This window comes from Streptomyces venetus, assembly GCF_039540295.1.
GTDB lineage: Bacteria > Actinomycetota > Actinomycetes > Streptomycetales > Streptomycetaceae > Streptomyces > Streptomyces venetus.
The window spans coordinates 171,754-228,330 of the sequence record NZ_BAABET010000005.1; the positions used below are offsets into that span (position 1 = coordinate 171,754).

The 56,577-nt window shown below is 71.1% G+C and carries 52 protein-coding genes and 1 tRNA gene (2 of these 53 cut by a window edge); 26 read left to right on the plus strand and 27 right to left on the minus strand.

The annotated features are described in order from the left end of the window. Together ABEA82_RS17835 and ABEA82_RS17840 are read left to right on the plus strand one after the other, a co-directional pair. Positions 1-1,519 carry the 3' portion of a penicillin-binding transpeptidase domain-containing protein gene (locus ABEA82_RS17835; protein ID WP_345662512.1) on the plus strand. The gene continues 113 nt to the left of window position 1, outside the view, so only the last 1,519 of its 1,632 coding nucleotides appear in the window; the start codon falls outside the window, past its left edge; its stop codon occupies positions 1,517-1,519. Positions 1,520-1,615: 96 nt separating this feature from the next. Further along, entirely contained in the window at positions 1,616-3,289 is a 1,674-nt protein-coding gene (locus tag ABEA82_RS17840) for a penicillin-binding transpeptidase domain-containing protein (RefSeq protein WP_345662513.1), read from the plus strand. A 19-nt stretch (positions 3,290-3,308) separates the two neighbouring features. Here ABEA82_RS17840 and ABEA82_RS17845 read toward each other — a convergent pair whose 3' ends face one another. Then, on the minus strand, positions 3,309-3,674 hold the full coding sequence (locus ABEA82_RS17845) for an SsgA family sporulation/cell division regulator (RefSeq protein WP_345662514.1): 366 nt from the start codon (positions 3,672-3,674) through the stop codon (positions 3,309-3,311). Between the two features lie 167 nt (positions 3,675-3,841). Here ABEA82_RS17845 and ABEA82_RS17850 point away from each other — a divergent pair, with 167 nt between their 5' ends. The 6 genes from ABEA82_RS17850 (at position 3,842) to ABEA82_RS17875 (ending at position 8,676) form a co-directional block, all read left to right on the plus strand. Beyond that, positions 3,842-4,909 carry an energy-coupling factor ABC transporter permease gene (locus ABEA82_RS17850; RefSeq protein ID WP_345662515.1) on the plus strand — a complete coding sequence of 356 codons (1,068 nt, stop codon included), beginning with the start codon at positions 3,842-3,844 and terminating at the stop codon, positions 4,907-4,909. A gap of 1 nt (position 4,910) precedes the next feature. Next, positions 4,911-5,672, plus strand: coding sequence for a cobalt ECF transporter T component CbiQ (cbiQ, locus tag ABEA82_RS17855; RefSeq protein ID WP_345662516.1), 762 nt, complete (start codon positions 4,911-4,913; stop codon positions 5,670-5,672). Beyond that, positions 5,660-6,427 carry an energy-coupling factor ABC transporter ATP-binding protein gene (locus ABEA82_RS17860; protein WP_345662517.1) on the plus strand — a complete coding sequence of 256 codons (768 nt, stop codon included), beginning with the start codon at positions 5,660-5,662 and terminating at the stop codon, positions 6,425-6,427. Before cbiQ ends, ABEA82_RS17860 begins: the two co-directional genes overlap by 13 nt. A 26-nt stretch (positions 6,428-6,453) precedes the next feature. Beyond that, positions 6,454-6,924, plus strand: a complete 471-nt coding sequence (locus ABEA82_RS17865) for a MarR family winged helix-turn-helix transcriptional regulator (protein ID WP_345662518.1) — start codon at positions 6,454-6,456, stop codon at positions 6,922-6,924. Between the two features lie 107 nt (positions 6,925-7,031). After that, the gene (locus tag ABEA82_RS17870; protein WP_345662520.1) at positions 7,032-7,478 is read left to right on the plus strand and encodes an organic hydroperoxide resistance protein; all 447 of its coding nucleotides are present in this window, start codon (positions 7,032-7,034) and stop codon (positions 7,476-7,478) included. A gap of 34 nt (positions 7,479-7,512) precedes the next feature. Beyond that, the gene (locus tag ABEA82_RS17875; RefSeq protein WP_345662521.1) at positions 7,513-8,676 is read left to right on the plus strand and encodes a serine hydrolase domain-containing protein; all 1,164 of its coding nucleotides are present in this window, start codon (positions 7,513-7,515) and stop codon (positions 8,674-8,676) included. A gap of 19 nt (positions 8,677-8,695) precedes the next feature. On the opposite strand, the gene ABEA82_RS17880 is transcribed toward ABEA82_RS17875, so the two are convergent. The 5 genes from ABEA82_RS17880 to ABEA82_RS17900 form a co-directional block, all read right to left on the minus strand. Beyond that, positions 8,696-8,971: a DUF1876 domain-containing protein gene (locus ABEA82_RS17880; protein WP_345662522.1), complete on the minus strand. Its 276-nt coding sequence runs from the start codon at positions 8,969-8,971 to the stop codon at positions 8,696-8,698. Between the two features lie 71 nt (positions 8,972-9,042). Continuing rightward, complete coding sequence (locus tag ABEA82_RS17885) at positions 9,043-9,888, minus strand: EamA family transporter (RefSeq protein WP_345662523.1); 846 nt, start codon at positions 9,886-9,888, stop codon at positions 9,043-9,045. Continuing rightward, positions 9,885-10,439 (minus strand): YbaK/EbsC family protein, encoded by a 555-nt coding sequence (locus tag ABEA82_RS17890; protein WP_345662524.1) that lies wholly within the window; start codon positions 10,437-10,439, stop codon positions 9,885-9,887. Before ABEA82_RS17890 ends, ABEA82_RS17885 begins: the two co-directional genes overlap by 4 nt. 141 nt (positions 10,440-10,580) lie before the next feature. Next, positions 10,581-12,845: an MMPL family transporter gene (locus tag ABEA82_RS17895; RefSeq protein WP_345662525.1), complete on the minus strand. Its 2,265-nt coding sequence runs from the start codon at positions 12,843-12,845 to the stop codon at positions 10,581-10,583. Positions 12,846-12,949: 104 nt separating this feature from the next. Then, the gene (locus ABEA82_RS17900; RefSeq protein ID WP_345662526.1) at positions 12,950-13,549 is read right to left on the minus strand and encodes a TetR/AcrR family transcriptional regulator; all 600 of its coding nucleotides are present in this window, start codon (positions 13,547-13,549) and stop codon (positions 12,950-12,952) included. Between the two features lie 179 nt (positions 13,550-13,728). On the opposite strand from ABEA82_RS17900, the gene ABEA82_RS17905 reads away from it, so the two are divergent. Continuing rightward, positions 13,729-16,989, plus strand: coding sequence for a S41 family peptidase (locus ABEA82_RS17905; RefSeq protein ID WP_345662527.1), 3,261 nt, complete (start codon positions 13,729-13,731; stop codon positions 16,987-16,989). 69 nt (positions 16,990-17,058) lie between these two features. Here the strand turns inward: ABEA82_RS17905 and ABEA82_RS17910 are convergent, their stop codons facing one another. From ABEA82_RS17910 to ABEA82_RS17925, 4 genes are all read right to left on the minus strand, one after another. Continuing rightward, entirely contained in the window at positions 17,059-17,265 is a 207-nt protein-coding gene (locus ABEA82_RS17910; protein WP_345662528.1) for a hypothetical protein, read from the minus strand. Positions 17,266-17,341: 76 nt separating this feature from the next. Continuing rightward, complete coding sequence (locus ABEA82_RS17915; protein WP_345662529.1) at positions 17,342-18,226, minus strand: SDR family oxidoreductase; 885 nt, start codon at positions 18,224-18,226, stop codon at positions 17,342-17,344. Beyond that, positions 18,223-19,146, minus strand: a complete 924-nt coding sequence (locus tag ABEA82_RS17920) for an alpha/beta fold hydrolase (RefSeq protein WP_345662530.1) — start codon at positions 19,144-19,146, stop codon at positions 18,223-18,225. The genes ABEA82_RS17915 and ABEA82_RS17920 overlap by 4 nt, the downstream gene beginning before the upstream one ends. Continuing rightward, a complete protein-coding gene (locus ABEA82_RS17925; protein ID WP_345662531.1) occupies positions 19,143-20,699 on the minus strand; it encodes a flavin-containing monooxygenase in 1,557 nt (518 codons plus the stop codon). The genes ABEA82_RS17920 and ABEA82_RS17925 overlap by 4 nt, the downstream gene beginning before the upstream one ends. Positions 20,700-20,829: 130 nt before the next feature. On the opposite strand from ABEA82_RS17925, the gene ABEA82_RS17930 reads away from it, so the two are divergent. After that, positions 20,830-21,471 (plus strand): MerR family transcriptional regulator, encoded by a 642-nt coding sequence (locus tag ABEA82_RS17930; RefSeq protein WP_345662532.1) that lies wholly within the window; start codon positions 20,830-20,832, stop codon positions 21,469-21,471. A gap of 4 nt (positions 21,472-21,475) precedes the next feature. On the opposite strand, the gene ABEA82_RS17935 is transcribed toward ABEA82_RS17930, so the two are convergent. Then, positions 21,476-22,279 carry an exodeoxyribonuclease III gene (locus ABEA82_RS17935; RefSeq protein ID WP_345662533.1) on the minus strand — a complete coding sequence of 268 codons (804 nt, stop codon included), beginning with the start codon at positions 22,277-22,279 and terminating at the stop codon, positions 21,476-21,478. A gap of 60 nt (positions 22,280-22,339) precedes the next feature. Between ABEA82_RS17935 and ABEA82_RS17940 the strand changes: the two genes are divergently transcribed. Beyond that, a complete protein-coding gene (locus ABEA82_RS17940) occupies positions 22,340-22,816 on the plus strand; it encodes a GNAT family N-acetyltransferase (protein ID WP_345662534.1) in 477 nt (158 codons plus the stop codon). Positions 22,817-22,881: 65 nt separating this feature from the next. On the opposite strand, the gene ABEA82_RS17945 is transcribed toward ABEA82_RS17940, so the two are convergent. The 7 genes from ABEA82_RS17945 to galU form a co-directional block, all read right to left on the minus strand. Beyond that, positions 22,882-22,955 (minus strand) — tRNA-Ala (locus tag ABEA82_RS17945). A gap of 83 nt (positions 22,956-23,038) precedes the next feature. Further along, positions 23,039-24,214 carry a divisome protein SepX/GlpR gene (gene sepX, locus ABEA82_RS17950; RefSeq protein ID WP_345662535.1) on the minus strand — a complete coding sequence of 392 codons (1,176 nt, stop codon included), beginning with the start codon at positions 24,212-24,214 and terminating at the stop codon, positions 23,039-23,041. A gap of 172 nt (positions 24,215-24,386) precedes the next feature. Continuing rightward, positions 24,387-25,007 carry a GNAT family N-acetyltransferase gene (locus tag ABEA82_RS17955; protein WP_039932853.1) on the minus strand — a complete coding sequence of 207 codons (621 nt, stop codon included), beginning with the start codon at positions 25,005-25,007 and terminating at the stop codon, positions 24,387-24,389. Positions 25,008-25,030: 23 nt separating this feature from the next. Further along, a complete protein-coding gene (locus tag ABEA82_RS17960) occupies positions 25,031-25,567 on the minus strand; it encodes a MogA/MoaB family molybdenum cofactor biosynthesis protein (RefSeq protein ID WP_345662536.1) in 537 nt (178 codons plus the stop codon). Then, the gene (gene moaC, locus ABEA82_RS17965; RefSeq protein WP_345662537.1) at positions 25,564-26,073 is read right to left on the minus strand and encodes a cyclic pyranopterin monophosphate synthase MoaC; all 510 of its coding nucleotides are present in this window, start codon (positions 26,071-26,073) and stop codon (positions 25,564-25,566) included. Before moaC ends, ABEA82_RS17960 begins: the two co-directional genes overlap by 4 nt. Positions 26,074-26,135: 62 nt before the next feature. Then, positions 26,136-27,473, minus strand: coding sequence for a molybdotransferase-like divisome protein Glp (glp, locus tag ABEA82_RS17970; protein ID WP_345662538.1), 1,338 nt, complete (start codon positions 27,471-27,473; stop codon positions 26,136-26,138). A gap of 4 nt (positions 27,474-27,477) precedes the next feature. After that, the gene (gene galU, locus ABEA82_RS17975) at positions 27,478-28,380 is read right to left on the minus strand and encodes a UTP--glucose-1-phosphate uridylyltransferase GalU (RefSeq protein ID WP_345662539.1); all 903 of its coding nucleotides are present in this window, start codon (positions 28,378-28,380) and stop codon (positions 27,478-27,480) included. Between the two features lie 132 nt (positions 28,381-28,512). Here galU and ABEA82_RS17980 point away from each other — a divergent pair, with 132 nt between their 5' ends. Next, positions 28,513-29,100 carry a 5-formyltetrahydrofolate cyclo-ligase gene (locus ABEA82_RS17980; RefSeq protein ID WP_345662540.1) on the plus strand — a complete coding sequence of 196 codons (588 nt, stop codon included), beginning with the start codon at positions 28,513-28,515 and terminating at the stop codon, positions 29,098-29,100. Positions 29,101-29,208: 108 nt separating this feature from the next. Here the strand turns inward: ABEA82_RS17980 and ABEA82_RS17985 are convergent, their stop codons facing one another. After that, on the minus strand, positions 29,209-32,016 hold the full coding sequence (locus tag ABEA82_RS17985; protein WP_345662541.1) for a penicillin acylase family protein: 2,808 nt from the start codon (positions 32,014-32,016) through the stop codon (positions 29,209-29,211). Positions 32,017-32,261: 245 nt separating this feature from the next. Between ABEA82_RS17985 and ABEA82_RS17990 the strand changes: the two genes are divergently transcribed. From ABEA82_RS17990 to mscL, 6 genes are all read left to right on the plus strand, one after another. After that, on the plus strand, positions 32,262-33,797 hold the full coding sequence (locus ABEA82_RS17990) for a potassium/proton antiporter (RefSeq protein ID WP_345662542.1): 1,536 nt from the start codon (positions 32,262-32,264) through the stop codon (positions 33,795-33,797). A 292-nt stretch (positions 33,798-34,089) separates the two neighbouring features. Next, positions 34,090-35,448, plus strand: a complete 1,359-nt coding sequence (locus ABEA82_RS17995; RefSeq protein WP_345662543.1) for an MFS transporter — start codon at positions 34,090-34,092, stop codon at positions 35,446-35,448. A gap of 67 nt (positions 35,449-35,515) precedes the next feature. Beyond that, complete coding sequence (locus ABEA82_RS18000) at positions 35,516-35,839, plus strand: FmdB family zinc ribbon protein (RefSeq protein WP_345662544.1); 324 nt, start codon at positions 35,516-35,518, stop codon at positions 35,837-35,839. Between the two features lie 78 nt (positions 35,840-35,917). Then, positions 35,918-36,832 carry an S-methyl-5'-thioadenosine phosphorylase gene (locus ABEA82_RS18005; protein WP_345662545.1) on the plus strand — a complete coding sequence of 305 codons (915 nt, stop codon included), beginning with the start codon at positions 35,918-35,920 and terminating at the stop codon, positions 36,830-36,832. A 208-nt stretch (positions 36,833-37,040) separates the two neighbouring features. Then, a complete protein-coding gene (locus ABEA82_RS18010) occupies positions 37,041-37,655 on the plus strand; it encodes a CpaB family protein (RefSeq protein WP_345662546.1) in 615 nt (204 codons plus the stop codon). A 123-nt stretch (positions 37,656-37,778) separates the two neighbouring features. Next, on the plus strand, positions 37,779-38,237 hold the full coding sequence (gene mscL, locus ABEA82_RS18015; protein WP_345662547.1) for a large conductance mechanosensitive channel protein MscL: 459 nt from the start codon (positions 37,779-37,781) through the stop codon (positions 38,235-38,237). A 52-nt stretch (positions 38,238-38,289) separates the two neighbouring features. On the opposite strand, the gene ABEA82_RS18020 is transcribed toward mscL, so the two are convergent. Next, the gene (locus tag ABEA82_RS18020; RefSeq protein WP_345662548.1) at positions 38,290-38,466 is read right to left on the minus strand and encodes a hypothetical protein; all 177 of its coding nucleotides are present in this window, start codon (positions 38,464-38,466) and stop codon (positions 38,290-38,292) included. Positions 38,467-38,522: 56 nt separating this feature from the next. On the opposite strand from ABEA82_RS18020, the gene ABEA82_RS18025 reads away from it, so the two are divergent. The 4 genes from ABEA82_RS18025 to ABEA82_RS18040 all read left to right on the plus strand — a co-directional run bounded on the left by ABEA82_RS18025 (position 38,523) and on the right by ABEA82_RS18040 (position 43,133). Further along, a complete protein-coding gene (locus ABEA82_RS18025) occupies positions 38,523-39,791 on the plus strand; it encodes a low temperature requirement protein A (RefSeq protein WP_345662549.1) in 1,269 nt (422 codons plus the stop codon). Next, positions 39,788-40,828 (plus strand): P1 family peptidase, encoded by a 1,041-nt coding sequence (locus ABEA82_RS18030; RefSeq protein WP_345662550.1) that lies wholly within the window; start codon positions 39,788-39,790, stop codon positions 40,826-40,828. The genes ABEA82_RS18025 and ABEA82_RS18030 overlap by 4 nt, the downstream gene beginning before the upstream one ends. A 164-nt stretch (positions 40,829-40,992) precedes the next feature. Continuing rightward, positions 40,993-42,207 carry a L,D-transpeptidase gene (locus ABEA82_RS18035; protein ID WP_345662551.1) on the plus strand — a complete coding sequence of 405 codons (1,215 nt, stop codon included), beginning with the start codon at positions 40,993-40,995 and terminating at the stop codon, positions 42,205-42,207. Between the two features lie 179 nt (positions 42,208-42,386). Continuing rightward, positions 42,387-43,133: a DUF6227 family protein gene (locus tag ABEA82_RS18040; protein ID WP_345662552.1), complete on the plus strand. Its 747-nt coding sequence runs from the start codon at positions 42,387-42,389 to the stop codon at positions 43,131-43,133. Positions 43,134-43,514: 381 nt separating this feature from the next. Here the strand turns inward: ABEA82_RS18040 and ABEA82_RS18045 are convergent, their stop codons facing one another. The 5 genes from ABEA82_RS18045 to ABEA82_RS18065 all read right to left on the minus strand — a co-directional run bounded on the left by ABEA82_RS18045 (position 43,515) and on the right by ABEA82_RS18065 (position 49,111). Next, a complete protein-coding gene (locus tag ABEA82_RS18045; RefSeq protein ID WP_345662553.1) occupies positions 43,515-45,602 on the minus strand; it encodes a PTS fructose transporter subunit IIABC in 2,088 nt (695 codons plus the stop codon). Continuing rightward, positions 45,599-45,751, minus strand: a complete 153-nt coding sequence (locus tag ABEA82_RS18050) for a hypothetical protein (protein WP_345662554.1) — start codon at positions 45,749-45,751, stop codon at positions 45,599-45,601. Before ABEA82_RS18050 ends, ABEA82_RS18045 begins: the two co-directional genes overlap by 4 nt. Continuing rightward, positions 45,748-46,695: a 1-phosphofructokinase gene (gene pfkB, locus ABEA82_RS18055; RefSeq protein WP_345662555.1), complete on the minus strand. Its 948-nt coding sequence runs from the start codon at positions 46,693-46,695 to the stop codon at positions 45,748-45,750. Before pfkB ends, ABEA82_RS18050 begins: the two co-directional genes overlap by 4 nt. Then, the gene (locus tag ABEA82_RS18060) at positions 46,692-47,453 is read right to left on the minus strand and encodes a DeoR/GlpR family DNA-binding transcription regulator (RefSeq protein WP_345662556.1); all 762 of its coding nucleotides are present in this window, start codon (positions 47,451-47,453) and stop codon (positions 46,692-46,694) included. Before ABEA82_RS18060 ends, pfkB begins: the two co-directional genes overlap by 4 nt. Before the next feature lie 152 nt (positions 47,454-47,605). Next, the gene (locus ABEA82_RS18065) at positions 47,606-49,111 is read right to left on the minus strand and encodes an MFS transporter (RefSeq protein WP_345662557.1); all 1,506 of its coding nucleotides are present in this window, start codon (positions 49,109-49,111) and stop codon (positions 47,606-47,608) included. Positions 49,112-49,173: 62 nt separating this feature from the next. On the opposite strand from ABEA82_RS18065, the gene ABEA82_RS18070 reads away from it, so the two are divergent. From ABEA82_RS18070 to ABEA82_RS18080, 3 genes are all read left to right on the plus strand, one after another. Beyond that, positions 49,174-50,175: a helix-turn-helix transcriptional regulator gene (locus tag ABEA82_RS18070; protein ID WP_345662558.1), complete on the plus strand. Its 1,002-nt coding sequence runs from the start codon at positions 49,174-49,176 to the stop codon at positions 50,173-50,175. Between the two features lie 153 nt (positions 50,176-50,328). Continuing rightward, positions 50,329-51,777 (plus strand): hypothetical protein, encoded by a 1,449-nt coding sequence (locus tag ABEA82_RS18075; RefSeq protein ID WP_345662559.1) that lies wholly within the window; start codon positions 50,329-50,331, stop codon positions 51,775-51,777. 16 nt (positions 51,778-51,793) lie between these two features. Continuing rightward, positions 51,794-53,797 carry a hypothetical protein gene (locus ABEA82_RS18080; protein ID WP_345662560.1) on the plus strand — a complete coding sequence of 668 codons (2,004 nt, stop codon included), beginning with the start codon at positions 51,794-51,796 and terminating at the stop codon, positions 53,795-53,797. Between the two features lie 15 nt (positions 53,798-53,812). Here ABEA82_RS18080 and ABEA82_RS18085 read toward each other — a convergent pair whose 3' ends face one another. Both ABEA82_RS18085 and ABEA82_RS18090 read right to left on the minus strand, forming a co-directional pair. After that, complete coding sequence (locus ABEA82_RS18085; RefSeq protein WP_345662562.1) at positions 53,813-54,592, minus strand: TetR/AcrR family transcriptional regulator; 780 nt, start codon at positions 54,590-54,592, stop codon at positions 53,813-53,815. Positions 54,593-54,928: 336 nt separating this feature from the next. Next, on the minus strand, positions 54,929-55,927 hold the full coding sequence (locus ABEA82_RS18090; RefSeq protein WP_345662563.1) for a sigma-70 family RNA polymerase sigma factor: 999 nt from the start codon (positions 55,925-55,927) through the stop codon (positions 54,929-54,931). Between the two features lie 192 nt (positions 55,928-56,119). On the opposite strand from ABEA82_RS18090, the gene ABEA82_RS18095 reads away from it, so the two are divergent. Beyond that, positions 56,120-56,577: the 5' portion of a GNAT family N-acetyltransferase gene (locus ABEA82_RS18095; protein ID WP_345662564.1), read on the plus strand. 61 nt of this gene lie beyond the right edge of the window; 458 of the gene's 519 nt are visible here — the first part of the coding sequence; the start codon lies at positions 56,120-56,122; the stop codon falls past the right edge of the window.

A 56,577-nucleotide genomic window follows, 5' to 3' on the forward strand; every position in this document is an offset into this window, starting at 1 on the left:
GAGCGGGGTCTCCGCGGAGAAGCGGTCGGGGCCGCCCGGCAAGGACGAGGTCGAGGAGACCACGTCCAAGTTCTTCGCGGCCTGGCAGAAGGGCACGGTCGCGACGGCGGCGTCGTACACCAACAACGACGCGGCCGCGGATCGGCTGCTGAGCGCCTTCGCCGACGACGCGCACATCACCGATGTGAAGATCACGCCGAGCCCGGCGAAGGGCACCACCGTGCCGTACACGGTGAAGGCGAAGGTGGCCTACGACGGGAAGTCCAAGCCGCTGAGCTACAAGAGCGAGCTGAAGGTCGTGCGCGGGGTGACCACCGGCCGGGCGCTGGTCGACTGGCAGCCGTCCGTCGTCCATCCCGAGCTGAAGAAGGACGACACGCTGGTCACGGAGCAGTCGGCCAACCCGCCCATCGAGGCCGTGGGCCGCGACGGCTCGGTGCTCACGAAGGAGAAGTACCCCTCCCTCGGCCCGGTCCTGGACGCCCTGCGCGAGAAGTACGGCGAGAAGGCCGGCGGCACGCCCGGCATCGAACTGGTCGTCCGGCACGAGGGCAACGGCGCTCCCGACACCCCGCTGCTGACCCTCGCCAAGGGCAAGCCCGGCAAGCTCACCACCACGATCAGCACGAGCGCGCAGGCGGCGGCCGAGAAGGCGGTCAAGCGGTTCGACGAGTCCTCGGTGGTGGCCGTCAAGCCGACCACGGGCGAGGTGCTGGCCGTGGCGAACAACCGTACGGACGGCTTCAACGCGGCCTTCCAGGGCCAGGCGGCCCCGGGCTCCACCATGAAGATCATGACCGCCGCGATGCTCATCGACAACGGCGTGACCTCGATGAACGGACCGGCGCCCTGCCCGTCCGACGCCGTGTGGCAGGGCCAGACCTTCAAGAACCTCGAGGGCATGAAGCCCGACGAGTCCGCCACGCTCGCAGGCAGCTTCATGCGGTCCTGCAACACCGCCTTCATCAAGCTCATCGACGAGAAGCCGCTCACCGACGCCTCCCTGACCGAGGAGGCCGAGAAGCGCTTCGGCCTCGGCCAGGACAACTGGAAGACCGGCGTCGCCTCCTTCGACGGCCGTGTCCCGACGGTCAGCGGCCCGGACCGGGCGGCGGGCGCCATCGGGCAGGGCCAGGTCCAGATGAGCCCGCTGAACATGGCCTCCGTGACCGCGACCGCGATCACCGGCACCTTCCGCCAGCCCTATCTGGTCTCCCCGGAGCTGGACGACCGTGAGCTCGCCCGGGCCGAGGGCCTGAAGGCGAGCACCGCCGCCCAGCTCAAGCAGATGATGCGGCTCACCGCCACCCAGGGCACCGCCCAGGAGGCCATGCGGGGACTCGGCGGCGACATCGGCGCCAAGACCGGCTCCGCCGAGGTCGACGGCAACGCCAAGTCCAACAGCTGGTTCACGGGATTCCGGGGCGACATCGCGGCCGCGGCCATGACGGAGGAGGGCGGTCACGGCGGTGACGCGGCCGGTCCGATTGTCGCAGCCGTGCTACGAACCGGCGGCTGATCTCATCCGCGCCGGACGGGACTCTAGGGTGGTGGCCGTCGTTGGGACAGTTGAGGGCATCGGGGACCCTGGGATTTCGCGGAGGAACGGACAGCAGTGGGCAACAGAAGGCGCGTCGCCGAGCGACGGAAGACGAAGCCCGCCGTGATCGGCGGGATGATCGCCGTGGTCGTCGGCGGAGCCGGATTCGGCGCCTACGCGCTGTACGGCGGTGGCGCGGCGGCCGACGACGGGTCCAGATCGGCCTCCGCCGACCAGAAGCCCAAGGTGAAGACCGGGCCCCTGTCACCGTCCGAGGTCACCACCACCGCGCGGGCCTTCCTCACCTCCTGGCAGGCGGGGAAGGTCCCGCAGGCCGCCGCGGCCACCGACGACCCGGCCGCGGCGAAGCTGCTGCTCACCGGCTACACCAAGGACGCCCGCGTCAAGGACGTCACCGTCACCCCGGGCACGCCCACCGGTGACAAGGTGCCGTTCTCCGTCAAGGGCACGGTGGCGTACAAGGACACCGAGAAGCCGCTGGCGTACCAGAGCGCGCTGACCGTCGTGCGCCGCACCAGCGATGGAAAGCCGCTGGTCGACTGGCACTCGGCGGTCGTCCACCCGGATCTGAAGGACGGCGACACCCTGGTCACCGGCGAGGCGGGCACGCCCCCGGTCAAGGCGCTCGACCGGGACGGCGGTGAGCTGACCAAGGAGAAGTACGCCTCGCTCGGCCCGGTCCTGGACGGGCTGCGCGAGAAGTACGGCAAGGAGGCCGGCGGCAAGGCCGGCATCGAGCTCCGGGTCGTGCGCGGGAAGGCCGCCAAGGAGAAGGACCTGTCCGACAAGACCCTGCTGGAGCTGAGCGAGGGCACACCGGGGACGGTGAAGACCACGCTGAACCCCGCCCTCCAGGCCGCCGCCGAGAAGCAGGTCGCGAAGAAGGCCAAGTCGTCGGTGGTCCTGATGCGGGTGTCGACCGGCGAGATCCTGGCCGCCGCCAACGCCTCGCCCGGCTTCAACACCGCCTTCCAGGGCTCCCTCGCCCCCGGCTCCACGATGAAGGTCATCACCTCGTCGCTGCTGATCGAGAAGGGCCTCGCCTCGGCGGACAAGAAGCACCCGTGCCCGAAGTACTTCACGTACGGACACTGGAAGTTCCAGAACGACGACAAGTTCGAGATCAAGGACGGCACGTTCAAGGCGAGCTTCGCCCGCTCCTGCAACACGGCCTTCATCAGCCAGGCGCCGAAGCTGAAGGACGACGACCTGACCAAGCAGGCCCAGCAGGTCTTCGGCCTGGGGATGAACAACTGGGCCATCGGAGTGCCGTCCTTCGACGGGGCGGTGCCGGTGCAGTCGGCGGCCCAGAAGGGCGCCTCGCTGATCGGGCAGGGCGGGGTCCGGATGAACCCGCTGAACATGGCGTCGGTGTCGGCGACCATCAAGTCCGGCACCTTCCACCAGCCGTACCTGGTCTCCCCGGACGTGGACGGGCGGAAGCTCGCGAAGGCGTCGCGCACCATGTCCGCGGGCACGCTGGGCCAGATGCGTGAGCTGATGTCGTACACGGCCGACTACGGCACGGCCGCGGAGGCGATGGCCGGGGTCAGCGGTGACGCCGGCGCGAAGACCGGCTCCGCCGAGGTCGACGGGCAGAAGAAGCCCAACGGCTGGTTCACGGCCTACCGGGGCGACCTGGCGGCCGCGGGCGTGGTCCAGCAGGGCGGCCACGGCGGATCGACGGCCGGGCCGATCGTGGCGGCACTGCTGAAGATGGGCGGCTGAGCCCGCGGGTTCAGACCCCTCAGTGCGTCACGGGTTCCGCGGCGGCCATGTAGGTCCGCCGCAGGAACCGCAGCAGGGCCTGCCGCTCGAACTGCACCACCAGCACACCCTCGGCGGTGTGGAACTCCACCACGGCCTGCACCCGCCCGCACGGCCACACCCGCACGTCACCGCTGCCCGTGGGGGCCCGCAGCCCCTCCTCCAGCAGCGCGCGGTCGAAGGTCCACTCGCGCGCCCCGGCCCCCGGGAGACCGATCCGCACCGACCGGGGGTCGCGTTCCGGGTCGTACCGCAGCGTGACCGGAATCGCTTCCAGCTCATCGATCAGCGGGACGGACGCGTCCGTGACGATGTGGGCTCGCGCGTACTGCTCGACTACGGACATCGGACGGCCCCTTCACCGTGCGCTACGTGGGCGGAATCTGTGCGTCCGCCCCCTCTTCAATTTCCCATATTTTCCGGATTGCACCCTTTGGGACCGAATATCTGGAGTGGGATAAAACAAGCAGCACGCTCTTGCAAACCATTCGCATCTAGCCACATCATCGAACGGTGCATGTACCTGACGGATTCATCAACGCGCCCACCTCCGCCGCCACCGGTGTGATCGCCGCGGGCGCCGTCGCCGTGAGCCTGCGCGGCGCGCGCCGCGAACTCGACGAGCGGACCGCACCGCTGGCCGGCCTCGTTGCGGCGTTCATCTTCGCGGTGCAGATGCTGAACTTCCCCGTCGCGGCGGGGACCAGCGGCCATCTGCTGGGCGGCGCGCTCGCCGCGATACTCGTCGGCCCGTACACAGGCATCCTGTGCGTCTCCGTCGTCCTGCTCATGCAGGGCATCCTCTTCGCCGACGGCGGCCTGACCGCGCTCGGCGTGAACATCACCAACATGGCGATCGTCACCACGGTCGTCGCCTACGCCGTCTTCCGCGGCCTGGTGAAGCTGCTGCCCCGCACCCGCAGGTCGGTCACGGTCGCCTCCTTCGCCGCCGCCCTGCTCTCCGTCCCGGCCGCCGCCCTGGCGTTCACGCTGATGTACGCGATCGGCGGCACCACCGACGTGTCGATCGGCAAGGTCGCCACCGCCATGGTCGGCGTGCATCTGCTCATCGGCGTCGGCGAGGCCGCGATCACCGCCCTGACCGTCGGCGCGGTCATCGCCGTACGCCCGGACCTGGTGTACGGGGCGCGCGGTCTCACGCGGAAGCTCAAGCTGCGGGTGAACGGCGAGCTGGTCGACGCGCCCGGCGCCGAACCCGCCCCCGTGGCCGCCCGGACCTCGCAGCGCGGGGTCTGGGCCGCGGGCCTGGTCACCTCGCTGGTCCTGGCCGGGTTCGTCAGCTTCTACGCCTCCGCCGACCCGGACGGTCTGGAGAAGGTCGCCACCGACCACGGCATCGACAAGAAGGCCGAGGAGCACTCCGCGGCCGACTCCCCGCTCGCCGACTACGGCGTCAAGGACGTCACCGACGCCCGCCTGTCCGGGGGGCTGGCGGGCGTCATCGGCGTGGGTGTCACGGTCGTCGCGGGCACCGGTGTGTTCTGGGCCGTGCGCCGCCGCCGCTCGGACGACACGTCCCCGTCGCGGACGACGGACCCGACGACCACCACGGGCGTCTGACATGGGAGCGGGGCACGCGCACAAGCTCTACCGGCACGGGCACTCCCCCGTGCACGGCCTGCCGCCGCACACCAAGCTCGCCGCGGTCTTCGCCTTCGTCGTGGTCGTGGTGTCGACACCGCGGGAGGCGATGTGGGCCTTCGGCCTGTACGCCGTACTGCTGGGGGTCGTGGCGTACGCCGCGCGCGTGCCCGCGGGGTTCCTGCTCAGGCGGCTGCTGATCGAGGTGCCGTTCGTCGCGTTCGCGGTGCTCATGCCGTTCGTGGCCGAGGGCGAGCGGATCGACGTCCTCGGCCTGTCCCTGAGCGTGAACGGGCTGTGGGGCGCCTGGAACGTGCTCGCCAAGGGCACGCTCGGTGTCGCGGCCTCGGTGCTGCTGGCCGCCACCACGGAACTGCGCGAGCTGCTGCTCGGCCTTCAGCGCCTGAAGCTCCCGCCCCTCCTCGTGCAGATCGCGTCCTTCATGATCCGCTACGGCGACGTCATCACGGACGAGATGCGGCGCATGCGGATCGCCCGCGAGTCACGCGGCTTCGAAGCCAGGGGCGTTAGGCACTGGGGCGTGCTGGCCAAGTCGGCGGGCGCCCTGTTCATCCGCTCCTACGAGCGCGGCGAGCGCGTGCACCTGGCCATGGTCAGCCGCGGCTACGCCGGTGCGATGCCGGTCATCGACGAGGTGACCGCGTCCCGGGCGCAGTGGTCGTACGCCCTCGCCCTCCCGGTGTCCGCGCTCGCCGTCTGTCTGCTGGGATGGTCCCTGTGACTGCTTCCCTCGAGGTCTCGGGCCTCGCCTTCGCCTACCCCGACGGGCACCAGGCCCTCTTCGGCGTCGACTTCTCGATCGCGCGCGGCGAGCGGGTCGCCCTGCTCGGGCCGAACGGCGCCGGCAAGACGACCCTGGTGCTGCACCTCAACGGCATCCTGACCGGCGGCACCGGCGCGGTGCGGGTGGCCGGGCTGCCCGTCGGCAGGCAGCACATGGCGGAGATCCGGCGCCGGGTCGGCATCGTCTTCCAGGACCCGGACGACCAGCTCTTCATGCCGACCGTCCGGGAGGACGTGGCGTTCGGGCCCGCGGCGGCCGGGCTGAAGGGGCCGGAGCTTCAGGCGCGTGTGGACCGGGCGCTGGAGCGGGTCGGCATGGCGGAGTTCAAGGACCGCCCGCCGCACCACCTCTCCTTCGGCCAGCGCCGCCGGGTCGCCGTCGCGACCGTGCTGGCCATGGAGCCGGAGATCCTCGTCCTCGACGAGCCCTCCTCCAACCTGGACCCGGCCTCCCGCCGGGAACTGGCCGACATCCTCCGCTCCCTCGACGTGACCGTGCTGATGGTCACCCACGACCTCCCCTACGCCCTGGAGCTGTGCCCGCGCTCCCTGATCCTCAGCGACGGCGTCATCGCGGCGGACGGACCGACCGGTGAGCTGCTCTCCGACGAGGAACTGATGCGCGCCCACCGCCTGGAGCTGCCGTTCGGCTTCGACCCCCGGTCCGTACCGGCCGCACCGGCCCGTCCGTGACGGAGCCCGTCCGTGACAATGGGCGCGTGACGAACGAGGAGACCACGAGTCGGGGTGCCTCGCTGCTGCTGGACCAGCAGCTGTGCTTCGCGCTGTACGCCGCCCAGCGCGCGGTGACGGCCGCGTACCGTCCGCTCCTCGACGAACTGGGCCTCACCTACCCGCAGTACCTGGTCCTGCTGGTCCTCTGGGAGCGCGGCGAGATGCCGGTCAAGGAGCTGGCGGCGGCGCTGCGGCTCGACTACGGGACGGTTTCGCCGCTGCTCAAGCGGCTTCAGAGCGCGGGGCTCGTACGGCGTGAGCGGTCGGCGCGGGACGAGCGGTCGGTGCTCGTGGCCGCGACCGGGCGCGCGGAGGAACTCCGGGAGCGCGCGGCGCGCGTGCCCGGTGCGCTGCTCACCACGACGGGGCTCGACGACACGGAGGTCGCGCGGCTCCGCGAGGAGCTGTGGCGGCTGGCGGAGCGGGCCGAGTCGGCGGCGGACAGCGCCCGCTGATCACGAGGGTTACCCCCGGTTGCATCCCCTGGTGACGAAAGACCGGTTACCGGTCAGTACCTTGTGCACGATGTGTTTGTGCGCACTTGTTTGTGGGGGAGGACAGCATGACTGACGGCCCCGCCGTCGACACCCGTCCGACGAAGATCATGTACGTCGCGGAGGCCACCGCCCACGGGGGCCGCGAGGGCTACGTCACCAGCCAGGACGGCCACATCGACCTCAGGGTCGCGATGCCCCCGCAGCTCGGCGGCGACGGCAACGGCACCAACCCGGAACAGCTCTTCGCGGCCGGCTACAGCTCGTGCTTCCACAACGCGCTGATCCTCGTCGGCAACCGCGAGGGCTACGACCTCACCGGTTCCACGGTCGCCGCGAAGGTCGGCATCGGCCCCAACAAGCAGCACGGCTACGGCCTCGCGGTCGCCCTCAGCGTCTCCCTCCCCGTCCTCGACCCCGACCTCGCGACCAAGCTGGTGGACGCGGCCCACGAGGTCTGCCCGTACTCGAACGCGACCCGGGGGAACATCGACGTGACGATCCTGCTTGGGTGAAGGGGAGCACCCGAGTGAGACGAGGAGTACGGGCGTGGACGTGCACGGCACAGTGGCCGAGGGCTTCGAGCCGGTCAGGGAAGCGTTCGTACGGAACTTCGAGTCGCTCGGGGAGCGGGGCGCCGCGGTCGCCGTCTACCGGGACGGCCGGCGGATCGTCGACCTGTGGGCCGGCACGAAGGACGTCGACGGCACGGACCCCTGGGAGCACGGCACCGCCCAGGTCGTGCGCTCGGCCACGAAGGGCGTCGCCGCCGCCGTACTCCTGCTGCTGCACCAGCGCGGACAGCTCGACCTGGACGCGCCGGTGGGCCACTACTGGCCCGAGTTCAAGGCGCGGGGCAAGGAACGGGTGCTGGTCCGGCACGTCCTGAACCACCGGGCCGGACTGCCGGTGCTCGACCGGCCCCTGACCCCCGAACAGACCCTCGACCCGCTCCGGGGCCCCGAGGCGGTCGCCGCCCAGGCCCCCGCCTGGGAGCCCGGCACCGACCACGGCTACCACGCCCTCACCTACGGCTGGCTGCTGGACGAACTGGTACGGCGCGTGACCGGGCAAGGCGCCGGCCCATGGCTCGCCGCAGAACTCACCGGCCCGCTGGGCCTGGACCTCTGGCTGGGCCTGCCGGACACCGAGGCCGGCCGGGTCGGACGCGCGGGCCGCGTCGAGGGCCCCGAGCCGGCCGGCGGCCTGCGCAGCCGCCCCAAGCGCTCGGTCACCGAGGCCTACGAGGACCCGGACTCCCTGACCCGCCGGGCCTTCGCGGCCATCACCCCGTTCCCGGACCAGAACGACCCGGCCTACCGTGCGGCGGCCCTCCCCGCGACCAACGCGATAGCGACGGCGGACGGTCTGGCCCGCTTCTACGCGACGCTGATCGGCGACACGGCCGGCGCCGCCCGCCTCTTCACGCCGGAGACGGTCGAGCTGGCCCGGGCCGAGGAGTCGGCGGGCCCCGACCGGGTCCTGGTGGTCGGCACCCGCTTCGGCCTCGGCTACATGCTGCACGGCAGCGCCTCCCCCTTCCTCACCCCGGGCTCCTTCGGCCACCCGGGCCGCGGCGGCGCCCTCGGCTTCGCCGACCCGGACACCGGGATCGCCTTCGGCTATGTCACCAACGGCTTCCGCAAGACGGTGACGGCGGATCCGCGGGCGGAGGGGCTGGTGAGGGCGGTGCGGGGGGCCATCGGTCTGTGAGGCGGCTCCAGAGACGGCTCTAGACGTGGATCGGGTGGGACGTCCGCCCGGACGCCTGGTCGATCTCCTCGTGGGCCTTGGTCAGCAACTGCATGGCGAGTTCGTTGAGCGCCCGGGCCGCGGCGATCTCCTCCCCGACCCTGGGCTGATTGACGTCGGTCCGGTGCCGACTGGCCTGCCCGTGCGCCCGTACCTCGCTGCCGTCGGGCAGCCGGACCAGCGCGACCGCCCGGGTGTGCTGGTCGTCCTCCCGGAACTCCATCTCGACGTGCCATCCCACAGTGGTGTGCATCATGACGATCACCTCCGGAACACCTAGTTCCAGGGTGCTCCTCAGGTGGGTCGGGCGCACCCGTCCGTTCCCGCCTATCCGGCGTGCAGCATCAGCCCGATCCCGACGACGAGCAGCCCGGCGGCGGCGATCCTCGGCGCCCCGAACCGCTCCCTGAAGAACACGGCCCCGATGGCGGCGCCCACGATGATGGACGACTCGCGCAGGGCGGCGATGGGGGCGAGTTCGGCCTTGGTCTGGGCCCACAGCACGAGGGCGTAGGCGGCGACGGAGAGCGCGGCCCCGACCAGCCCGATCCCCGCGAACGGCCGCAGGGTCGCCACGGTTTTCCCGCGCCGGCGGATCACCGCGTACGCCGGGATCACGACCCCCTGGACCGCCATCAGCCAGGCGATGTACCCGAGGGAGGACCCGGAGGCGCGCACGCCGAGCCCGTCGACGACGGTGTACGCCGCTATCGTCAGCCCGGTCGCCAGGGCCGCTCCGATCGCCGCCCAGTCGGGCCGGCTCCCGCGCAGGCCCCACAGGGCGACGCCGGTCAGCCCCGCGCAGGACAGGGCGATACCGGCCGCGGCCCACCGGTCGGGCACCTCGTCGGCGAAGACCGCGGCGAGCACCGTCACCACGAGGGGCGCGGTGCCGCGGGCGATGGGATAGGCCTGCCCGAAGTCGCCCAGCCGGAAGGACGTCATCAGCAGCGCGTAGTACGCGATGTGGATGACGGCGGAACCGAGCAGGTACGGCCAGGCCCGGTCCGCCGGGAACGCCACGAAGGGCGCCATGGCCAGCCCGATGAGCAGCCCGCCGCCCGAGATCAGCGCGAACCCGGTCAGCTTGTCGGTGATCTTGTGCGCGATGGCGTTCCAGCTGGCGTGTGTGACGGCGGCGAGCAGTACGGCGGCAGTGACCAGCGGCGTCACGAGGCGCTCTCGCGCACGTCCACGAACGTGCCGCCGGCGTGGGCGACGAGCTCCTCGGGCGCCATGGGGAAGACGGTGTACGGCGTGCCGGCGGCGGCCCAGACGGTCTCGTGCCGGAGCAGGGACCGGTCGGCGAGCACACGCGTCCTCGTCCGGTGCCCGAAGGGCGGCACCCCACCGATCGCGTACCCGGTGGTCTCCCGGACGACATCGACCTTGGCCCGGGTGACCTTCTGCGCACCGAGTTCCTCGCGCACGAGCTCGAGATCCACCCGGGACGCCCCGTCCATCAGCACCAGCACGGGCACCCGTCCCGCAAGCTCTCGGCTTCGCTCGAGCAGGGGGGACCCCCATGCAGCGAAGATCAGCGACTTGCAGATCTGACTCAACTCGCACCCGACAGCGGCGGCGGCCTCGGTGGCGGTACGGGTGGCTTCCGGAAATCGGCGGATCCGAGTGAGCACGTCCGCGAGCCCCAACTCCCGCAGGGCCTGCGCGAACAGGGGGTGCGCTTCGGGGTTCTCGGCGTCAGTGGCGGCTGTCGTCGTCATGGGGGCACGGTAACGGTGGGTGTACGGGCCACGCGAGCGCCCTCAGCACTTCGAGACGTTCCTCGACTCGCCTGAAGAAGCCGGTGAGGGCTCCCGTCCCGCGGAGCCCTCACCGGACTGTTTCTCAGAGAGTGGGAAGCGTCAGGTGCGTGCCAGCTCCCGGTCCGCGTCCCCCTGGTCGGAGTCCGAGCGCCGCAGGCCCTCGCCCTCGACGTCGACGTTGGGCAGGGCCCGGTCCAGCCACTTCGGGAGCCACCAGGCCTTGCGGCCGAGGAGGGCCAGGACGGCCGGGACGATGGCCATGCGGACGATGAACGCGTCGAAGAAGACCGCGATCGCGAGGCCGAAGCCGATCATCTTGACCATGGACTCGGACGAGCCGATGAAGCCGGCGAAGACGGCCATCATGATGACGGCCGCGGCGGTCACCACCCTCGCCCCGTGCCGGAAGCCCGTGACGATCGCCTGGGCGGGCTTCTCGCCGTGGACGTAGGCCTCCCGCATCCGGGTCACGAGGAACACCTCGTAGTCCATCGCGAGGCCGAAGACCACGCCGACCATGAAGATCGGCATCATCGACATGACCGGGCCGGTCTGCTCCACGCCCATCAGGTCCGACAGCCAGCCCCACTGGAAGACCGCGACGACGGCGCCGAGGGCCGCCATGACGGAGAGGAGGAAGCCGAGGGCCGCCTTCAGGGGGACCAGGATCGAGCGGAAGACGACGATCAGGAGCAGGAAGGCCAGGCCGACCACCAGGACCAGGTACGGCACCAGCGCGTCGTTGAGCTTCTCGCTGACGTCGATGTTCATCGCGGTGCTGCCGGTGACCAGGACGTTGGCGTTCGTGTCGGCCTTGATGTCCGCGCCCGCGTCCCGGATGCCGTGCACCAGGTTCTCCGTCGTGACGGAGGACGGCTTGGAGCCGGGGATGACGGTGATGGTGGCCGTGTCACCGGCCTTGTTGGGCGCCGGGGGCGTCACCGTGACGACGTCCTTCAGGCCCTTGATCTCGTCGCCGACCTCCGTGAAGGCCGCCTTCGCATCGTCGCTGCCCTTGGCGTCGACGACGACCATCAGCGGGCCGTTGAAGCCCGGCCCGAAGCCCTCGGACAGCAGGTCGTAGGCACGGCGCTGGGTGGTGGAGGTGGGCTGGGAGCCGTCGTCGGGCAGGCCCAGTTCCAGGGAGCTCGCCGGGACGGCCGCCGCGCCGAGGCCGATGACGCCGAGCAGCAGGACGGCGACGGGGCGGCGGACGACGAAGCTCGCCCAGCGCGTGCCCAGGTTGGGGCGCTCCGGCTTCTGCGAAGGCTCCTTCGAGGCCTCCCTTGAAGCCTCCTTCGAGGCTTCCTTCGAAGCCTTCTTCGCAGCCCGGCCCAGCAGCTTCCCCTTCTCCCCCGCCGGCTTCACCCTGCGGCCCGCGTACCCGAGCAGCGCCGGGATCATGGTCAGGGCGATCAGCACCGCGATGGCCACCGTGCCCGCCGCCGCGATGCCCATCTTCGTCAGCATCGGGATGTTGACGACGGAGAGGCCGACCAGGGCGATCACGACCGTCAGGCCGGCGAAGACCACGGCGGAGCCCGCGGTGCCCACCGCGCGGCCCGCCGCTTCCTCGCGTTCCCGGCCCTCGGCCAGTTCCGCGCGGTAGCGGGAGACGATGAAGAGCGCGTAGTCGATGCCGACCGCCAGGCCGATCATCATCGCGAGGGTGGAGGTGGTCGTGCCCAGGTCGAGGGCGCTGGCCAGGCCGGTGATCGCGGAGACCCCGATGCCCACGCCGATGAGCGCCGTCAGCAGCGGCAGACCGGCCGCGACGAGCGAGCCGAAGGTGATGACGAGGACGACCGCGGCGACCGCGATGCCGATGATCTCGCTGGATCCGGTGTGCGGCACCGCCTGGAGGGCGTCACCGCCGATCTCGACGGTCAGCCCGGTCTCCCGCGCGTCCCGCGCGCTGTCCTCCAGGGCGTCCTTCGCGGCGTCGTCGAGCTCCATGCCGGAGACCTTGTACGACACCTGCGCGTAGGCGATCGTGCCGTCCTTGCTGACGGCCTTCGCCTGGTACGGGTCGGTGACGCGGGCGACCTCGGAGCCGTCGGACAGGGCCCGCACGGTCTTCTCGACGGTCGCCTTGTTGCCGGCGTCGGTCATCTTCTCGCCGTCCGGCGCCTTGAAGACGACGCGTGCGGTCGCTCCGTCGGCGCTCGCGCCGGGGAAACGCTGTTCCAGCAGGTCGAAGGCCTTCTGCGCCTCGGTGCCCGGGATGGAGAACGAGCTGTTGCCCGCGGCGGGGGCGCTGGCCGCGCCGACTCCGGCGAGGGTCAGCAGAGCCACCCAGATCAGGGCCGCGAAGTGCCGTCGCCGGAACGAGAGCCGGCCGAGTTTATAAAGGAATGTCGCCACGAGGGCTACTCCCGTTCAGGTCGTGGGGTCGGTTCTGGGCAGGGCTGATCAGCCCGACGACGTGAGCGGTTACGTCAGGTGGAGAGCTTGCTGAAGGGGACTCGTCAGCCGGCGGGGACGCCGAGGGCGGGGAGGACCACGGCGTCGATGTACGAGATGAGGAACTCCTGGGTCGGCGGCTGGTCGTCGATCAGCGTGCGCGTGGCGAACGCGCCGACGAGCATGTGCACGACGTACTCCAGGGCCGGACAGTCGGCACGGACCTCACCGCGGTCGACGGCTCGCCGCACCATGCGGTGGAACTCCTCCATCTCCGGCTCGATGAGCAGTTCCTTGAACGCCTGGAGGAGGTCCGGGTTGCTGTGGACCGCCATGAACAGACCCCGCATCAGCGCGGCGTTCTGCTGCATGGTGCAGTCGTCCTCGCGCGAGGTGACGGCGTGCAGGTCGCCCCGCAGGGATCCGGTGTCGACGTCGGAGAGGTTGCCCGGCTTGTTGTGCCGGATCGCCTTCGCCACCAGCTCCGGCTTGCCGCCCCACTGGCGGTAGAGCGTGGCCTTGCTGGACCGGGTGCGGGCGGCCACGGCGTCCATGGTGAGGGCGTCGTAGCCGACTTCGCGGAGCAGGTCGAGCACGGCCGTGTACAGCTCGGCCTCGCGCTCGGGGGTGATCCGGCTGCGACGCCCGGCGGCGACCTCGGTCATCCCTGTCACCTTCCTGCTCCGACCGCGCCCCCGAACGACACGGTTTCGTACACGACTTCGTACACGACGAATGTAGCGCAGCCCTCGATAGAAACGAAACGGTTTCGTACGTGTCATGGGTCACGGCAGCCCGTTTGCCCTGACTTGCTGCGGTTCGCCCCCGGGCAAAGCATGGGGAGGTGAGCTATCTGCGTCTGCCGCACCTCCATGACGACCTGCTGTCCTTCGTGGCCGAGGACGACCTCTGGCTCGCCCCCCTCGACAGCCCCGGGCGCGCCTGGCGGCTCACCGTCGACCGCACCAGGACCGGCCCCGCCCGCTTCTCGCCCGACGGCCGGCACCTCGCGTACACGAGCTGGCGCAGCCTGGTGCCCGAGGTCCATCTCGCCCCGGTGGACGGCGGCCCGGCCCGGCAGCTGAGCCACTGGGGCAGCACCGACACCCGGGTCTGCGGCTGGACCCCCGACGGCGAGATCCTGGCCGTGGCCTCGCACGGCGAGCCGTTCTCGTACTTCACCTGGGCCTACAAGGTCTCCCCGGACGGCGACCCGGGCCGCAAGCTGCCCTGGGGGCCGGTGGCCGACATCCAGGTCGCCGACATCCACGGAGAGCGCAAGTCCCTTCTCCTGACCGGCACCCCGCCGCACGAACCGGCCTCCTGGAAGCGCTACCGGGGCGGAGCCACGGGGCGGCTGTGGCTGCACGGCGAACGACTGCTGGCCGGTCTCGGCGGCCATCTGCACTCCCCCATGTTCGTCGGCGGCCGGATCGCCTTCCTCTCCGACCACGAGGGCGTCGGCAACCTCTACTCCTGCGCCTACGACGGCTCCGACCTGCGCCGCCACACCGACCACGACGCCTTCTACGCCCGGCACGCCGCCAGCGACGGCACCCGGGTCGTGTACCAGTGCGCCGGCGACCTGTGGCTGGTCGACGACCTCTCGCCGGACTCCGAGCCGCGCCGGCTGGACGTACGGATGGGCGGTCCGCGTGCGGGGCGGCGCCCGTACCAGGTGGCGGCGGCCCAGCACGTGGACGGGATCTCGGTCGACGAGACCGGGCGAGCCAGTGCCGTCGTCGTACGCGGCAGCCTGTACTGGCTCACCCACCGGGACGGTCCGGCCCGCACCCTCACCGACACCCCGGGCGTCCGGGTGCGGATGCCGGAGATGCTCGGCGCGAGCGGCCGGGTGGCGTACGTGACGGACGCGGAGGGCGAGGACGCCATCGAGATCGCCTCCCTGCCCCGGGCGAGCGGCGACCGGGGCCCCAGGCGGCTCGCCTCGGGCGCGCTGGGCCGGGTGCGCGAGCTGGCGTCGGACCCCGAGGGCGAACGGCTCGCGGTCGCCTCGCACGACGGGCTCCTGCTGCTGGTCGACGTCACCGAGGAGTCAGAAGGCGGGGTCAGCGAGCTGATCCGGTCGGTCAACGGGCCCGTGCGGGACCTCGCGTTCTCCCCGGACGGGGCATGGCTGACCTGGTCGCACCCGGGTATCGGGCGCACCCTGCGGCAGATCAAGATGGCCAGACTCGCCGGAACGCCGGACGCGGGCCCGCTCGTCGTCGACGTCACCAACGGCCGTTTCGAGGACGAGAACCCGGTCTTCACGCGCGACGGCCGCTACCTCGCCTTCCTCTCCTGGCGCGGCTTCGACCCCGTCTACGACGTGCACACCGGCGACCTGTCCTTCCCGCTGGGCTGCCGCCCGTACCTCGTCCCGCTGTCCTCGGCGACGCCCTCCCCCTTCGCGGTGAACCCGGAGGGACGCCCGGCGGCCGGGGGCCTGGACCCGGTGGAGGACGACGAGAACGAGGAGAACGGGGCCGCCGTGACCGTGGAGCTGGAGGGGCTGGAGAGCCGGGTCACGCCCTTCCCGGTGGCCGCCTCCAAGTACTCGGCGCTGTGTCCGGTGGCGGGCGGCGGACTGGTGTGGCTGCGCTGGCCGATCTCGGGCGCGCTCGGCGAGACCTTCGCCAACCCGGACGACACCAGCGGCCGGCCGACACTGGAGCACTTTGGCATCTCCAAGGCCAGAAGGTCCGAACTCGCGGTGCACCTGGACTTCTTCGCGGTCAGCGGCGACGGCACCCGGCTGGTCGTGGCCGACGAGGGCGAGCTGCGCGCGGTTCCGGCCACCGAGCAGGGCGACTCGGACACCACGGTGTGGATCGACGCGCGCCGGATCCTGCACGTGGTCGACCCGGCGGCGGAGTGGCGGCAGGCGTACGAGGAGGCGGGGCGGCTGATCCGGGCCTACTTCTGGGATCCGGGCATGTGCGGCATCGACTGGGACGGGGTGCTGGACCAGTACCGTCCGCTGGTCGAACGGGTCGCGTCCCCGGACGAGTTCGCGGACCTGCTGCGCGAGGTGCTGGGCGAGCTGGGCACCTCCCACGCCTACGTCACCGCCGCCCGGCGCAATGAAGGACCGCCGCACTACCAGCGCCGGCAGGGCCTGCTGGGCGCCAACTTCGTACGGCGGGACGGCGGCTGGACCGTCAAGCGGATCCTGGCCGGCGACTCCTCGGACTCCAAGGCCCGTTCCCCGCTGGCCGGTACGGGCATCCGGGAGGGGGCGGTGCTGACCCACGTCGACGGCCGCCCGGTGGATCCGCAAGCGGGCCCGTATCCGCTGCTGGCGGGCGCGGGCGGCACGACGGTGGAGCTGACCTTCTCCCCGCCGGCGAAGCCGCCGGAGGGCGGGGGCCCGCCGCGCCGGGTCGCCGTCGTCCCACTGGTCGACGAGCGACCGCTGCGCTACCAGGACTGGGTGGCCAAACGCCGGGCGGTGGTCAGGCAGTTGAGCGGGGGCCGGTGCGGCTATCTGCACATCCCGGACATGGGCGGTTCGGGCTGGGCCCAGTTCAACCGCGACCTGCGCATGGAGGTGTCCCGCCCGGCCCTGATCGTGGACGTGCGCGGCAACGCCGGCGGCCACATCAGCGAGCTGGTCGTCGAGACGCTGAGCCGCACCGTCCTGGGCTGGGACCTGACCCGCGACGCGCAGCCCGTGTCGTACCCCTCGAACGCGCCGAGGGGCCCGGTGGTGGCGCTGGCGGACGAGGCGACCTCCTCCGACGGCGACATGATCATCGCCGCGTTCAAGCTGCTGAAGCTGGGCCCGGTGGTGGGGCAGCGCACGTGGGGCGGTGTGGTCGGCATGACCGGCCGTCACGAGCTGGGGGACGGCACGGTGATCACGGTGCCGATGAACGCGGCCTGGTTCGACGCGTACGGCTGGTCCGTGGAGAACCGGGGCGTCGCCCCGGACATCGACGTCCTGCGCACCCCGCTGGACTGGGCGGAGGGCCGGCACGCCCAGTTGACCGACGCGGTGGAGCAGGCCTTCGGGCTGCTGGAGACCAACCCTCCGGCGACGCCGCCGACTTACAGCGACGTACCGGACCGCTCCCGTCCGAAGCTGCCGCCCAGGGCATGAGGGATGCGGGGGGGAGGACGCGAGAAGGGGTGCCCCGCGCGAGGCACCCCTTCCGTTCAGCGCGCAACGTCAGGCGTCGTAGTCCTGGTCGAAGCGGTCCTCCTGCTCGCGCTCCCGCTCACGGTCGCGGTCACGCTGCGGGTGCTGCGGCGAGTCCATGTCCTCGTCGCGCCGGCGGCCGCGGCCCTGCATCTGCTCGCGGGCCTGGTCGGCCTTCTGGCGGGCCTGGTTCTGCCACTGCTCGGACTTCTCCTGGAACTGGTCCTTCATACCCATGTGGGTTCACTCCCGTTGGGGGTGAGGGGATCTGGCTCGATCAGATTCACACGGGCCGTGACCCTGCGCATGTCGATCACTTACGGAGCGTAGTCCTGTGCTGCTCGTCGGCCGCTCCGCCCGCCCCGACCAGGCCCGTACGCAGACCCGTCAGCCGGTCCGCGAACCGCCGCATCTCCCGCTGCCCCACCGTGCCGATCACCCCGGGCAGGTAGCCGCGCACGCCCTGCATGCCGCGCAGCCACCACTGCCCGTACACATGGCTCGACCTCCGCTCGATCCCGGCCACGAGCCGGTCCACGGCAGGGCCCAGCGGGTAGGTCTTGCTGGACGGCCAGGGCAGCCGCTGCCTCAACTCCCGCATGACGTCGTCCTGGTCGGCCCCGCGCACCATGTCGGTGTCGGTCCACGACAGATACCCGACGCCGACCTTCACACCCAGGTGCCCGACCTCGGCCCGCAGACTGTGCGCGTACGCCTCCACACCCGCCTTGGAGGCGCAGTACGCGGTCATCATCGGCGCCGGGGTGATCGCGGCCAGGGACGCGATCTGCAGCAGATAGCCCCGGCTCCGCGTCAGCAGCGGCAGGAACGCACGGGCGGTCACCGCCGATCCGACCAGATTGACCTCGATCACCCGCCGCCAGGACTCCGGGTCGGACTCGGCGAACGGCCCGCCCAGGGCGACACCGGCGTTGGCGACGACGATGTCGACCCTGCCGAAGCGCTCCTCGACCTCACTCGCGACCCGGGCCATCGCCTCATGGTCGGTGACGTCGGCGTACCAGTGGTCGCTGTCGCTGTGCAGCCGCCCGGACACCTGCTTCAGGGCGTCCGGCTCCAGGCCGACCAGCGCCACCTTCACGCCGCGCGCGGAGAGCTTGCGGGCCAGCAACTCCCCCACGCCGCGCGCCGCCCCGGTCACCACGGCGACCTTCCCTTCGAGGTTCACCCTGCTCATGCGCTCTCCTCGGTCACGACGTGGATGTGTGCGCCGGCGAGTTCCCGGATCTTCGCGCCGACGAGTTCGGGTGCCTCGACCGGTGTCATGTGGCCGATGCCGGGCAGCTCGGTGAGCCCGAGGCAGTGGGGCAGCGCGGCGGCCAGGGCCCGGGCCTGCACCGGCGGCGTCAGCCGGTCCGCCGTACCGACGACCACCGCCGTGGGCACGTCCAGTTCCCGTACGCCGTGGTCGAGGTCGAGCAGGTCCAGCACGTTCGACCAGGTGTGGCGGACCTTGCGGGGGCAGGCGTGCACGATGCGGGCGCACGCCTCGACCATGTGCGGGGCCGAACCGGGGCCCATGGTCCCGTACTTGAGGATCCGGCGGGCCAGCGGCGTGACCGGGCCGAGCGGGGCGCGGGAGCCGAGGATCCGCCGGGTCAGCCAGGTGCGCAGCCGCCCGGGCCGCAGGGGGACGACGGTGGAGGCCGCGACCAGCTGCGAACTGCCCGTGCTGCACAGCAGGACGGCGGCGGTGTGCGCACGGAAGGCGGCCCGCCCGGAGGCCGCCATCACCGTCATGCCGCCCATGGAGTGCCCGGCGACGACGGCCCGTTCGCCCGGGGTGAGGGTGGCGGTGAGGACCGCTTCCAGGTCGTCGGCGAGCGCGTCGGTGCTGCACGCCGGGCTCGCGGGGCTGCGTCCGTGGCCGCGCTGGTCGTAGGCGATGACCCGGTGGTCGGCGGCCAGTTCGCGGATCTGCGCCGCCCAGAAGGCGGTGGAGCAGGTCCAGCCGTGGGCCAGGACGACGGCGGGGGCGCTGTCGGGCCCGTGGATCTCGACGTGGAGACGGGCGCCGTCGGCGGAGACGGCGGTCAGTTCCCGTGCGGGGGCGGGTGGGGCGTAGGGGCCGGAGTCGACGTGCAGAAGACGGCTCACGCGTCCACCCCGGCTTTGTTCGGGGCCTGCGAGGCCCTGTTCTCGGTCTTCTTCGTCACGGGGGCCCGCAGGACGGCGTACTCGGTGAGGTCCACCCGCCGCGTCGCCCGCCGGAACTCTCCGGTGGTACCGGGCCAGATGGTGGTGTTGCGGCCGCTCGCGTCGAGGTACCAGCTGGTGCAGCCACCGGTGTTCCACACGGTGCGCTTCATGCGCTCCTGCACCCGGTGGTTCCAGGCCCGCACGGCGCTCGGGCGGGCGTCGAGGGCGACCCGGCCGCCGAGGACGTTCAGTTGGCGGACGTAGTCGGCCAGGTAGTTCAGCTGGGACTCGATCATGAGGATCATCGAGGAGTTCCCGAGGCCGGTGTTGGGCCCGATGATCGTCATCCAGTTGGGGAAACCGGCGGCACTGGCGCCGCGCAGGGCTTCCATGCCGCCCTTCCAGCTCTCGGCGAGGGTCCGCCCGTCCGCGCCCACGACCCGCTCGGCGATGGGCATGTCGGTGACGTGGAAGCCGGTCCCGAAGACGATCGCGTCCACCTCGGCCTCGCTGCCGTCGGCGGCGACGAGGGTGGATCCGCGGACCTCGGCGAGCCCGCTCGCGACCACGTCCACGTTGGGCTGCGCGAGCGCCGGGTAGTAGTCGCTGGACAGCAGGATCCGCTTGCAGCCGATGCGGTAGTCGGGGGTGAGTTTCGCCCGCAGGGCCGGGTCCTTGATGGAGCGGGCCATGTTGCGCCGGGCCAGGTCCTCCACGAGGCCGAGCTGCTTCGGGTGCTTGGTGAACGCCTGGACCTGCACCTCCCGGATGCCCCACAGCAGTCCGCGCCTGAGCTGCGCGGTGAAGGGCAGCTGCCGGTGCAGCCACCGCTCGGCGCCGCTGATGTCCCGGTCGACGCGGGGCATGACCCAGGGAGGGGTCCGCTGGAACAGGGTCAGCCGCCCCACCTCGGGCTGGATGGCGGGCACGATCTGGGCGGCCGACGCCCCGGTCCCCACCATGGCGACGCGCTTGCCGCGCAGGTCGCTGTCGTGGTCCCAGCGGGCCGAGTGGAAGACCTCGCCGGGGAAGGAGTCCAGCCCCGGGATGTCCGGGATCTTCGGGTCGGACAGCGGCCCGGTGGCCGACACGACGAGGTCCGCCGACAGGCTCCCGCTGCTGGTCTCGATGTCCCAGCACAGCCGGTCGCCGTTCCACGTCATCCGCTTCACCTCCGAGTCGAAGCGGAGGTGCGGGCGGAGCCGGAACACGTCCGTCACGTGCTCCAGGTAGGCGCGGATGTGCTCCTGACCCGAGAAGGTGCGCGGCCAGTCGGGGTTGGGCGCGAAGGAGAACGAGTACAGATGCGACGGCACGTCACACCGGCATCCCGGGTAGCTGTTGTCCCGCCAGGTGCCGCCGACGCTGCTCGCCCGCTCCAGGACGACGAAGTCGGTGACGCCCTCGCGGCGCAGCCGTACGGCGGCCCCCAGTCCGCCGAACCCGGACCCGACCACCGCGACCCGCACATGCTCGCGTTCGTGTTCGCGTCCCTGTTCGCGTTCGCCCATGCCGACACCTCCACACACCACGAGAACCGCGCCAGTGAACACTGGCGCAATGGGAGCGTAGGGCAGCGGCGTACTGATGGGTAGGGGGCGGGGCGAGGAAGTTACCCCTGGTACGCCGTAAGGTGCCCAGGTGGCCGAGAAGCGTGAATACCGCATGGAAGAGCTGGCCCGCCTGGCCGGGATCACGGTGCGCACCCTGCGCTTCTACCGCGAACGCAAACTGATCCCGCCACCCCGCCGCGAGGGCCGTATCGCCTGGTACGACGACGACCACCTGGCCCGGCTGCGCACGATCACGGCCCTGCTGGAACGCGGCCACACCCTCAGCGGCATCGCGGAGCTCGCGGAGGCCTTCGACCACGGCCGGGACGTCGGCGACCTGCTCGGCGTCGGCGCCCCGACCGAGGAGGAGCCGATCCACCTCACCCCCGAGGAACTGGCCGACCACTTCGCCGGCGAGGCCACCCCCGAGAACCTCGCCGCCGCCATGGAACTGGGCTACCTCGGCACCGACGGCGGCGAGATCGTCCACATCAGCCGCCGCCTCCTGGACGTCTCCTCGGCCCTGGTCCACGAGGGCATCCCCCTCGCGGAGGTCCTCCGCGCCGCCAAGCAGGTCCGCACCCACGCCGACGCCCTGGCCGAACTCTTCACCGACCTGGTCCTCCACCACGCCACCGAGACCGACCTCCCCCGCCTGCGCCCGCTGGCCCGAAGCGTGGTGGAGGCGGAGCTGTCGCTGGCGCTGGACCGACGGATGCGCAGGCCTTGAGCCGCTAGCGGTCGTAGACCACTGTCACCGGCGCGTGGTCGGACCAGCGCTCGGCATGCGTCGCGGCCCGCTCCACCAACCCCTTGACCGCCCGCTCGGCCAGCCCCGCGGTGGCCAGGTGGTAGTCGATCCGCCATCCTGAATCGTTGTCGAAGGCCCGCCCCCGGTACGACCACCACGAGTACGGCCCCTCGGTGTCCGGGTGCAGGGCGCGTACGACGTCGACGTAACCGCCGTCGGCCGGGTCGAGTACGCGGCCGAGCCACTCACGCTCCTCGGGCAGGAACCCGGAGTTCTTCTGGTTGCCGCGCCAGTTCTTCAGGTCGGCCTGCTGGTGGGCGATGTTCCAGTCGCCGCAGACCAGCACCTCGCGCCCCTCGGCGGCGGCCCGCTCCCGGAGCCCCTTGAGGTAGGCGAGGAACTCACCCATGAAGCGCTCCTTCTCGTCCTGCCGCTCGGTGCCGACCTCGCCCGAGGGCAGGTAGAGGGAGGCGACCGTGACGCCCGGCAGGTCCGCCTCGACGTACCGCCCGCTGCCGTCGAACTCCTCCGACCCGAACCCGACCTGGACCCGGTCGGGCTCGCGGCGGGTGTAGAGGGAGACGCCGGCCCGGCCCTTGGCGGCGGCGGGCGCATGCGTCACGTGCCAGCCCTCGGGCTCCCGGACGTGCTCGGGCAGCTGCCCCGGCTCGGCGCGCACCTCCTGGAGGCACAGCACATCGGCTTCCGTCTGCCCGAGCCACTCCACGAAGCCCTTCTTCGCGGCGGCACGCAGCCCGTTCACATTCACAGAGGTCACAGTGAGCACCCCGGCACGATACCGGCACACTGGACCAGGTCCAGATCCGGATCGAATACGGTAGCTCGCATGCGCATACGCCGGGTCTCCTTCGACCACCCCGACGCCGTGAAGCTGAACGACCTGGTCCAGGCCGAGTACGCCGTCCGCTACGGCGACGACGGCGACGCCACCGTCCTGGCCGCGTCCGACTTCCAGCCGCCGCACGGCATCTACCTGATCGCGTACGACGAGCTCGGCAGCCCCGTCGCCTCGGGCGGCTGGCGCAGCCAGGACGCGAACGACGAGGGCAACCTGGACGGCGACGCCGAGCTCAAGCGCATGTTCGTCGTCGAGCAGGTGCGCGGCCGGGGTCTGGCCCGCCGGATCCTGGCCGCCCTGGAGGAGGACGCCCGTACGGCCGGCCGGGTCCGCATGGTCCTGGAGACGGGCCTGAAGCAGCCGGAGGCCATAGCCCTGTACACGTCCAGCGGCTACGAGCCGTGCGCGAAGTTCGGCTACTACCGCCACTACGACGACAGCCGCTGTTTCGCGAAGGGCCTCTGACGCGTGTGGTGCTGAACACATGTCAGAGCCCCGGTCGGGGATCCCGACCGGGGCTCTGAGCTGCGTGGACCTGAGGGGATTTGAACCCCTGGCCCCCTCGATGCGAACGAGGTGCGCTACCGGACTGCGCCACAGGCCCTTGCAACGAGTGAAACTTTAGCACCCCGATCGGCCTGCTTGGAAATCCGTTCCCGCGGGGCGGCCACCTGCGGCTTCGCGGTCCTATTCGTTGGCGGCCCGGGGCCGGTCCCCGTCCTCGTACTGGTCGAACAGGGGCGTGCGGCCGCGCTCTCGTGCCCGCCGTGCGGAGGCCGCGCGGCGGGCGTCACTGCGCCCGTCGTCGTCACCTCTCTCCTGCGAGCGGTGTTCCGCCTCACCGGGGTCGGCGGGGTGGGTTTCGTCCTCCAGCTCCGGGGTGACCGCGCTCGACCGCGCCGAGCTCCAGGTGTCGGGGGCGCCGAGGTCCACGTCGCTGGTGGCCCGGGGCGCGACGGGTGCGGTCACATAGGTCGGCAGGGGTACCGGCACGGGCTCCCAGCTGTCGCCCTGTCCCGGCCGCCGCTGGCGCTCGCGCTGCTGGTCGACCCACTCGGCGTGGTCGGTCTGCTCGACGAGGGCGCGCCGGTCCGCCGCGAGGGCCGACAGGCCGGGGTCGGCCATCGGCTCGGGGCCGCCCTCCGGTTCGTCGGTCTCCTCGTCGGCGGAGGCACGCCGACGGGGCTGGCGCTGCCGCTCCCGCAGCCGCTGGGCGGCGGCCTCGGCCCGGCGGCGGTCCATCTGGTAGGCGAAACGGCGGCGCTCCTGGGCGCGCAGGTACGCGATGTAGACGCTGAGCATCACGGCGGGCACGCCCGGGGCCCACAGGAACGCGAGGCCTCCGACCGCGGCCACGATCGCGCCCAGGGTGAAGGCGAGGAACAGCATGATGGTGGTGCGCCGGCGGCGCGCGAGCACCTTCGAGCGCCGGGCTCGTGCTGCGGCCGCCTGGGCCTGGGGTGACGGGCCGCGCCGCGCGGCGGGCACCCGGTCGTGCCGGCGGTCGGTATGCGCCGCGTTCGGCCCGGCTGCCGGGTGGGCCTGCTCGGGGGCGGGCGACGGTACGGGTGCCTGGGTCTGGGGACGGGTCTTGGACACGGCGAAGGCCCGGACGTCCACCGAGTCGGTGACGGCGTCCAGGTCGTCGGCGTCCTGCTCCCCCTCGTCGGTGGAGCGCGCCCGCAGGTCCTTGGCGTACCGGCGCTCCATCCCCGCCCGTCCGGACAGCAGCCGGATGGCGGTGCTGAAGCGTTCCGTCGGACGGGCCTCGTTCAGCTCGTCCTGCCTACGGAGCCACATCGGCACCAAGTAGGCGGCCCAGGCCCCGACAATGACTGCGTAGATGAGGCCGCTGCTGCTCACGTCTCACACCGTAGAGGGGTTTGCGTGAGGCCATCCGCCAATTGCGCCGGTGTGTCGCACGATCTGGCTGATATTTCGAACTTTTTTTGTGACCGATGCGATCAGCAGACCGCCGAGGTCGGGAATTCAATGCCCTGAGACGGTCATCGGCCGATCAATTTCGAACACTTATTCAATTACCGGGGCGGTGCCGGATTCCCGGATTACTCTGCGATCGTGCCCGGTGCCAGCGTCTGAGCAACCCGTCCGGCACCTCTTCCGCCGTGAGCGCGAAGACGAGGTGGTCGCGCCAGGCGCCGTCGATGTGGAGATAACGCGGCCTGAGCCCCTCCTCCCGGAATCCGAGTTTCTCCACCACCCGGCGGCTCGGCGCGTTCTCGGGGCGAATGCAGACCTCGATGCGGTGCAGTCCGACGGTGCGGAAACAGTGGTCCACCACGAGCGCCACCGCCGTCGGCATCACCCCGCGGCCGGCCACCGACTCGTCCACCCAGTACCCGACGTGCCCCGAGCACATCGAGCCCCAGGTGATCCCGGCGACCGTCAACTGCCCCACCAGCCGCCCCTGGTACTCGATGACGAACGGGAGCATCCGGCCCGCGTTCGCCTCCGACCTGAGATGGCGGACCATCTGGCGGAAGGTCGGGCGGTGCGCGATCGGCCCGCCGGGCGTGGGCGGCGGAATGGTCGCCTCCCAGGGGCGCAGCCAGTCGCGGTTGCGCCGGTTGACCTCGCGCCACGCCCGCTGGTCGCGCAGCTTTATCGGCCTGAGGACGATGTCGCCGTCCACCAGCTCGACGGGCCAGGATGGGCTGTTCAGCTCGCACCCCCGCTGCTGGGTCTGGGGTGGTCGCCGCCGCGGAGCTGCTCGACGGCATGGACCAGCAGCGGCTCCAGGACCGCCAGTCCGTCCTTCACACCGCCGCTGGAGCCGGGCAGGTTGACGATCAGCGTCCCGGCGGCCACTCCGGCCAGGCCCCGGGAGAGCGCCGCGGTCGGCACCTTCTCCCGGCCGAACGCCCGGATGGCCTCGGCGATGCCCGGCACCTCGTGGTCGATCACCAGGCGAGTCGCCTCGGGGGTGCGGTCGGTCGGCGAGATGCCCGTGCCGCCGGTGGTGACGATCACGTCGTAGCCGGCCTCGACACCGGCGCGCAGCGCCGCCTCCACAGGGTCGCCGTCGGGGACGACCTGCGGGCCCTCCACCTCGAAGCCGAAGCGCTTCAGGCCGTCGGCGATCAGCGGGCCGCCCTTGTCCTCGTAGATCCCGGCGGCGGCCCGGTTCGAGGCGGTGACGACGAGAGCGCGGTACGCCGCGGACAGCGCACCGCCGATCGGTGCGTCCGGTGTCATGCTCGGCTCCAGTCGCCCGACTTGCCGCCCGTCTTCTCCTCCACCCGTACGTCCGTGATGACCGCTCCCTTGTCGACCGCCTTGACCATGTCGATCACGGTGAGCGCGGCGACGGAGACCGCGGTGAGGGCCTCCATCTCGACGCCCGTGCGGTCCGTCGTCTTCACGGTGGCGAGGATCTCCACGGCGTCGTCCGCGACCGACAGGTCCAGTTTCACACCGGACACCGACAACGGGTGGCAGAGCGGGATCAGGTCCGGGGTGCGCTTCGCGCCCATGATCCCGGCGATCCGCGCGGTCGCGAGGGCGTCGCCCTTGGGGACGCCCTCCCCGCGCAGCAGCTCGATCACCCGGGGCGAGACGAGGACGCGTCCGCTGGCGCGGGCGGTGCGCGCGGTGACGTCCTTCTCCGAGACGTCGACCATGCGGGCGGCGCCCGCCTCGTCGATGTGCGTCAGTCGGTCCTGCGTGGGGGTGTCGTGCGGAGGGGGGTCCTGCGTGCTCATGCTGTGTGGCGCTCCCGGTCCGGGCCTGCTGTGCGCGACACGGTACCCCCAACCAGCCGGGCTCAGCCGAGCAGGACCACCTCGACCTCGGTGCCCGGCTCGACGGACTCGGTGTCCTCGGGGACGACGATCAGCGCGTCCGCGTGGGCGAGGGCCGCGACCAGGTGCGATCCGGCGCCGCCGACCGGGCTCACGCGTCCGCCCGAGCAGGTGGCACGCAGGAACTGGCGGCGGCCCTTCGGGGAGGTCAGCGCCTTGTCGGCGGTCAGGGTCGCCCGGGTCGTCGGCCGGTGGAGGTCCTCCAGGCCCATGAGGGCGCGGATCGCGGGGCGGACGAACAGCTCGAAGGAGACGTACGACGACACGGGGTTGCCGGGCAGGGCCAGCAGCGGGGTGTGGTCGGGGCCGATGGAGCCGAAGCCCTGGGGCTTGCCGGGCTGCATGGCGAGCTTGCGGAAGTCGATGCCGCTGCCCGCCTCGTCCTCGTCGCCGACGTGCGACAGCGCCTCCTTGACGACGTCGTACGCGCCGACGCTCACGCCGCCCGTGGTGACCACCAGGTCGGCGCGGACCAGCTGGTCCTCGATGGTGGAGCGCAGGGTCTCGGCGTCGTCGGCGACGGCGCCCACCCGGTAGGCGATGGCGCCGGCGTCGCGGGCGGCCGCGGTGAGGGCGAAGCTGTTGGAGTCGTAGATCTGACCGGTGCGCAGCTCCTCGTCGGGCTGGACGAGTTCGCTGCCGGTGGAGAGCACCACCACGCGCGGGCGCGGGCGCACCCGGACGGTGCCACGGCCGATCGCGGCGAGCAGGGAGATCTGCGGCGGGCCGAGGACGGTGCCGGCCTCCAGGGCGCGGTCGCCGGCCTTCACGTCGCTGCCCTTGGCCCGCACGTGCGCCCGGGGCTCGGCCGGGCGGTACACCCGCACCTGCCCGGTGGCGCCCTCGGGGGCGAGGGCGCGGGCGCGCATCCCGCGGACCGGGCCCTCGCCGAGCCCGCCGTCCGTCCACTCGACGGGCACGACCGTCTCGGCGCCGGGCGGCAGCGGGGCGCCGGTCATGATGCGGGCGGCCTGGCCCGGGCCCACCTGGAGCGGCTCGGCCTGGCCCGCGGCGACGTCCCCGACGACTTCCAGGGCCGCAGGGAACCGCTCGCTCGCGCCCGCCACGTCGGCGACCCGCACCGCGTACCCGTCCATGCTGCTGTTGTCGAACGGCGGCAGGGACACCGGCACCGTGATGTCGTCGACCAGGACGCAGCCCTGGGCGTCGAGCAGGTGCAGCTCGATGGGTTCCAGGGGGCGGACGGTGGCGAGGATGTCCTCCAGGTGCTCGTCCACCGACCAGAGGTGGTCGGGGCCCGAGTGGTCCTGGCCGGTGACGTGGGGCGCGGCGCTGCTCAACGGGTTACATCTCCTCGGCTACGTAACTGCGAAGCCAGGTCCGGAAGTCCGGGCCCAGGTCTTCACGTTCGCACGCGAGGCGGACGATGGCACGCAGGTAGTCGCCGCGGTCGCCGGTGTCATAGCGGCGGCCCTTGAAGACGACGCCGTGCACCGGGCCGCCGATCTTCTCGTCGGCGGCGAGTTGCTGGAGCGCGTCCGTGAGCTGGATCTCACCGCCGCGGCCGGGCTCGGTCCGGCGCAGTATGTCGAAGATGTGGGGGTCGAGGACGTAGCGCCCGATGATCGCGTAGTTGGAGGGGGCGTCGGCCGGTTCGGGCTTCTCGACCAGGCCGCTGACCTTGACCACGTCGCTGTCCTCGGTGGTCTCGACGGCCGCGCAGCCGTAGAGGTGGATCTGCTCGGGCGCGACCTCCATGAGTGCGACGACGCTGCCGCCGCGCTGCTCCTGGACCTCGACCATGCGCTGCAGCAGGGGGTCGCGGGGGTCGATCAGGTCGTCGCCGAGGAGGACGGCGAAGGGCTCCTCGCCCACGTGCGGGGCGGCGCACAGGACGGCGTGACCGAGGCCCTTGGGGTCGCCCTGGCGGACGTAGTGCATGGTCGCGAGGTCGCTGGACTCCTGCACCTTGGCGAGGCGGCTGGCGTCGCCCTTCTTCTGGAGAGCCGACTCCAGCTCGTAGTTGCGGTCGAAGTGGTCCTCGAGGGGGCGCTTGTTGCGGCCCGTCACCATGAGGACGTCGTCGAGACCCGCGGCGACGGCCTCCTCGACCACGTACTGGATCGCGGGCTTGTCCACGACCGGCAGCATCTCCTTGGGAGTGGCTTTGGTGGCCGGCAGGAACCGGGTGCCGAGGCCTGCTGCGGGAATGACAGCCTTGCTGATCCGAGGGTGCGACTGAGTCATGCCCGCCACCCTATCCGGTGCCTTTGGACGGAATCTGCGGCTCCGGTTCATAGACGCTCATATGAGCGTATTAACACGGTACGGGAGCAACCTTTGTGTCACATCGAACGTCCGGGGGAGCCTGACAAGCGGATGTTGCGACGAGAGTTCCTCGCGGTGAGGAACAGGTTGACGGCGGATGACCTGCGGGAAACCTCGGCCGCGCTGGCCGGGCGGGCACTGGAACTGCCCGAGTTGGCCGAGGCCCGCACGGTGGCGGCGTACGTCTCCGTGGGGAGTGAACCGGGGACACTCGCGCTCCTCGACACGCTGTGCGCCCGGGGCGTGCGCGTCCTGCTTCCGGCCCTGCTGCCCGACAACGACCTGGACTGGGGCGTCTACACGGGCGAGGGTTCGCTCGCGCGTGTCCAACACGGCGGCAGGATGGCCCTCTTCGAGCCCGCGGGCGAGCGCCTCGGCCCGGACGCCGTGACCACCGCCGACGCCGTGCTGCTGCCGGGTCTGGCCGTCGACGCGCGCGGCATGCGCCTCGGGCGCGGCGGAGGCAGTTACGACCGGGTCCTGGCCCGGCTGGAGCGGGCCGGGGCGCATCCCGCGCTGGTGGTGCTGCTGTACGACACGGAGGTCGTCGAGCGCGTCCCGGCGGAGCCGCACGACCGGCCGGTGCACGCGGTGGTGACGCCCTCGGGAGTACGCCGGTTCCGGCCCCGGGCCGACTGACGCGCCCCAGGCCGACTGACGCGCCCCAGGCCGGCTGACGCGAAGAACGGCCCTCCACGCGCGCGTGGAGGGCCGTTCTGGTGTTCTCAGTGACTCACGGTCGGTGGCTCACGGTTTGAGCACCAGCTTGTCGGTCGTGCCGGTCTCGACCGCCTTGTCCGAGTAGGACCACGGCAGCAGCTCGCCGTCGGACCACTTGTCGGTCTGGTCGACGTAGTGGGCGCTGTAGGCGTGCCCGGAGGCGCCGGAGAGGTTTATCCAGCGCGACTTGTCGAGGTCGCCGAGATTCACGACCATCCGCATGGACGGCACCCATACGACCCCGTAGCCGCCGGCGGCGTTCCAGCCGGTCGCGTTGACCGTCGCCTCGCCGCCGCTCAGCTCCCACGGGCCGCGGTTGAGGGTGTACTGGAGGAAACCGGGACCCTCGGTGCCGAGGGTCTGGTTCTTCAGGAACAGGCGGTGCAGCCGGCCCCAGCTCCAGGTGTCGATGTCCTTGCCGAGCTTGGCGGTCAGCTCCCAGCGGGCGTCCACCATGGCCCGCTTGAACAGCTGGTCGCGGTTGACGGCACCGTCGCGGGTGCCCACCTCGGGCGTCTTCCACCAGTCGCTGTCCGGCTGCTGCATCAGCCTGCGGACCACCTCGAACCAGCGGTCGCCGCCGTCTGGCTGCGCCTGGTCGGGGTCGCGCTGGCCGCACTCGCGCATCTCCTGGGCCTCGTCGGCGGGGCCGGTGGTGTTGACCGGCTTGACCCACAGGCACTGGCCCTTGGGACGCAGCTCCTTGGGCAGCTTGTTGCCGAAGGCGAGCTTGAGGATGTTGCGCCACACCGCATTGAAGTAGGCGGCCGCGGCCGAGTCGGCGTCCTGGGTGTAGTCCCAGCCCTCGAGGAGCTTCTGCGCCTCGCGGACGTCCTTGCTCTTGGGGTCGATCTTCAGCAGCGTGGGCACCAGCAGCCGGGCGATCTCACTGCTGCTGTCCAGTTGCATCTGGCGCATGTCGTCCGTCGAGATCTTGCCGCCGTCCTTGATCTTCGACTGGATCAGGTCGGTGATCCGCTGGCTGCGCGTGCCGTAGCCCCAGTCCGCGGTGAGCGTGTACGGGTACTTGTCCGAGTCGACCACGGCCTGGTTGGCGGTGACGATGTAGCCGCGCTCCGGGTTGTACTCGTAGGGCAGCGCGTCCTGGTCGATGTAGCCGGTCCAGCGGTACTTCGGGTCCCAGCCGGGCGCCGGGACGGAGCCGTCGTCGTCCTTGGAGCGCTCGGGGATCCTCCCCGGCAGGGTGTAGCCGATGTTGTCCTCGGTGTCCGCGTAGATCAGGTTCTGCGAGGGGACCTCGAACTGCGCGGCGGCCTTGCGGAAGTCGGTCCAGTTCTTCGCCTTGTCCATGGCGAAGACGGCGTCCATGGTGGTGCCGGGCTGCAGGGCGGTCCAGCGCAGCGCGACACCGTAGCCGTCGCCCCGGTCGGGTGCGGCGGTGTCGACGGAGGCCTTCTTGCCGACCTTCACGAGCTCCTCGGCACGGTCGGAGAGCAGCGGCCCGTTGTTGGTCTCGCGGACGACGATCTTCTTCGGCGGGCCGCCGGCGACCTTGATGGTCTCCTCGCGCGTCTCGAAGGGCTTGACCTTGCCGTCGTACAGGTAGCCGTTGCCGGTGATCTTCTCCAGGTAGAGGTCCGTGACGTCGACCCCGGAGTTGGTCATGCCCCAGGCGATGTCCTGGTTGTGACCGATTATCACGCCCGGCATACCGGCGAAGGTGTAGCCGCTGACGTCGTACTGGCACGCGCTGGAGACGCTGCGGCAGTGCAGGCCCATCTGGTACCAGACGGACGGCAGCGAGGGCGACAGGTGCGGGTCGTTGGCCAGCAGGGGCTTGCCGGTGATGGTGTACTTCCCGCGGACCACCCAGGAGTTGGAGCCGATGCCGTCGCCGTTGACGCCGACGGCCGGCGGGAGGTCGTCCAGGACCTTGGTGAGGCCGCCGAGCTGACCCTGGAGACCGGCGGTGCCGGAGCCCGAGGAGCCTGAGGCGCCCGAGGTGCCGGAGCTGCCGGAGCTGCCGGAGGAGGCGCCGGCGGTACCGTTCGCGCCGTTCGTACCGCTCGCTCCGCCGGTGGTGCCGCCCTGCTCGTACGTCCCGGTCAGCTCGTTGTACTGGCCCTCCTGGACGATCGCCTTGTTCCGGCCGTACGGGTACTCCGGGTACAGGTCGGCGATCTGCTTCGGGCCGAGGCGGCTGGTCAGCAGGGCGCGGTCGACCTCGTCCTGCATGTTGCCGCGCAGGTCCCAGGCCATCGCCTTCAGCCAGGAGATCGAGTCGACCGGGGACCACTTCTGCGGCTTGTAGTCGTTGGTGAACCCGAGCGCCGCGTACTCCAGGGAGATGTCCTTGCCGTCCTTGCCCTGGAGGTAGGAGTTGACCCCCTGGGCGTAGGCCTGGAGGTACTTCTTCGTGGCGGCCGACAGCTTGGTGTCGTACTCCTGCTTGGCGACCCGGTCCCAGCCGAGGGTGCGCAGGAACTCGTCGTTGTCGACCTGGCTCTCGCCGAACATCTCCGACAGCCGCCCGGCCGCCATGTGGCGGCGCACGTCCATCTCGTAGAACCGGTCCTGCGCCTGGACGTAGCCCTGCGCCATGAACAGGTCCGCGTCGGAGGAGGCGTAGATCTGCGGGATGCCGTAGTTGTCGCGTTTGACCTCGACGGGTCCCGAGAGGCCCTTGAGCTGGAGGGTGCCCTTGGTCTGCGGGAAGGAGGCCCGGACGGTGCTGACGGACCAGTACCCCCCGAAGGCGACGCCCCCGATGAGGGCCAGCGCCAGGAGGAGCACGACGAGACGGGCTTTGCGCCCCTTTCTCCTGCCGGACTTGCCGGGCTGCTGACCCGTGGAGGCGGTGGTGTTGGGGGGCATCGCTGTCCTTGCTGTCCTAACGCGAGCGGCAGGTTCGGCTGTGCTTTTAACTGAGCGCTGGAGCAACGATAGGCGCAGGGCCTTGCGCCCCTTGACGCGGAGTCGGGAACAAGCCCGGACGAACGTTCGATCTTGCACCCGGAAGCGTCAAGAAATCGTCAAGAGTTAGGTAAGGTAACGAAGTAGTTGGCGCGGTGCGCCGACAGCGTCATGTGCGATGTACGTGAGCCCACGCGCGGGTACGTGTGAGCCAGGGAAGGATTCGGCCGCTGACTATTCACCACCTCAACCAGCTCCTGCTCGTCTGCTCGCTCGTCCTGCTCGTCGCCGTCGCAGCGGTACGGATCTCCTCGCGCAGCGGGCTCCCCAGCCTGCTCGTCTACCTGGGGATAGGCGTCGCCATGGGCCAGGACGGCGTGGGCGACATCCACTTCGACAACGCCGAACTGACCCAGGTCATCGGATACGCGGCCCTGGTCGTGATCCTGGCCGAGGGCGGTCTGGGCACGAAGTGGAAGGAGATCGAGCCGGTCATGCCGGCCGCCACGGCACTGGCGCTGGCCGGTGTCGCGGTGAGCGTCGGGGTCACGGCGTCGGCGGCGCACTACCTGATCGGGCTCGAGTGGCGGCAGGCGCTCATCATCGGGGCGGTCGTCTCCTCGACCGACGCGGCGGCCGTGTTCTCCGTGCTGCGCAGGATCCCCCTGCCCACGCGCGTGAAAGGCACGCTGGAGGCGGAGTCCGGCTTCAACGACGCCCCGGTGGTCATCCTCGTGGTCTCACTGTCCACGGCGGGCCCGGTCGACCACTGGTACGTCCTGCTGGGTGTGATCCTGCTGGAGCTGGCCATCGGCGCGGCCATCGGGCTCGCGGTGGGCTTCCTGGGCTCCTGGGGGCTGCGGCACGTGGCGCTGCCGGCCTCCGGCCTGTATCCGATCGCCGTGATGGCGATCGCCGTGGTGGCGTACGCGGCGGGCGCGCTGGCGCACGGCAGCGGCTTCCTCGCCGTCTACCTCGCCGCGATGGTGATGGGCAACGCGCGGCTGCCGCACTGGCCGGCCACCCGCGGTTTCGCCGACGGGCTCGGCTGGCTGGCCCAGATCGGCATGTTCGTCCTGCTGGGCCTGCTGGTCACCCCGCACGACCTGGGCGACGACATCGTGCCCGCGCTCGTCATCGGCCTGGTGCTGACCATGGTGGCGCGTCCGCTGAGCGTGGTGCTCTGCCTGACCCCGTTCCGGGTGCCCTGGCAGGAGCAGGCCCTGATGTCCTGGGCGGGACTGCGCGGGGCCGTCCCCATCATCCTGGCGACCATCCCCATGGTCGAGGGCGTCGACGCCAGCCGCCGGATCTTCAACATCGTCTTCGTCCTGGTGGTCGTCTACACCCTGGTCCAGGGCCCGACACTGCCCTGGCTGGGCCGCAAGCTGCGCCTCGGCGAGGGCTCGGAGGCCGCGGACCTGGGCATCGAGTCGGCACCGCTGGAGCGGCTGCGCGGGCATCTGCTGTCCGTGGCGATCCCCGAGGGGTCGAAGATGCACGGCGTGGAGGTGGCCGAGCTGCGACTGCCGCACGGCGCCGCCGTCACGCTCATCGTGCGCGGAGGCGAATCCTTCGTTCCGCTGCCGACGACGATTCTGCAACGGGGGGACGAGCTCCTCGTGGTCGCCACGGACCCCGTCCGGGACGCGACGGAGAGCCGGCTGCGCGCCGTGGGACACGGCGGGAAGCTGGCCGGGTGGCTGGGGACGGACGGGGCGGGGCGCCAAGGGCGGCGTTGAGCGGCGTGAGCGTTACGGATGGGTTTCGCACCTTTCACACCCCGGGGTTTCACAGGCGTACGACTCCGTGGTGCTCTTTTTCACAGGCCGCTCGACCCCGTCGCCTGTACGATGAAGGCGTCACCCAAGATCGAACCAACTCTGCCTGACGCAGAGCTGGCGCGACCGTATGGCGGTCGGGTCACCCCTCCTCACCGGGCCCCGGCATCTACCGCAGTTCCGCGCAAGAGGACAGCTCTCGGCGCCGCCCGCTGACCGGGTCGCGCTACCAGGCGGCAGAAAGGCACGGGCCGTGGCGTCCACGGTCACCTCGAAGAAGTCGCGGAACCCGCAGACTTCGGAGAAGCGGAACCCGAAGATCTCGGAGAATCGGAACCCGAAGACCTCGGAGAACTCGACGGCTTCCGCCCGCCCGGGATACGGCCGGCTGCTGCGCACCCGCGGCGCCTGGACGTTCCTGCTCCCCGGTTTCGCGGCACGCCAGCCGTTCGCGATGCTGACGATCTCCATCGTGCTGCTGGTGCAGCACACCACCGGCTCGTACGGAGCGGCGGGCGCCGCCGCGGCCGTCACCGGTGTCTCCATGGCCCTGTTCGCGCCCTACAGCGGGCGTCTCGCCGACCGCTACGGCCAGCGCGCGGTACTGATCCCCGGCGTACTGCTGCACGCGCTGGCCGGGCTGGCGCTGACGGCGCTGGCCCTGGCGGACGCTCCCCTGTGGGCGCTGTTCGCGGCGGCCGTCCCGACCGGCGCCTCGGTGCCGCAGGTCGGGCCCATGGTGCGGGCCCGCTGGGGCGTGAAGCTCAAGGATTCGCCGCTGATGACCACCGCGGCGGCCTTCGAGTCGGTCACGGACGAACTGACCTTCGTCGTGGGCCCGCTGCTGGCCACGGCCCTGTGCACGGCCGTCGACCCCGCCGCCGGCCTGGTCACGGAGGCCTCGCTGACCCTGCTCGGCGGTCTGCTGTTCGCCGCGCAGAAGGGCTCCCAGCCCTCGGTCTCACGCGAGGGCCACGCGCGCGTGGAGCACGTCTCCGCGTTGCGCGTCCCCGGCGTGCGCGTGCTGATCGTGACCTTCCTCGGCATCGGCTCCGTCTTCGGCGGTATGCAGGTCTCACTGGCCGCGTTCACCGAGTCGATCGGCGAACCCGGCCTGAACGGCGTCCTCTACGGCGTCTTCGCCGCGGGCAACATGCTCTCCGGCATCGTCTGCGGCGCCATCGCCTGGAAGGCGGCCCCGCAGCGGCGCCTGGTCGTCGGCTACACGGCCCTGGCGCTCACCGCGTCGGGCCTGTGGGCCGCCCACTCGGTCCTCGTCCTCGCCGGCCTCGGCCTGCTGGTCGGCATGTGCATCGCGCCCGCCCTGATCACCGGCTACACCCTGGTCGAGAGCCTGGTCCCGGCCGGCGCCCGGACCGAGGCCTTCACCTGGCTGACCGGCGCGGTGGCGCTGGGCCAGGCGGCCGCCGTCACGGTCGCCGGGCAGCTGGAGGACCGCTTCCGGGACGGGGCCGGTTTCCTGGTCCCGATGGGCGGCACCGTGCTGGCTCTGCTGACCCTCCTGGCCCTGCGTTCCCGGCTGGTGGCACCCGCGCACGGCCGGACCGTGGCACGTGGCGTGGGTCACCGCGTGCCGGTGGCAGTGGACTGAGCGGCCGGAATACGTCACTATGGAGCGTCGTTAGCACTCATCGAGTGAGAGTGCCAGGAGGAAGACAGTGCCGACCTACCAGTACCAGTGCACCGAGTGCGGCGAGGGCCTCGAGGCGGTGCAGAAGTTCACCGACGATGCCCTGACCGAGTGCCCGAACTGCAAGGGCCGCCTGAAGAAGGTGTTCTCGGCGGTCGGCATTGTCTTCAAGGGCTCCGGCTTCTACCGGAACGACAGCCGCGGCTCCTCGTCGAGCAGCTCCCCGGCGTCGTCGAAGTCGTCGAGCTCGTCGTCCTCGGACTCGGGCTCCGGGTCCGGGTCGAGCTCCAGCTCCGGTTCGAGCTCGTCGTCGAGTTCCGGCAGCTCCGCCAGCAGCACCACCGCCGCGTAAGGCCTGATTCTTACGGGACCCTGTCGCCTCTCCGGCGACGGGGTCCTCGGCGTTTCCGCGTGCGGTTAAGGTGCGGGCATGGTGAACAAGGCGAACGTGGCGGGCTCGGCGGGATCGGTCGACTCGGCGGGATCGGCGGGATCGGCGGGATCGGCGGACAAGGGGAGCGCCGGGATCGGTGTCATAGGCGGCTCGGGGTTCTACTCCTTCCTCGACGAGGTGACCGAGGTCCAGGTCGACACCCCGTACGGGCCGCCCAGCGACTCCCTCTTCCTCGGTGAGGTCGCCGGCCGGCGGGTCGCCTTCCTGCCCCGGCACGGGCGGGGCCACCACCTGCCGCCGCACCGGATCAACTATCGGGCCAACCTGTGGGCGCTGCGGTCGGTCGGCGTGCGCCAGGTGCTCGCCCCGTGCGCGGTGGGCGGTCTGCGTCCCGAGTACGGGCCGGGCACCCTGCTGGTGCCGGACCAGCTGGTCGACCGGACCAAGTCCCGGGCGAACTCGTACTTCGACGGACTGCCGCTGCCCGACGGCTCGGTGCCGAACGTGGTGCACGTGTCGCTGGCCGATCCCTACTGCCCCGCCGGGCGCGCGGTCGCGCTGAAGGCGGCGCGCGGCCGGGACTGGGAGCCGGTGGACGGCGGCACCCTCGTCGTCGTCGAGGGGCCGCGCTTCTCGACCCGTGCGGAATCGTTGTGGCACCAGGCGCAGGGCTGGTCGGTGGTGGGCATGACCGGTCACCCCGAGGCGGCGCTCGCCCGTGAGCTGGAGCTCTGCTACACGTCCCTGACCCTGGTCACGGACCTCGACGCCGGTGCCGAGACCGGGGAGGGCGTCTCGCACGACGAGGTGCTGCGGGTGTTCGCGGCGAACGTGGACCGGATGCGGGGAGTGCTGTTCGACGCGGTGGCGGGGCTGCCGGCGGAGCAGGAGCGGGACTGTCTGTGTGCGGGGGCGCTGGGTGGGATGGATCCGGGGTTTGCGCTGCCGTAGGTGATGCGGCGGGCGCTGTCGGGCGTGGAGTGTCGTGTGTGGGGAGTGTCGTGTGTGGGCCGCGAGGGGGCGGAAGTCGCCGTTCGGGTGAGGGAGTTGTCCACAGGCCGGGGGTAGGTCCACAGGCCTGAGCGGGCGGCGGCGAGAAGCCTCATCGTGGGGAGCGCAAGCCGGTCCCTCGTCTCCCTCACCGCAGGTGGTGGTCCCCATGTCCCTCGCTCGCTCTTCGTTCGCGCCTTCCACGCCGTCGTGGTCCGTGCCGTCGTGGTCCGTCGCCCCGGGCCCGCCCGGCCCCGAGGTGCCGGCGACCCGGGAGGTGCCGCGGTTCGATCCGGTGCGGGTGCGCGGCCGGTCCCGGGCGGGCCGGCTCGTGCGGAACCGGCGGCGGGCCGTGGCGGTCGGACTCGCGGTCACCGCGACCGCGCTGGTGGCGGCCGGGCCGCGCGACGCCGACGGGGCGCGTGGTCATCCCCGCGCGCAGCCTCCCGCGCACGCGGCCTCGGGGTCCGGGACACACCCGGTGCGGACGCGTGGTGCGGGAGGGGCGGTGGGGGCGGTGACCGCCCCGGTCCGGATCGCCGACGCTGCCGCCGTGCGGCTGCTGCGGCCCGGCGACCGGGTCGACGTCATCGCCGCCGCGGAGACGGTGGCGGGTGGTGACGCGCGGGTGGTCGCGCGTGGGGCCCGGGTGACGAAGGTGCCGGAGCCTGAGGAGGGCGCGACCGACGGCGGGGCGCTGGTCGTGCTGTCGGTGCCCCGTGCCACCGCCGCCCGGCTCGCCGGGGCGAGTGCCACGGCGCGGTTGGCGGTGACGCTGTGGTGACCACGTGCATGTACTCGTCAAAGCCGTCGCGCGAGGGACCCGGGTGCTCCCTTCGGCCCAATCTTCACGTAGGTTGCGGAGCGTTTTGTTCCACAAGCTGTTTGTGTGAGGAGAGGTCCCGAGGTGAGCGAGAACAAGGAACCGAGTATCTGGGAGGGCTTCAAGGCCTTCCTGATGCGCGGAAACGTCGTCGACCTGGCGGTGGCGGTGGTGATCGGCGCCGCGTTCACCAACATCGTCACCGCCGTGGTGAAGGGGATCATCAACCCGATCGTCGGGGCCATCGGGACCAAGAACCTCGACCACTACAGCTCGTGCCTGAGCTCGACGTGCCAGGGCGAGCAGGGCATCCAGATCCTGTGGGGTTCCGTCCTGGGCGCGGCCCTGAGCTTCGTGATCACCGCGGCGGTCGTCTACTTCCTGATGGTCCTGCCGATGGCGAAGTACCTGGCCCGGCTGGAGGCCCGCCGCAAGGCGAAGGAGGGCGCGCAGGAGATCATCGAGGTGACCGAGCTGGAGGTGCTCAAGGAGATCCGCGACGAGCTGGTCGCGCAGCGCGGCGCCGGGGACGGTCGGCGGTAGCGCGACGGGCGGCGACCGGCCCGGCCCGGAAACGGTGGGCCGGCGGCCCGGCTCAGAGGTGGTGGGGCGGCTTCTCGTCGAGGAAGCGCTTGAGGTCGGCCGCGCCGCCGGTGTCGGTGCGCTCGCCCCAGCCGCGGTCGGTGTCGTCGGAGGACTGCTGGTCGAACGGATCGTCGAAGATCAGCGCGGGCTTCGGCGCGCGCGGCTCGGGGTCGGGGGCGGTGCTCATGCGTCCAGGGTACGGTCGCGGAGAAAATCCCGGCGCCTTCTGTTGTGCTGGGAGTCATGACGTCCAGCCCCGCTCCCCCGCCCGTCCCCTCCGGCGCGACCGGCGGCTCCGGGTCGCCCGGCGACCGCGGGCCGCTGCGCAGGCTCAGGGCCCGCGGGCGCGACGAGACCCACCGGGCGGCCTCGCCGCTGGAGCTCTTCTTCGACCTGTGCTTCGTGGTGGCCGTCGCCCAGGCGGGCACGGAGCTGGTGCACTCCGTCGCCGGGGGACACGCGGGCGAGGGGATCCTCGACTACGCGATGGTGTTCTTCGCCCTGTGGTGGGCGTGGATGAACTTCACCTGGTTCGCCTCGGCGTACGACAACGACGACGTGCTCTACCGGGTCGTCACCCTGGTGCAGATCGCGGGTGTGCTGGTCCTCGCGGCAGGGGTCTCGCGGGCGTTCGAGGAGCACGAGTTCCTCGTGGTCTGGCTGGGCTACCTGATCATGCGGCTCGCCATGGTCGCCCAGTGGCTGCGGGCGGCCCGCACCGCCGAGGGCCCGGAGCGGACGACGGCCCTGCGCTACGCCGGTGGTGTGCTGGCGTGCCAGGCCGGCTGGCTGGGGCTGCTGTTCCTGCCCGAGGGCGCCCGGCCGTGGTGGTTCCTTTTGATGGCGCTGCTGGAGATGTGCGTGCCGCCGCTCGCGGAGAAGGGGCACCCGACGTCCTGGCATCCCCGCCATATCGCCGAGCGGTACGGGCTGTTCACCATCATCGTGCTCGGCGAGACGATCGCCGCGGCCACGGTCGCCGTGAAGTCCGGCATCGACGAGAACGACGCACTGGGCGAGCTCCTCCCCATCGCGGCGGGCGGGCTGCTGATCATCTTCGCCGCGTGGTGGGTCTACTTCGTGGTGCCCATCCACGGCCATCTGCGGTCCAACCGGCAGGCGTTCCTCTGGGGCTACGGCCATTATCTGGTCTTCGCCTCGGCCGCCGCGATCGGGGCCGGCCTGGAGGTGGCCGTGGAGCAGACGGTGGGCGAGGCGCACATCTCGACGCTGGCTGCGTCGGCGGCCGTGACGCTGCCGACGGCCCTGTATCTGCTGACGCTGTGGGCCCTGCACTCGCGGCACTTCAAGGCGGGCATCGCCCAGCAGCTGGTGCTGCCGTCGACGGCACTGCTGGTGATCTGCTGCACGTTCCTGGGTGACTGGGCGGTGTTCGTGGCGGGTGTGGTGTGCGCGCTGTCGGTGGTGGCGGGAGAGACCCTGGCCGCCCGTCCCGTGAGGAGCCCGATGGCACCCGCCGGGCCCACTGCTGGACAACACTGGGCACCATGACAGTTGACGCTCTGGTGGACGCTCTGACGGATGTCTCCGGCCTGCGGGTGGGGCACGCGACACGTATCGGCGACGGTTGGCTCACCGGTACCACGGTGGTGCTCGCCCCGGAGGGCGGGGCCGTGGCCGCCGTGGACGTGCGGGGCGGTGGTCCCGGCACCAAGGAGACGGACGCGCTCGACCCGCGCAACGTGGTGCGGAAGGTCGAGGCCGTCGTGTTGACCGGCGGCAGTGCGTACGGGCTCGACGCGGCGTCGGGGGTGATGGCCTGGCTGGAGGAGCGGGGGCGCGGGGTCCGTGTCGGGGCGGACCCGGGGCACGTCGTGCCGGTGGTGCCCGCCGCCTGCGTCTTCGACCTGGGGCGAGGCGGCGACTTCCGGGCCCGGCCCGACGCGGCCACGGGGCGTGCGGCGGTCGAGGCGGCCGCGGCGAGCGAGCTGGGCGCACCGGTGCCTCAAGGGTGTGTGGGCGCCGGTACGGGGGCGGTGGTCGGGGTGATGAAGGGGGGCGTCGGCAGCGCGAGCACCGTGCTCGGCTCGGGGATCAAGGTGGCCGCGCTGGTGGTGGCCAACGCGGCGGGGTCGGTGCTGGCCCCGGAGACGGGGGTGCTGTACGGGGAGTTGTTCGAGGGACGTGTGGAGTACCCGGCGGCGGAGGTCCACGAGGCCGCGCAGCGCCGTCTCGCCGAGACCGCGGCGAGGAGCGCGCCTCCGCCGCTCAACACCACGCTCGCGGTGGTCGCCACGGACGCGGACCTGTCGAAGGCGCAGGCACAGAAGCTGGCCGGTACGGCACACGACGGCATCGCCCGCGCGGTGCGGCCGGTGCACCTCCTCAACGACGGGGACACCGTGTTCGCCCTGGCGACGGGAGAGCGCGCTCTGGACGCCGCGAACCCGCTCGCCCTGAACGAGATCCTCGCGGCGGGCGCGGACATGGTGACCCGGGCGCTCGTCCGGGCCGTGCGTGCCGCGGAGCCGGTCGACGGCCCGGGCGGGGCGTGGCCGTCGTACGGGGAGCTGTACGAGAGCCACTGAACCGACGGTCGCGTACAGCCACTTCATAGCGCTGCGGGACATTGTCCCAGCGCTGTAACGGTGATGTCGTTCCTGGCGGTCGGACGCAACCCGACCGGCTGCCCGGCCCCTCTTCCCTCACGACCGGAGCGGATCACGCACATCACATCAACTGGGGGAAGCCCGTGAAAACGCCGGACATTGCAGCGCGGCGCACACTGGGGGCCTGTGCCGCCCTGATGGTCGGCGCCCTGACGCTCACCGCCTGCGGTGGCAGCGCCAACGCCAAGGACGACGGCAAGGACGGCGACTCGGCCAAGACGTCCGTCGCCAAGATCGCCATCTCGGCGAAGGACGGTTCGACCGGCGCCTCCATCAACACGACCGGCGTGAAGGTCAGCGACGGGAAGCTGACCGAGGTGAAGATGACGGTGGCGGGCAGCGGTCAGACCGTGCCGGGCTCGGTCTCGGGCGACGGGAAGACCTGGAAGCCGAAGGAGCAGCTCGAGCGCGGGACGAAGTACCAGATATCGGCGACCGCGAAGGACACCGAGGGCCGTACGGCCGCGGCCAACTCGATCTTCACCACGGTGACGTCCTCGGACAGCTTCATCGGGACGTACACCCCGGACAACGGCGCCACGGTGGGGGTGGGCATGCCGGTGTCGTTCACCTTCGACAAGGCCATCACGAACCAGAAGGACGTGCGGTCGCACATCACGGTCACCTCCAGCAGCGGGCAGAAGGTGGTCGGGCACTGGTTCAACTCCCAGCGTCTCGACTTCCGGCCCGAGGACTACTGGAAGGCCGGTTCCAAGGTCACGATGAAGATCGACCTGGACGGGGTCGAGGGCACGAACGGCGTCTTCGGTGTGCAGAAGAAGACGGTCACCTTCACCGTCGGCCGCTCGCAGGTCTCCACGGTCGACGCCAACTCGCAGACCATGACGGTCGTCCGGGACGGCAAGACCGTCAAGACGGTCCCGATCTCCGCGGGCAGCCCGGAGCACACCACGTACAACGGGCAGATGGTGATCTCCGAGAAGTTCGTGCAGACCCGGATGAACAGCCGGACGGTCGGGCTGGGCGGTGAGTACGACATCCCGGACGTGCCGCACGCGATGCGTCTGACGACGTCCGGCACGTTCATCCACGGCAACTACTGGTACAACAAGGGCAATCCGCCGTTCGGCCGCGAGGGCACCAGTCACGGCTGCGTCGGCCTCGCCGACGTCCAGGGCGCCCAGGGCAGCACCTCCGCCAAGTGGTTCTACGACAACTCGCTCATCGGGGACGTGGTGATCGTCAAGAACTCCCCCGACAAGACGGTGTCGCCGGACAACGGGCTCAACGGCTGGAACATGGCATGGAGCCAGTGGGTCGCGGACAGCGCCTCCTGAGCGACTGAACGACCCTGCCAGTAAGCGTTTTTGACGGACAGAACGGGCCGCGCGGGAACTTTTCGCGCGGCCCGCGCGTTTTCCTGGACGTACGTTTTCTCGGTTCCCGGACATGATGTCCGACCGAGGGGCTACGGTATGCACCCACAAGGTGACATGCAGCAACGCCGGGAGAAACCTTGAGCGTTCCGTACGAGACGGCAGCGTACGAACCCCACGACTCGCCCGAGTCTCCGGAGGAGCACCTCGCGCGACTCCTCGGCCGCGCCCTGAACTCCTTCGAGTTGCCCGACGAGACGATAAGGGAGCTCGACTGCGCGCTGGCGCACGACGGTTCGCTGCACTCCGCGCACCACAGCGAGGGCCTGCACCGGGAGACCTACCGGCACACCTGGCTGCTCGCCGACGGCTCGGCGCTCACCCTCTGGGAGCTCGTCCACAACACCGCCAGGGGCAGTGAACCCCAGCACGAGGTGTACGTCGACGAGGAGGAGCTGCGCGCCGCCACCAGCCGTCTGCCGCTGCCGCCGGACACCCCGGACTTCGAACTGCCGGTGACGGTTCAGCTGTCCCCGGTCCCCGCTCCCCGGCACTCCTACGCCGGACGCGACTCGGCGGACCACGCACGCCGTTTACTGCGCCGCGCGGAGAACCCGGACCGGCCGGGCGCGGACACGGCGGCGCTGCTGGCCACGGCGTCCGGTCACCAGATCACCCAGGCCTTCGGCCGCCCGTGCCGCGCGGGCCGGGCGGGGCTGGGCTTCTCGCTCTACGAGCACGCGTTCCTGCTGCGCGACGGCGAGGAGGTCTCCCTCTGGGAGGTGGAGCACACGGCGACGCCGGACGGACGCCACATGTGCGAGGTGTACGTCAGCGAGGACGCGGCGCGCGATGCGATGGAGCGGCGGGCGGCGCAGCTCTCTTAAGGCTCCCCTGCCGCCTTGCCAGGCCTGCCTGCCGCTTTCCCGGGCTCCCCTGCCGCCTTCGCGGGCTCGCCTGCCGCCACCCCAGGCTTCCCTGCCGTCTCCCTAAGCTTCCCTGCCGCCGCCCAGTTGGCGCACCAGCTCGGTGAAGGCGTCTCTTTCCTCCGGGCTCAGTTCCACGGACTCCGACCGGGGGCCTGTCTGCCGCTGCCGCGGGAGGGCGGGGAGGGAGTGACCTTCGGGCCACCGGGAGACGTGATCGGGCATGTGCCCCAGTAGACACCACGGCCCGGGACTTCGGTCCCGGGCCGTGATTTTCGTGATCTATCTCGCAGGTGGCATGAACGGTTCACACACCGCGAAACGGACGTCCTGCGACGGCCCTCAGGCCGCTACCGGCTGCTTGGTCTCCGCGGCGGCCGCGGCGGTGCCCTCGCCGGACGGGGTGGCGGCCCCCGCCTGCTTGCGCATGCCCTTCAGGACGACCACCAGGGCCGTCGTGACGCAGACACCCGCGGCGATGGCTACCAGGTAGAGCAGCGGGTTGCCGATCAGCGGGACCACGAAGATGCCGCCGTGCGGGGCGCGCAGGGTGGCGCCGAAGGCCATCGACAGGGCGCCGGTGATCGCGCCGCCCGCCATGGAGGCCGGGATGACGCGCAGCGGGTCGGCCGCGGCGAAGGGGATCGCGCCCTCGGAGATGAAGGAGGCGCCGAGCACCCAGGCGGCCTTGCCGTTCTCGCGCTCGGTCTGGTTGAAGAGCTTGCCGCGCACGGTCGTCGCCAGGGCCATGGCCAGCGGCGGCACCATGCCGGCCGCCATGACCGCCGCCATGATCTTCATCGCGGAGTCGCTGGGGTTGGAGACCGCGATACCGGCCGTGGCGAAGGTGTAGGCGACCTTGTTGACGGGTCCGCCGAGGTCGAAGCACATCATCAGGCCGAGGAGGGCGCCGAGCAGGATGGCGTTGCTGCCGGACAGGCTGTTCAGCCAGTCGGTCATGCCCTTCTGGGCCTCGGCGATGGGCTTGCCGATGACCACGAACATCAGGAACCCGACGATCGCCGAGGAGATCAGCGGGATCACCACCACCGGCATGATGCCGCGCAGCGCCGCCGGGATATTGACCTTCTGGATGGCGATCACGACGCCACCGGCGATCAGACCGGCCGCCAGACCGCCGAGGAAGCCGGCGTTGATGGTGAGGGCGATCGAGCCGCCGACGAAGCCGGGGACGAGGCCGGGCCGGTCGGCCATGCCGTAGGCGATGTAGCCGGCCAGGACCGGGACGAGGAAGCCGAAGGCGACGCCGCCGATCTGGAAGAGCAGGGCCGCCCAGCTGTCGGCCTGCGTCCACATGAAGTGGTCCATGACCGAGGGGGCCTTGTCGACCTTGTAGCCGCCGATGGCGAAGCCCAGCGCGATCAGCAGACCGCCCGCCGCGACGAACGGCACCATGTAACTGACGCCGGACATCAGCCACTTGCGCAGCTTGGTGCCGTAGCCCTCGCCGGATTCGCCCGCGCGCTCCACCGGGGTGGCCGGGGCGGATCCGGAGCTGACCTCGCCGCGCGCGGCCTTCTCGCGGACTTCGGCGATGAGTTCGGCGGGGCGGTTGATGCCCGCCTTCACACCGACGTCGACGGTCGGCTTTCCGGCGAACCGGTCCTTCTCCCGTACGGACACGTCATGGGCGAAGATCACGGCGTCCGCCGCCGCGATGACGGCCGGGTCGAGCCGGGTGAAGCCGGCCGAGCCCTGCGTCTCGACGGTGACCTCGACGCCCGCCTCACGGCCGGCGTTCTCCAGCGACTCGGCCGCCATGTAGGTGTGGGCGATGCCGGTGGGACAGGAGGTGACGGCGACGATCCGGAACGGGCGCTCCTCGGGAGCGGCGGCGCTGTCGTCGTTGACCGTGGCGGCGGCGGGAGAGGCCGCTCCCGCCGACGCCACGGTGTCCTGGGAATCCGCGTCCGCCGGCGCCTCGGTGCCCTGGGAACCCGCGTCCGCGGGTGCCTCGGACTCGCCGGGCTCGTCACCGCGGATCAGGGCCGCCGCGGCCGCCGCGTCGCCCACCGAGCGCAGGGCGTCGGTGAACTCCGTGTTCATCAGCTGCCGGGCCAGCGACGACAGGATCGTCAGGTGGGCGTCGTCGGCACCGGCCGGCGCGGCGATCAGGAAGATCAGGTCGGCGGGGCCGTCGGCGGCACCGAAGTCGATGCCGTTCGCGCTGCGTCCGAAGGCGAGCGTCGGCTCGGTGACGTGCTCGCTGCGGCAGTGCGGGATGCCGATGCCGCCGTCGAGGCCGGTCGGCATCTGGGCCTCGCGGGCGGCCACGTCGGCGAGGAAGCCGTCCAGGTCGGTCACCCGGCCCTGGGCCACCATGCGCTCGGCGAGGGCACGCGCCGCCGCTTCCTTGGTGTCGGCGGACAGGTCGAGATCGACCAGGTCCGCGGTGATCATGTCGCTCATCGCGGGCTCCTTAGCTCGCGTATCGCCCGGTCAGTGGGGTGGGCGGGGAGGGGAACGGGGATGTGGTGGGGGGTGACGGAGGCGGCGGTGGGGAGTAACGGGGAGGTGTGCCGTTCGCGGGCGGGGACGTACTGCTCGACGTAGGTCATGACACCGGCTCCTTCAGTACCCGGTCGGCCGGGACGTCGGCCGTGACCGTGACCGCCGCCGGGTTCAGGTCGCCCGGCTTCGGCATGACGCTGCCGGGCAGCTGGACGGCGGCGGCGCCGTGGGCGACCGCGGAGGCGAGGGCCTCGGGGCCGCTGCCCCCGGCGATCAGGAAACCGGCGAGGGAGGAGTCGCCGGCGCCCACGTTGCTGCGGACGGCGACCACCCGGGCGCCGCCGAACCAGGTGCCCTCGTCGGAGACGAGCAGCTGCCCGTCCGCGCCGAGGCTCGCGAGCACGGCCCGGGCACCCATCTCGCGCAGTTCCTCGGCGGCCTTCACGGCGTCGCCGACGGTGGCGAGGGGGCGGCCGACGGCTCCCGCGAGTTCCTTGGCGTTCGGCTTGACCACGTCGGGCCGCTCGCGCAGGGCCTCCAGCAGCGCCGGCCCGGAGGTGTCCAGGGCGATCCGGACCCCGGCGGCGTGCGCGCGGGCGACCAGGTCGGCGTACCAGGAGGGGGCGAGGCCGCGCGGGAGGCTGCCGCAGCAGGCGATCCAGGCGGCGTCGCGGGACTGCTGCCGTACGGTCTCCAGGAGCAGTTCGCGTTCCGCCTCGGACAGTTCGGGGCCCGGCGCGTTGATCTTCGTCAGGACGCCGTCGGACTCGGCGAGGGCGATGTTGGAGCGGGTGGCCCCGGCGACCGGGACCGGGGCGACCTCGATGCCCTGCGCGTCGAGCAGGTCGGCGACGAGCGCGCCGGGGGCGCCGCCCAGGGGCAGGACCGCCACGGTGCGCTGCCCGGCCGCCGCGACCGCGCGCGAGACGTTCACGCCCTTGCCGCCCGGGTCCATCCGCTCGCCGGTGGCGCGGATGACCTCGCCGCGGTCGAGGGACGGCACCTCGTAGGTGCGGTCCAGGGACGGGTTGGGGGTGACGGTGAGGATCATGCGCGCACTACTTCCGTGCCGCCGCGCTCGATCGCGACGGCGTCTTCGGGGCTCAGCCCGCTGTCGGTGATCAGCAGGTCCACATCGCTCAGGTCGCCGAAGCGGGCGAAGTGCTCCTGGCCGTGCTTGGAGGAGTCGGCGAGCAGCACCACGCGGCGGGCGGCGGCCAGGGCCGCGCGCTTCACGGCGGCCTCGGCGAGGTCGGGGGTGGTCAGGCCGTGTTCGGCGGAGAAGCCGTTGGCGGCCACGAACAGCACGTCGGCGCGGATCTCGCCGTACGCGCGCAGCGCCCAGGCGTCCACGGCGGCGCGCGTGCGGTGCCGTACGCGCCCGCCGATGAGGTGGAGCTGGATGCCGGGGTGGTCGGCGAGCCGGGCCGCGATGGGCAGGCTGTGCGTGACGACGGTGAGGGAGGCCTCCAAGGGGAGGGCCGCGGCCATCCGGGCCACCGTCGTACCGGCGTCGAGGATCATCGTGCCCTCGCCGGGCAGCTCCGCGAGGGCCGCCTTGGCGACGCGGTCCTTCTCGTCGGCGGCCGTGGTCTCGCGCTCGGCGAGGTCCGGCTCGAAGTCGAGGCGCCCGACGGGGATGGCCCCGCCGTGCACCCGGCGGACCAGGCCGGCGCGGTCGAGGGCCTTCAGGTCCCGGCGGATCGTCTCCGCCGTCACCTGGAACTCCTCGGCCAGCGACACGACATCCACTCGGCCGCCGTCACGGGCGAGCCGGAGGATCTCCTGCTGCCGCTCCGGTGCGTACATGTCTGTTCGCCTCCGCCTCGTGCCCGAACGTGTGGTTTCAGCGGGAGGCTACGCCGAGATTTCCACGAAGTAAACAGGTTCGGACGCAATCGGGCATGATCAGAAATGGCGGCGGGCCCGGCACCGTGTGGTGCCGGGCCCGTCCCCCGTCCTCAGACCAGCGCCGGTTCCTGCTGCTCGGTCGCCGCCTGCTCCCCCTCGACGTGCTGCGCCGGCCGCTTCGGCAGGGCGAACATCAGCAGGAAGATGACGCCGAGCACCCCGGCCACCCAGCCCAGCGCGTTGTGGAAGGCGTCCGCGAAGGCCGGGCCCACCTGGTCCGGGCGCAGGTGGTCGCTGATCGTGCCGAAGAAGACCACCGAGACCAGCCCGAGCCCGAGCGCGTTGCCCATCTGCTGCACCGTGTTGATCAGGCCGGAGGCCGAGCCGGAGTGCTCGCGCGGCACCTCGGAGAGGATCGCGTCGGTCAGCGGCGCGACGATCAGCCCCATGCCGGCCCCCATCACCACCAGCGGCAGCGCCATCTGCCAGGGCGCGATGTCCAGGCCGTAGTGCCCGGACTCCCAGATGTAGAGCAGCACCCCGGCCGCCATCACCAGCGCGCCCGCCTGGAGCACCTTGCGCCCGAAGCGCGGGACCAGCAGCTGCACCGACATCCCGGCGGCGGCCGACACGGCGATCGAGAACGGCACTCCGGTCAGCCCCGCCTTCAGCGGGCTCCACCCCAGCCCGATCTGCATGTACAGCGTCCAGACCAGGAAGAACACGCCCAGCGCGACCCCGAAGACGGTCTGCACGGCGATCCCGGCCGCGAAGCTCTTGACCCGGAACAGCGACAGCTCGACCAGCGGCGAGCCGTCCCGTGCGCCCTTCCGCTTCTCGTACGCCACCAGCACCGCGAGGACGACGAGCGACCCGGCCATCGAGACGTACCCCCACAGCGGCCAGCCCAGCTCGCGTCCGCGGGTGAGCGGGTAGATCAGCATCAGCAGGCCCAGCGTCACGAGCGCGACGCCCACCAGGTCCAGCTTCAGCGCCCGCGGCGCCTTGGACTCGCCGATGAAGCGGCTGCCGAGGACCAGGCCCGCGACGCCCACGGGCAGGTTGATGAGGAAGATCGACCGCCATCCCCAGCCGAACAGGTCCCACTCGGTCAGCAGCGCGCCGAGCACCGGACCGGACACGGCTCCGAGGCCCACGACCGCGCCGAACAGCCCGAACACCTTGCCGCGTTCGTGCGCCGGGAAGGTCGCGTGCACGATCGACAGCACCTGCGGCACCATCAGCGCCGCCATGCCGCCCTGGAGGACCCGCGACGCGACCAGCATCTCGGGGTTCACCGCCAGGCCGCACAGCGCGGAGGCGACGGTGAAGCCGCCGATGCCGATCAGGAAGATCCGCTTGCGGCCGTGGATGTCACCGAGCCGGCCGCCGGTGATCAGCCCGGCCGCGAAGGCGAGGGCGTATCCGGCGGTGATCCACTGGATCTGACTGAAGGACGCGCCCGCCTCTCGCTGGATCGACGGGATGGCGACGTTGACGATCGTGACGTCGACGAGGTCCATGAAGGCCGCGGTCATCACGATCGCGAGGGCGAACCAGCGGCGGCGGTCGGTGCCGTCGCCGCCTGTGCTGAGAGGGGTCTCGGTGGAGGTCATGCTTCGAAGCTACTGGCCCACTAGGTCAGATCATGTCCTAATGGTGCGGCATCCTCATCGGTATGACGACGGACACTCCCGCTCGGCTGCTGACGCTCCTCTCCCTCCTCCAGACGCCCCGCGAATGGCCCGGCGGCGAGCTCGCCGACCGGCTCGGGGTCTCCCGCCGCACGGTCCGGCGGGACATCGACCGGCTGCGCGAACTCGGCTATCCCGTGCAGGCCAGCAAGGGTGCCGACGGCGGCTACCGGCTGGTCGCCGGCAAGGCCATGCCGCCGCTCGTGCTGGACGACGAGGAGGCCGTGGCCATCGCGGTCGGGCTGCGCGCCGGAGCGGGGCACGCGGTGGAGGGCCTGGACGAGGCTTCGGTACGGGCGCTGGCCAAGCTGGAGCAGGTGCTGCCCGGCAGGCTGCGCCACCGCGTGGCCACGCTCCAGGCCGCGACCACGCCACTGACCAGCGGTGACGGGCCGAGTATCGCGCCCGAGACGCTGACCGTGATGGCCTCTACGGTGGCCGGGCACGAGCGGCTGCGGTTCGCCTACCGGGCCGCTGACGGCACCGAGTCCCGCCGCCTCACCGAGCCGCACCGGCTGGTGTCGACGGGCCGCCGCTGGTACCTGGTGGCGTACGACGTCGACCGGGACGACTGGCGTACGTTCCGCGTCGACCGGGTGAGCGAGCCGTTCGCCACCGGGGCACGGTTCGCGCCGCGCGAGCTGCCGACGGGAAGCGCGGCGGAGTACCTGCGGCGGTCGATGCAACGGCACCAGGACTCCTACGACTTCGAGGTCACGTTCGCCGCGTCGGCGGAGTTCGTCGCCGCCCGGTTGCCCAAGTGGCTGGGTACGCCGGACTCCTTGGAGGACACGCCCGAGTCGCCGGAGGACAGCCGCTGCCGACTGCGGGGGACGACGACGGACTCGGTGCGGCACGTGGCGTTCCGGCTGGCCATGCTGGAGTGCGACTTCGTGGTGCACGCGCCGGAGGAGCTCGTGAGGGCCGTGCGGGAGTTGGGGTCCCGGTTGAGCAGGGCGGCGCAAGGGGAACGGAGCGCGATGTGAACAGGGCGGTGCAAGGGGAACAGAGCGCGACGTGAGCAGGGCGGCTCAGGGGAACGGAGCGCGACGTGACGTGCCCGTGACGGAGGCCGCCCCGAGGGCCGGATGGAGCAAGCCCGGCTGCGCGTTGTCCGTTCACCATCAAGGCTGTCCTTCATGGAGAAGACTCCCAGGGTGATCGTGGAGCCCCCGGACAGCAGGGGCCTTCGCGCAGTCAGCGTGGGTGGCACAGTCGTGGGCAGGGCCTGGTCCCCGAGCGATCTGCGCAGGGTTCTCCGAGGGCTCGGTCACCCGGAAGACATCGATCTGGAGGACCGGAGGGTCATCGTCTGGCGCGAGGCCGGCAGCGGGACATGGCCGGACCGCACATGGCGTAGACGCACGGCCACCGCAGTCATGATGGCGGGACTGCTCCTGTCCATGGTCCTGCTCACCGCCGTCGGCACACCGGACGCGGTGGGGGCACTGACTTTCGCGCAGCGCATCACGGGGTTCCTCTTCATCCTGTCCGGTGCGGTGCAGGGCCTCGCCGCGCTGGCGGCCCTCGACCATGAGGGGAAACGGCAGCTCAAGTATTCCGGGGCAGTGGTACTGGTCGGCGCGCTGATCACTCTGATCACAGAGGGCATTTTCCTGTTCGCCTGGCTCCAGGAAAGAGAGCCGACGCTGTACCTACCCGTATGCCTGCTGCTCTTCGCATGGTCGCTGTGGGCTCTCTGGCGGCTCGTCCAGCAGCAGGTGTGGAGAGTCATCCCGCACCCCAGGGGATTCGCGACCGGGGTGGCCCTGTCCGGCCTGCTGGCCGCCACGAACTTCGCGTACTCAGCCGTGTACCAGCCCACGTCCGCCCCCTTCTACGTCACTCTCACGGCAAAGTTCGGCACCCCTCACACCGACCCCGCCCGCCCGTTCGTCCATGTGCCGCTGACGTTTCGGGTGGAGAACACCGGCAAGGTTCCTGCATACATCCTCGTCGACAAATACCTGGTCTACGGACGTTCCGCCGACTACTCGAAGGACGCCAGGGGGCTCAAGGGCTGGAAGAAGGCTCTGGAAAACGGAACCGACGCAGAGCTTCATGTCACCGAAAAGGGCAGCAGGACGATAAGCGCCGGGCAGTTCGCCGGGCCGGGGTACTGGCTGCACCCGGGAGAGGGCCACGTAAAGGAGAAAGTGATACAGGTCCCCAGGAGCGTCGAATACGATCTCCTGGAAGCGACCTTGGGCGTGGTTGCGATGAGAATGGACCGCGGGAAGATCAATCTCCTGCAACTACAGCGGGCGCACCCCTCCTGGCACAAGAAGGAGGGGCGCTTCTACTGCCCGAAATGCAGCGTGATGACCATCTACGAGGGGGTGGTGCGCCATAACAACAACGTCATCAACGTCACCCGCAAACCCCGGTACGTGACCGTACTCTGGTACGGCACAAAGGAGGACTTTGACTATTCGTACGCGATTTCGTCCTACAAATTCAACGCCCGGATGGATCCTGACCTGAAGGAATTGAGAAGGGAAATCGAGAGGGAAGAGGACCGGTACGGCGTGGAGTCGCGCTCGACGTCGACCAGAGTATCCGTCGCGGCTTTGATGGCGTCGCTGTAGCGGACCGGGCGCCGAGTTGCAGAAGTGCCCGGGTGGGCACAAAGTGGTGATAAGTGGTTGTTGTGTCTGCAAGGGCAAATCCCGCACGTCCCACAGTGCACCTGGATGCGCCATGGCCCGGAACGCCCGACGACGAGTCTCCCGTTTCAAGGGCTGCACGTACTGCCTGGTGGCGGCACTCTCGCTCTCAGGAGGCGTGGCCGGCTCTACGACGGGAGTCCTGGGCCAGGCCGCGGCCGTGACACCGGCCCAGACTCCCTCCCCGCCTCCGGAACCACCGCCGGAACCTGGCACACCGGAGCCCGGCACACCGACCGAACCCGGCACGACACCGCCCGGCCCCAGCACACCGTCCGAACCCGGCGAGCCGTCGGAGCCCGGGACGACGACGGGGTCCGACACGGAGACCGGGCCGGGCGAGCCGACCGACACCGACGAACCGGACGACTCCGGTGAGCCCGATGACTCCGGCACCGAGTCGCAGCCCTCGTCACCGGCCAACCCGTCGGAAGAAGTGAAGCTCCTGGAGCGACGCACGGCGGCACTGAAGGTGCCGGAGGAGGTACGGGAGCAAGTCGAGAAGAAGCTGGCCGGGTTGCTGAGGATGAGCAGGAACCCGGACATCCCGCCCGGCGAACGGGCCGCCTACGCGAGGATCGTGTCCGGGCTCACCGAGGCGTTGGAAACGCTCCAGGATCCCAGGACGCCCCGCAAGCAGCGGATCGCCTACACGCACATCGTGAACAGGTCGACCGAAACGCTGGGCGTGATCCAGGATCCCAGGACGCCGCGCGAGGAACGGTCCGCCTACACGAGGATCGTGGACGGGACCGTCAAAACGCTGGGGACGAGCCAGGATCCCGAGAGGCCGAGCGGAGAGCGGGCCGCCTACATGGAGCTCGCTGACGAACTGACCGAGCGCTTCGGGTCGTTCACGGATACGGAAGCGCCGAAGCGTTTTCGGGGATTCGCCCGCGAGAACACCGACCGGGACGTGGGAACGGTGACCGACGCTCAAAGCCAACCGACGTCGCAGGACGATCTCGGGCGGACTGTGCGGGCCATACAGGTCTCGGGGACGACCCATCAGATTCTTCGCGACCGGACCCTTTCGAAGGAGCTGCGGGCCGAGCTCGAGGAGAACGTGGAGCAGCTGAGCAAGGCGCTGCAGAAGTCCTACGACCGGTCGGCATCCCGCGATGACCGGGACAAGGCGAAGGACTCGGGAGACGACTTCATCGACAGGCTCGGCGACGACAACGACGAGCACGCGGACAAGCCCCTGCTGGAGGTCAGGGAGACGCCCCTGAACTCCGCGGTCGCCCCGGGAGAGTTCCAGTCCTTCACCATCGAGGTCACCAATCACGGGGAGGACGACGTCACCGATGTGACGGTGGAGGACAAGTTCGGGTCGAACTCGGGCGGTGCCCGGGAGGGTGTCATCCGTCCTGTGCTGCATGCCCAGCTGATGACGGATTCCGGCGATGCGAACGACTGTGACATCACCGCGGGGAACACCGTGGTGAACTGCCCCACCGGCGGTGGCACCGAGATCGTTCCGGAGCAGACGGTCACGGTCGCCATCCGTGCGGTGGTGAAGGCGTCGCAGGTGCCTTACGGGAAGAAGGAGAACGTCACCCATGTGAAGTACGAGGAGGGGGCGCAGCAGGGCAGGGCCAAGTTCGCCGTCGTCAGGTCTCCGAAGCTGTCCGGGCAGGACCTCGAAGACGAGCTGCGGGCCACCCGGCAGTGCGCCGCACGCTTCGAGTCGTCCGGCGTCTCGAAGAAAGCCCTGACCGCTTTCACCGAGGTGATGGGTGAGGAACTCAAGCAGGGGGCGCCTGCCGCCCAGGCCAGTGCCGAGGGGTACAAGGCAGCTCTCGGCCGAGCCGGACCCGACGAAGCGGTGACGCTCGCGGACATCCGCGTGTTCGACGTGTCTCTCCGCGATGCCGCGAGGGCCTTCAAGTCGGCGGGCGACTGCCGCGGATTCGTCGACAAGGCCCTGTCGGAGGCGTGACCGTACGTCCTCCCGTCAACGGCGCCGGCATCCTTCGTCGAGCCGTCGGCCGTCCCAGGGGAAATCCCGCAGCACTCTGAGATTCCGCGATGCCGTTTCCGCCGGCGTCTCCGCTCCGCCCGGCCCCGCCGCCCCCTCCAGCCCGTCCGCCGGGGCGTCTCCCCCCTCCGCCGGGGCGTCTCCCCCGTCCGCCGGGGCGTCTCCGGCCGCCGCCCAGTCCTCCATCGCCACGCGCACGGCGGCGCTCGCGACGGCGGCGGCGAAGCGCAGGTGCGAGGGCACGGCAACGTTGTCGGGGTCGGTTCTCAATCGATCCCCTTCAGGACCGGCGGCCAGCCGCGCGGCCAGTACCTCAGCCAGCGACCGCTCCGACGCCTGGCACACCTCCGCCCACACCCTGCGCAGAGACGGGTTCGCCTCGGCCAGGCGCAGGAGGGTGCGGACGTACTCCCAGGAGGACGCGGAAACGCCGGCGCCCGGGGTGAGGGTGTGGCGGACCCCCTGCTCCAGGGCCTGGAGCACGCTCGCGTCGGCGGGAGCGGCGCGTACCGCCTCCACCCAGCGCTGGGCGCCGACCGCGTAGAGCGGGGCGACGGCCTCCTCCTTCGTGGCGAAGTACCGGTAGAAGGTGCGCGGGGCGATGCCGGCTGCCTGGGCGATGTCCTCGGCGCGGGTGGCACGCAGGCCGTGCCGGACGAAGAGGCCGGCCGCCGCGCGGGCGATCTCCATCCGCGTCTCGGCCTTCCGCCGCTCGGTCAGCGAGGCCTGGGGCGGGGTCGGGGTGGTGCTGCTCACGCTCGGCAGGCTATGCCCATGTGACACAATCTGCCATCTGGTGGGCCACCCCGTGGTTCAGGTACGGGGTGGCCCGCCCCTCAGCACCCCGTCGGCGGAGGAGCGGTCGGCAGCAAAGAGCCGGGCCCCGGCGCCCGGGGGGAGGGGCGCCGAAGCCCGGCCTTGGGAGAGTCCCGGCGCCGGGGGGAGTGCGACGGGACTTGGCTCTCGGGGCCAGGGGCGTGGCCCCGGGCCCGAACTGGTGGACCCGGAATTCTTGTTCCCTGGGCCCTGCGGGTTGAAGCGGCTTTACAGCGCCATGTTTGCGCGGTCTTTCGCCACCCGGCGTACGCGGTGTCACGCAGCCGCGTCGAAACCGGTGCTGCGCGCCAGCTTCTTCAGCTCCAGCAGCGCGTGCTTCTCGATCTGCCGGATGCGCTCGCGGGTCAGGCCGTGCTCCTTGCCGACCTCGGTCAGGGTGCGCTCGCGGCCGTCCTCGATGCCGTAGCGCATCTTGATGATGGAGGCCGTGCGCTGGTCGAGGCGCCCGATGAGGTCGTCGAGCTCCTCACTGCGCAGCAGTGTGAGCACCGACTGCTCGGGCGACACCGCCGAGGTGTCCTCCAGGAGGTCGCCGAACTGGGTCTCGCCCTCGTCGTCCACCGACATGTTCAGCGAGACCGGGTCGCGGGCCCAGTCGAGCACGTCGGTGACGCGCTCCGGCGTCGAGCCGAGCTCGGCGGCGATCTCCGTGGGCTCCGGGTCCCGCCCGTGCTCACGGTTGAACTCGCGCTGCACCCGGCGGATCCGGCCGAGCTCCTCCACGAGGTGGACGGGCAGGCGGATCGTACGGGACTGGTCGGCTATCGAGCGGGTGATGGCCTGGCGGATCCACCACGTCGCGTACGTGGAGAACTTGAAGCCCTTGCGGTAGTCGAACTTCTCGACCGCGCGCACCAGGCCCGCGTTGCCCTCCTGGATCAGGTCCAGCAGCGGCAGCCCACTGCGGGGATAGCGGCGGGCGACCGCGACGACCAGGCGCAGGTTGGAGCGGATGAAGATGTCCTTGGCCCGCTCCGCGTCGGCGACCAGGGCCTCGAGCTCCTCGCGGGTGGCTTCCGCCTTCGTCTCCTCGAGCCCGTCGAGGACCTGCTTGGCGAACACGCCCGCCTCGATGACCTGGGACAGTTCCACTTCCCTGGCGGCGTCGAGCAGCGGTGTGCGAGCGATCTCGTCGAGGTACATGCCGACCAGGTCGCGGTCGGCGATCTCGCCGCCATGGGCGCGAACACTGCTTGCCGCCTGGGCCGTCTCGCCGGTGGCGGACTGACGACGGGCGACGGCACGGGTTGCCATGCGTGCTCCCTTGCGTGGTGAGGTCAGCGGGTGGTCCTTCGGACGCTGGACTCCGTCTCCGGGACTCTCCGGACTCTCCTCGGGTGCCCTGCATCCGATGGAAACAACGACTGGAATCAGGACAGAATTCCCAACCGACCCGTCAATTTTTCTGATCATGCAGTACCCTGTCCGGCCACACAGGGAGGTCGAATGTCGACGGAGCGTACGGACGTGCAGGTCAGGCCGGGAGTCGAGGGTGACCTCGTGAGTCTCACAGCCCTCTACAACCACTACGTTCGCGAGACGGCCTTCACATTCGACACCGAAATCTTCACTCCGGAAGAGCGCCGCCCTTGGCTGCTCTCCCACCCAGTAGACGGCCCGCACCGCCTGATGGTTGCCGTGACGCCGGACTCACAGGAGATTCTGGGTTACGCCACATCCAGCCCTTACCGAGCGAAGCCCGCCTACACCACCTCCGTGGAGACGACGGTGTACGTCTCCCCGCACGCCGGCCGCCGCGGCGTCGGCACGCTGCTCTACGAGGCCCTCTTCGAAGCCCTGTCCGGCGAGGACCTGCACCGCGCCTACGCCGGCATCGCCCAGCCGAACGAGGCGTCCACCCGGCTGCACGAGCGCTTCGGCTTCCAGTACGTCGGCACCTACCG

Coding starts and splice junctions, on each gene's coding strand:
- ABEA82_RS17845 (WP_345662514.1), bottom strand. CDS start 3,674: ATGTCCGTAGTCGAGCAGTACGCGCGAGCCCACATCGTCACGGACGCG.
- cbiQ (WP_345662516.1), top strand. CDS start 4,911: ATGGGAGCGGGGCACGCGCACAAGCTCTACCGGCACGGGCACTCCCCC.
- ABEA82_RS17860 (WP_345662517.1), top strand. CDS start 5,660: ATGGTCCCTGTGACTGCTTCCCTCGAGGTCTCGGGCCTCGCCTTCGCC.
- ABEA82_RS17870 (WP_345662520.1), top strand. CDS start 7,032: ATGACTGACGGCCCCGCCGTCGACACCCGTCCGACGAAGATCATGTAC.
- ABEA82_RS17880 (WP_345662522.1), bottom strand. CDS start 8,971: ATGATGCACACCACTGTGGGATGGCACGTCGAGATGGAGTTCCGGGAG.
- ABEA82_RS17890 (WP_345662524.1), bottom strand. CDS start 10,439: ATGACGACGACAGCCGCCACTGACGCCGAGAACCCCGAAGCGCACCCC.
- ABEA82_RS17900 (WP_345662526.1), bottom strand. CDS start 13,549: ATGACCGAGGTCGCCGCCGGGCGTCGCAGCCGGATCACCCCCGAGCGC.
- ABEA82_RS17910 (WP_345662528.1), bottom strand. CDS start 17,265: ATGGGTATGAAGGACCAGTTCCAGGAGAAGTCCGAGCAGTGGCAGAAC.
- ABEA82_RS17915 (WP_345662529.1), bottom strand. CDS start 18,226: ATGAGCAGGGTGAACCTCGAAGGGAAGGTCGCCGTGGTGACCGGGGCG.
- ABEA82_RS17925 (WP_345662531.1), bottom strand. CDS start 20,699: ATGGGCGAACGCGAACAGGGACGCGAACACGAACGCGAGCATGTGCGG.
- ABEA82_RS17940 (WP_345662534.1), top strand. CDS start 22,340: ATGCGCATACGCCGGGTCTCCTTCGACCACCCCGACGCCGTGAAGCTG.
- ABEA82_RS17960 (WP_345662536.1), bottom strand. CDS start 25,567: ATGACACCGGACGCACCGATCGGCGGTGCGCTGTCCGCGGCGTACCGC.
- moaC (WP_345662537.1), bottom strand. CDS start 26,073: ATGAGCACGCAGGACCCCCCTCCGCACGACACCCCCACGCAGGACCGA.
- galU (WP_345662539.1), bottom strand. CDS start 28,380: ATGACTCAGTCGCACCCTCGGATCAGCAAGGCTGTCATTCCCGCAGCA.
- ABEA82_RS17980 (WP_345662540.1), top strand. CDS start 28,513: ATGTTGCGACGAGAGTTCCTCGCGGTGAGGAACAGGTTGACGGCGGAT.
- ABEA82_RS17985 (WP_345662541.1), bottom strand. CDS start 32,016: ATGCCCCCCAACACCACCGCCTCCACGGGTCAGCAGCCCGGCAAGTCC.
- ABEA82_RS18005 (WP_345662545.1), top strand. CDS start 35,918: ATGGTGAACAAGGCGAACGTGGCGGGCTCGGCGGGATCGGTCGACTCG.
- ABEA82_RS18010 (WP_345662546.1), top strand. CDS start 37,041: ATGTCCCTCGCTCGCTCTTCGTTCGCGCCTTCCACGCCGTCGTGGTCC.
- ABEA82_RS18020 (WP_345662548.1), bottom strand. CDS start 38,466: ATGAGCACCGCCCCCGACCCCGAGCCGCGCGCGCCGAAGCCCGCGCTG.
- ABEA82_RS18025 (WP_345662549.1), top strand. CDS start 38,523: ATGACGTCCAGCCCCGCTCCCCCGCCCGTCCCCTCCGGCGCGACCGGC.
- ABEA82_RS18030 (WP_345662550.1), top strand. CDS start 39,788: ATGACAGTTGACGCTCTGGTGGACGCTCTGACGGATGTCTCCGGCCTG.
- ABEA82_RS18045 (WP_345662553.1), bottom strand. CDS start 45,602: ATGAGCGACATGATCACCGCGGACCTGGTCGATCTCGACCTGTCCGCC.
- ABEA82_RS18050 (WP_345662554.1), bottom strand. CDS start 45,751: ATGACCTACGTCGAGCAGTACGTCCCCGCCCGCGAACGGCACACCTCC.
- pfkB (WP_345662555.1), bottom strand. CDS start 46,695: ATGATCCTCACCGTCACCCCCAACCCGTCCCTGGACCGCACCTACGAG.
- ABEA82_RS18060 (WP_345662556.1), bottom strand. CDS start 47,453: ATGTACGCACCGGAGCGGCAGCAGGAGATCCTCCGGCTCGCCCGTGAC.
- ABEA82_RS18065 (WP_345662557.1), bottom strand. CDS start 49,111: ATGACCTCCACCGAGACCCCTCTCAGCACAGGCGGCGACGGCACCGAC.
- ABEA82_RS18070 (WP_345662558.1), top strand. CDS start 49,174: ATGACGACGGACACTCCCGCTCGGCTGCTGACGCTCCTCTCCCTCCTC.
- ABEA82_RS18075 (WP_345662559.1), top strand. CDS start 50,329: ATGGAGAAGACTCCCAGGGTGATCGTGGAGCCCCCGGACAGCAGGGGC.
- ABEA82_RS18090 (WP_345662563.1), bottom strand. CDS start 55,927: ATGGCAACCCGTGCCGTCGCCCGTCGTCAGTCCGCCACCGGCGAGACG.